A 56315-nucleotide genomic window follows, 5' to 3' on the forward strand; every position below is an offset into this window, starting at 1 on the left:
GGTTTACCTATTTGTGGCTGATGATGACCGCCAGGCTAAACCGCACCGATCGGGTGAAGCGCTACTCCGTTCGGGTAGTGATGCGCGCGTTCGGCGGCATGTGGCACGCTCGGCGCCGTGTCGTCCCGCCTGCTGCTGCCCGCCGTGCTGGTGCTCGCGGCGTTGACGGCAGCCGTCGGCTTCCTGGCCCGCGAGGTCTACCAACGGCCCGCGCAGGCCGTCGGCGACCGGATCGCGGTGCCGTCCGCGTCGTCCCCCGTGCCGCGAGAGGAGCAGCCGGGCAGCTCCACCGTGCAGCTCAGCATCGACGCCGCCCTGCACCCCGACGGCGAACGCGTGCGCGAGGTGCTCCAGAGGTACTTCGACGCCATCAACGCCCACGATTACGACCAGTGGACCAGAACGGTGACCGGCGACCGCGTCACGAAAACCGCCCGCACCCGCTGGGAGTCCGACTACGAGACCTCCCGCAACGGCACGATCCTGGTGCACCGCATCGAGTCAGTGTCACCGATCAGGCTGCGCGTGATGATGACGTTCGTCAGCACCCAGGCCATCGCCAAGGCACCCGCCGACCTCCAGGCCGACTGCATCACGTGGCGAGTCGTCTACCCGTTGCAAGCAGAGGGCAACGCACTGCGCGTCGACTTCGGCACCGAGGGCTCCAGCTCCCAGTCCACCGCCTGCTGACCCGGCCAGAGGCACAGAACAGAGCAGAAGTTCTCAAGGCTTGTTACGCAGCTTGACGGCAGAAGGGTGACCACGACGCCACCGCCGGCCGACCTACGCAGGTCTGGGCTCAAGCCGGGAACACCAAGCAACGGGACCACATCATCGATAAGCCCTGGGGCTGCCAGGGACCGGCTGGAACGCAACGCGCGCTACGGAACGTGCACTTGCGGCTGCCAGGTCGCGTGCTCGGGCCGAAGGCACGCGGCTTGGCACGCTGGGCGGGTCGCTCTGCGGGCGGCGTGTTGCGCGGACACCGGTCCCCCGGCAGGTTTTAGGGCTCCCGATGATGTGGTCCGGCTTCGTAGTGTTCCCGGCTTGAGCCCAGACCTGCTCAGGTACTGGTCGCCTTGCTCCGTGGTCACTCTTCTGCCGTCAAGCTGCGTAGAAAGAGAAAAGGCCGTCCCCGGTCCGGGAACGGCCTCTCCGAAGTTCGGAGCTACAGCAACTCGTGGCTACAGCGGGATGTTGCCGTGCGCGCCACGCCCGGCCGGTGCGGCGGCCAAGGCTTCCGCCAGCTTGCGCCGGGTCTTGGTCGGCTCGATCACCTCGTCCACCACACCGATCGCGATGGCCCGGTCCACCCCGCCGGCGATGCGCTCGTGCTCCTCGACCAGCTTGGCGTGCAAGGCCTCCCGCTCATCATCGGGCACCGCAGCGAGCTTCTTCCGGTGCAGGATGCCCACCGCCGCCTTGGCGCCCATCACGGCCACCTCGGCGATCGGCCACGCGAACACCGCAGTGGCGCCCAGCGACCGCGAGTTCATCGCGATGTACGCGCCGCCGTAGGACTTCCGGGTCACCAGCGTCACCCGGGGCACCACGGCCTCGCCGAACGCGTGCAGCAGCTTCGCGCCGCGTCGCACCACGCCGTCCCACTCCTGCCCGACACCGGGCAGATACCCCGGCACGTCGACCAGCACCAGCAACGGCACGCCGAACGCGTCGCACATCCGCACGAACCGGGCCGCCTTCTCCGCCGACAGCGAGTCCAGGCACCCGCCCTTGCGGATCGGGTTGTTCGCGATCACGCCGACCGTCCGGCCGCCCAGCCGGCCCAGGCCGACCACGACGTTCGGCGCCCACTTGGCCTGCAACTCCTCGAACGACGAGTCGTCCAGGATCGCCGACACCAAGGGCTTCACGTCGTACGCCCGCTGCGGCTGCTCGGGCAGCAGGGCGCGCAGGTCCTCGCCGTCCGGCACGGAGTGCAGGTCGAACACACCGGGCTGCGCGAACAGCCCGGTGATCCGCCGGGCCCGCGTGTACGCGTCCGGCTCGTCGGACGCGATCACGTGCACCACGCCCGACTTGCGGCCGTGCGCCTCCGCGCCGCCCAGGCCGTCCATGTCGATCTGCTCGCCGGTCACCGACCGCACCACGTCCGGGCCGGTCACGAAGACCTTCCCGGCCGGGGCCATGATCACCACGTCGGTGAGCGCCGGGCCGTACGCACCGCCGCCCGCCGCCGGGCCGACCACGACCGAGATCTGCGGCACCCGGCCGGACGCCCGGATCATCGCCGCGAACATCTGGCCCATGCCGTCCAGGGACTCCACGCCCTCGGGCAGCCGCGCGCCGCCCGAGTGCCAGATGCCGATCACGGGGGTGCGCTCGCGCACCGCCGTGTCGATCGCCTCCACGATGTGCCGGCAGCCCTCCGACCCCAGCGCGCCGCCCATCCGGGTGGCGTCGCTGCAGTACGCCACGACCTTCGCGCCGTTGATCCGGCCGCGCACGGTGAACATGCCGCTGCCGTCGCGCGGGCGCAGCGGGGCGATCGAACCGGGGTCCAGCAGTTGTGCCAGCCGGACCTCGGGGTCACGTGGATCGGGTTCGCCGTCGGCCTCCGGGGTGGTGGGCCGGGTGGCAAGGGCAGTCATCGCGAGGCTCCTTGTGAGCGAATTGGCCCGGGGGTGTTCAGGCGCCGGTGAAGACGAGGGAGACGTTGTGCCCGCCGAACCCGAACGAGTTGTTCACCGCCGCGACCAGGTCGATCTTGCGCGGTTCGCCGGTGACCACCTCCAACTGCACCTTCGGGTCCTGGTTCACCAGGTTCAGCGTCGGCGGCACGATGCCGTCGCGCACCGAGAGCAGCGTGGTGATCGCCTCCACGGCGCCGGAAGCGCCGAGCAGGTGGCCGTGGTTGCCCTTCGGCGCGGTCAGCACCGGGTGGTCGCCGATCGCCCGGCGCACGGCCTGCGGCTCGATCACGTCGCCCACCTGGGTGGACGTGGCGTGGCAGTTGACGTGGCCGATATCGGCCGGGTCGACGCCCGCCGTGCGGATCGCCGCCGCGATGGCCCGGGACTGGCCGATGCCCTCCGGGTCCGCCGCCGTGATGTGGTGGCCGTCCGAGCTGGTGCCGATGCCCGCCAGCGTGCCGTAGATCCGGGCGCCGCGCGCGCGGGCGAAGTCGCCGCGCTCCAGCACCATGATCCCGGCGCCCTCGCCGAGCACGAAACCGTCCCGGTCGACGTCGAACGGGCGGGACGCCCGCTCCGGGTCGTCGTTGCGGGTGCTCATCGTCCGGGCCTGGATGAAGCCCGCCATGGTGATCGTGGTGATGCACGCCTCCGCGCCGCCCGCCACCACCACGTCGGCCTCGCCGGCGCGCAGCATCCGCCACGCCCACGCCAGGGCCTCCGCGCCGGAGGCGCACGCCGACACCGGCGCATGCACGCCCGCCCGTGCCTTCAGGTCCAGGCCGACGTGCGCGGCCGGGCCGTTGGGCATGAGCATGGGCACGGTCAGCGGGGACACCTTGCGCAGCCCCGCGGTCTCGATCAGGTCGTCCTGGTCCAGCAGCGTCATCGCGCCGCCGATACCGGTGCCGATGACGACCCCGAGCCGTTCCCGCTCGACGCCGTCGTCGCCGAGCCCGGCGTCCTGCCACGCCTGGCGGGCGGCGACCACCGCGACCTGCTCGCAGCGGTCCAGCCGGCGTGCCTCGACGCGGGGCAGGATCTCGGTCGGCTCGACCGCGAGCCGCGCGGCGATCCGCACGGGCAGCTCGAACTTCTCCACCCACTCGGTCTCCAGCGGCGTCACGCCGCTGCGGCCGGCGAGCAGGGCATCCCAGGTGGAGGCGACGTCGCCACCGAGCGGGGTGGTGGCACCCAGCCCGGTGACGACGACGTCGTTGCCAGTGGTCATGCGTTGCTGGCGATGTAGTTCACCGCATCGCCCACGGTCTTGAGGTTGGCCAGCTCGTCGTCCGGGATCTTCACGCCGAACTTGTCCTCGGCCTGCACGGCGATCTCCACCATGGACAGCGAGTCGATGTCCAGGTCGTCCACAAAGGACTTGTCGACCGTCACATCCGCCGCCTCGACGCCGGCGACCTCTTCGACGATGTCGGCGAGCCCCTTCTGGATGTCCTCGTTGCTCACTGAAAATCCCTTCCTTCGTGCTCCCGCCGGCTGGGCTGTCCCACCGGAGTCTGGTGTTGGTTCACGGCAGTCGGACGACCTGTCCCGCGTAGGACAGCCCGGCCCCGAAGCCGACGAGCAGCGCCACGTCCCCGCTGCGGACCTCGCCCGCCGCGCGCATGTGGTCCAGCGCGAGCGGGATGGACGCCGAGGACGTGTTGCCGGAGTCCACGATGTCACGGGCGATCACGAGGTCTTCACGGGCACCCTTGGCACGCAACCGCTTCGCGATCGCCTCCACGATCCGCAGGTTCGCCTGGTGCGGCACGAACACGTCCACTTCGGACACGTCGATGCCGGCCAGCTCGACGGCCCGCAGCGCGATGGGCGCGATCTGCGTGGTCGCCCAGCGGAAGACCGACTGGCCCTCCTGGAAGACGAACGAGTTGCGGTCGGCCACGTGGATCATGTCCACCAGGTCGCCCGCGCTGCCCCAGGCGACCGGGCCGATGCCCGTCTCGTCGGACGGTCCGACGACCGCCGCGCCCGCGCCGTCGGCGAAGATGATCGCGGTGGACCGGTCGGTGGGGTTCACCCAGTCGGTGAGTTTTTCCGCGCCGATCACCAGCACGTGCCGGGCGGAGCCCGCGCGGACCAGGTCCGAGGCCGTGGCCAGGCCGTAGCAGAAGCCCGCGCACGCGGCGTTCAGGTCGAACGCGGGCGCGGCCAGCACCCCGATCCGGTCCGCGACCTGCGCGGCGGCGTTCGGGATCATCGACGGCATGGTGCAGGTCGCGACCAGCACCGCGTCGATGTCGGTGGGGGAGAGACCGGCGTCGGCGACGGCCTTGGAGCCCGCCTCGACCGCCATGTCGACCAGCCGCTCGTCCGGCTTGGCGAACCGCCGGTTGGCGATGCCGACGCGTTCCCGGATCCACTGGTCGGAGGTGTCCATGGTCTGCGCGAGGTCGTCGTTGCTGACGATCGTCTCCGGCTGGTAGCTGCCCAGGCCGACGATGCGGGTGCCGGCGGAGCCGGTGCGGGAGGCCAGCGAGGTCATTCCGCGACCTCCCCGAGCAGCGCCACGAGCTGGTCGAGCTGGTCCGGGGTCTTCAGAGCCAAGGTGGGGGTGCCCTTCAGTTCACGCTTGGCCAGGCCCGTCAGCGTGCCCGCCGGCGGCAGTTCCACCACCGCGGACACGGCGCGTTCGCCCAGCGTCGCCTGGCAGGAGTCCCACCGCACGGGGCGGGTCACCTGGGAGATGAGTCGGTTCCGCACGTCGTCGCCGGAGGTCACCACGGCGCCGTCGGCGTTGGACAGCAGGGGCAGCGTGGGATCGGCCACGGCGATGGTCGCGGCACGGGCCCGCAACGCCTCTTCGGCGGGCGCCATGTACCGGGTGTGGAATGCGCCCGCGACCTGGAGCCTGCGGATCTTCGCCCGCTCCGGCGGGTTCTCGGCCAGCTTGTCCAGCGCGTCCACCGCCCCGGCGGCGACGATCTGCCCCGCGCCGTTCCGGTTCGCGCCGACCAGGCCGAGTTCGTCGAGCCGGGCCAGCACCTGGTCCTCCTCGCCGCCCAGCACGGCCGCCATCCCGGTCGGCTCCAGCGCGCAGGCGGCGGCCATCTCGGCGCCCCGCACGGCGGCCAGCGCCACCGCGTCGTCGGTGCTGAGCACGCCCGCGATCGCGGCGGCGGCGAGTTCGCCGACCGAGTGCCCCGCGACCACCGTGTCGCCCGGCAGCTCGACCCGCCGCCGAAGCTCCTCGTAGGCCAGCAGCGCGAGCGCCACGACCAGCGGCTGGGTGATGGCGGTGTCCTTGATCTCCTCGGCCTCGGCCGTCGTGCCCAACCGCTTGAGGTCGAGCCCCGTCGCGTCCGACCACGCGGCAATGCGCTGCTCGGCCCCCTCCAGGTGGAGCCAGGGGGCGAACATGCCGGGTGTCTGAGACCCCTGTCCGGGGGCGAGGAGCGCGATCACCCGCTCACTGAACACGTTTTCGGCGGTCTCCAGGGATGCCGCCGCTGACGAAACCAGAGGACATCGGTTGTAGGGTTCCTACAAATGTGACTCAAAGATGAACGTAGAACGACGTCCCGTGTTGTCGATGACGACCCAATGCGGCCCAAATGGGACGTGCGTTCTCCATCACACCCGAACGATGGTCACCACAACCCGCGAGCGCGGGCCAGCCGCCCCACGGACAGTGCCACACGGAGCACCAGAGCGTCACGGGGGTCGTTCGCGTTCCTCCCGGTGAGTTCAGTCGCACGGCGGAGCCGGTACCGGACCGTGTTCGGGTGCACGAACAACTTGCGCGCACAAGCCTCCAGGACACCCCCGACCTCCAGGAACGCGTCCACCGTCTCCAACAGCGACCCACCCGCTTCCTCCAGGGGCCGGGCCACCCGGTCGACCAACTGCCACTCGGCCTCCGGATCACCGGCCAAGGCCCGTTCGGGCAAGAGGTCCAACGACCGCACCGGTCGCGGCGCGGCCGGCCACCCGACGACCGCCCGAAGCCCGGACAACGCGTCACTGGCACTCCGATGAGCGTCGGCAAGGCTGGACACGGTAGGCCCGGCCACCACCGGCCCGGCCCCGAACGCGTCCGCCAACCGGACCAACGCGTCCCCCGTCTCGGTTTCCCCGCCGAGCACCACGACAAGCCGAGACCCTTGCACGCTCAGCAACACCGGCCGAGCAATCCGAGCCGCCCGGCTGCGCACCTCGAACACCACGGCAGGCGGGTCGTCGGACGACGGGTTGCCGACCAGCACGGTCGCCTCAGCCGCCGGATCCCACCCCAACGCGGTGGCCCGCGACAGCAACGACTCCTCCGCGTCCCCCCGCACGATCCCGTCCACGACCAAGGCCTCAAGCCGAGCGTCCCAAGCGCCCCGAGCCTCCGCCGCAGCCGCGTAGGACGTGGCAGCCGAAAACGCGATCTCCCGTCCGTACCGCAACACACCTTCGGTGAGCAGCGCACGCTCGGCCTCATCAGCGGCAAGCTTGGGCAACTGCTGCTCGAACAGCTCCAGCGCAATCCGAACCAACTCGACGGTCTGCCGCAGACTGACCCAACGAGAAATATCCTTAGGAGCCGCCCGAAACGCCTCGGCGGTAAGCCGAATAGCCTGCTGAGGATCCCGCAACCACGAAACGAACCCAGCCACCCCGTTCTGGATCAACAACAGCACCCCGGCCCGTTGATCGGCAGGCATCCGCCGAAACCAAGGAAGCCGCGCCTCCATCTCGGCGACACTGGCGGAAGCAAGATCCCCAGAAGCCCGCTGCAAAGTCCGCAACGTCTCCCGGGACAGCGTCGGCAACACCTCGGCTGAGCTGCTCATACCCCCACGATCGCACGGCCGGACCGCAAAGGCGCAAAGACCCACCACAACCAGCCCACCACCCACCACCAACGCACTCCGAACCTGAAGCCGGCCTCCACGCTCCACGCTCGAAGCCCCGGCAAGCTCCGCGCTCTTGCCGTGGCGCGCGCAGCGCGCACACCCCCAGGTGGGCTGCGTGTCATCCCCGTATGGCCTGCCCGCAGGGAACCGCGCTTTTCCTGGGGATGCAAGCACGCTTTTCGCTTGCATCCCCAGGAAAAGGGTGGTTGTCTTTTGACCAGGTTATGCGGGGATGACACGACGCCCGAGTCTTGCTTTTGTGTACATCCTTGGCGGCCTGCCTGTCCGGCGAGGACGCTTGTAGCTTCTCGACTCAGCGCGATCGCGACCGCTCTGAGTCGAGAAGATCAAAAGCGACGCTCGCCGCTGGGCAGGCCTCCGGGGAGGAAATGCCAAGGCGTCGTGTTCTCCCCGCATGACCTGTCAAAGACCACCACCCTTGTCCAGGGAGCGCAAGCGAAAAGCGTGCTTGCGCTCCCTGGACAAGCGCGGTAGCCCTGCGGGCAGGCCATACGGGGAGAACACGAGGCCCCTTCTTTGTGCTCGCGCAGGCTTTGGGCTGCGGTGCTCGCGCAAGCCTCGGGCTGCTGTGCCTGCGTCGGCCTCGGTCGTTGGGCTGCCGTGCCGTCGGTCGGCAGGTCCTACCTGAGTGTGATGTGCCCTCGGGTGAGCCCCACACCAACGAGTGACACAGCCTGACGTTGTCCTGGAACCGTCCTACGTTCGAGGCAAATCACGACCACTCGGGAGGTTGCCCGTGCGCAGGTACGTGTCAGTCGGCTTGGCGGTGACCGCGGCGCTGTCGGCAGCGACCGCGCCTTCGTTCGGGTCGACCGATCCGCTGGCCCCGTTCACCAGCCAACAGCTCTCCTGGACTCCGTGTCAGAACACGCTCGAGTGCGCGGATGTCATCCTTCCGCTGGACTACACCCGTCCCACCGCCGACCGCATCTCCCTTCGCATCAGCCGGCTCAAGGCATCCGACCCCGCGCGCCGGCGGGGCATCCTCGTGCTCAACCCCGGAGGCCCGGGCGGGTCGGGGCTTGCCATGCCCCGGTTCCTCGCCCCGTCCGCGCCGGCTGCCGTGTATGACCTGATCGGGTTCGACCCGCGAGGTGTGGGTGGGTCGACGCAGTTGAACTGTCGGACGTCGCCCGAGATCGCCAAGGTGGACAGTCGGCCGACGGACGCCGATTTCCCCAAGTGGGCGGCTGAGGCGCGGGCTGCCGAGGACGCCTGTCAGCGCATGGGTGGCGCTATCCGGCCGTACATCAACACGGCGAACACGGCGCGTGACCTGGATGTCGTGCGGGCCGTGCTGGGTGAGGAGAAGCTCAACTACCTGGGCTACTCCTACGGCACCTACCTGGGCGCGGTGTACGGGAGCCTGTTCCCGCAGCGTCTCGACCGCAGTGTGCTCGACTCCGCTGTGCACCCGGAGTGGATCTGGCGTGAGCAGTTCCGCGCGCAGGCCGTCGCCTACCGTCGCAACGTCGAGCTTTGGGCGTCGTGGGTCGCCGGTCGTCACGACAAGTTCGCGCTCGGCTCCACCGCCACCGAGGTGATGGCCACGCTGGAACAGATCGCCGCGCGGCTGGCGGTCAACCCGGTCGGCGACCAGACCCGCACCACGTTCGACGCGGCGGTGGGGGTGGGCGCCCGGTTCCGTCCACTGTGGGCGGACATCGCGGCGGCCGTGAACCAGCTCAAGGCGGGCACGCCCAGCCAGTCCGGCCTCCTCATGGCGCAGGCGGCGCAGGGCGACCTGGTCTCCGGGGTGTTCAACACGGTCACCTGCGAGGTGGACTGGCCGACCGACGTGCACACCTACTTCGAGGACATGCGGGTGTTCCGCGAGCGCTACCCGTACGGCTTCGGCGTGCTCCGGGCCGCGCCGACGACCTGCGCCTTCCGCACCTTCACGCCTCCCGAGCCCGCCACGGCGCTCAAGCGCGACGGTTACCCGATCGGGGTCGTCGTGCAGGCCGAGGGTGACACGCAGACCCAGTACGAGAGCGGCCCCGCGATGGCCTCGCGGCTGGGCCACAGCCTGATCACCGTCCGGGACGAGGGCAAGCACGGCCTCTACGGCAGCGGCAACAAGTGCGTCAACCGGAAGGTGAACCGCTACCTGGTGGACGGCGTGCTGCCGGGCAGCAGCACGACCTGCGCGGGCGACCCCCGGCCGACCCCCGAGACCCCGACCTCCGCCGAGCACACCAAGTCCTATCTGGACGGTCGCGGGCTCGCCGTCTGGAACCAGCAGGGCTGACCCTCCCGACAAACGAGCCCCGGAACCGGAAACGCCCGACGCGCTCGAAGCGCGTCGGGCGTTTCCCTCTCCCCGGTCCCCACCGGTGATTCCACTCTGGACTGTTCCCGCCGCACGCGCCACGTGAGTCACTCTTTCGTGCCACTGCTTCAGGTTGCCGGGTGATGCGGGCTGGGAAACGATCTCCCCAAGCGACACCGTGCGACATGCGAGGAGGGGCGTCGTGGGCTCCCAGATCACCGATGGGCTCGGTCAGGCGTGGACGATGATCGCCACGTTCGTGCCGAAGCTCCTCGGCTTCCTGCTGGTGCTGTTCATCGGCTGGCTCATCGCCAAGGCGCTCGCCAAGGCGGTCGGGTTCCTCCTCAAGCGGGTCGGCTTCGACCGGCTGGTGGAGAGGTCGGGGCTGGGCGGCGCCATGTCCCGGTCGCCGATCGACGCGTCGAACCTCATAGTCAAGATCGTCTACTACTTCGTGCTGCTGATCGCGCTGCAACTGGCGTTCGGCGTGTTCGGCACCGGCAACGCGGTGAGCAACCTGCTCAACGAGGTCATCGCCTACCTGCCGCGGATCGTCGTGGCGATCATCCTGGTGCTGGTCGCGGCGGCGATCGGGAAGGCGCTGCGCGGCCTGGTGACCGGGGCGCTGGGCAACCGGCCGTACACCAGGGTGCTCGGCGGCATCACGTACGGCTTCATCGTCGCGCTGGGTGTCATCGCGGCGCTGAACCAGCTCGGCATCGCGGTCTCGGTGACCATGCCGGTGCTGATCACCGTGCTGGCCACGGTGGCGGGCGTGATCGTCGTCGGCGTCGGCGGCGGTCTGGTCCGGCCGATGCAGCAGCGGTGGGAGGGCTGGCTCCGGCGGATGCAGGAGGAGACCGCCGCCCGCACGCCCGCTCCGCGCCAGTCCCAGGACCCGGCGACCGCTCCGACGGCACCGGCGTGGGCCTCGTCGCGCCAGTCGTCGATGGACCAGCCCACGCCACCGGCCGGGATGCCGATCCCGCCCACCGAGGGTCGCTGAGCGCTTCAGCACGAAAACGACCGGTCGCACGCAACGCCCCGAGGCGTGCAACGCGGCCGGTGGCTCGCAGCGCCTTGGTCGCACGCGCCTCACCGGTCGTACGCAACCCACCGGTCGCATGCAACCCACCGGTCGCATGCAACCCACCGGTCGCACGCAACGCCGGAGCCCCGACCGAACCGCTCGGTCGGGGCTCCGGCGCTTCGCTCGCGGGTACCGCTCAGTCCAGCTCGTCCAGCACGTCGTCCCAGCTCACGTACGCGAACCCGGTCGTGGCCGAATCACCCACCGCCGGCCGCCGCTCCCCGTCGTGCACCACCAGCAGCCCCTCCCGGTACGCGCCGCCCAGATCGGCCGTCACCAGGTGCGCGCCGTCGGAGTGCTCCACGGAGTCGTTCCCCCGCCCGCGCCCTACCACGAACTCGCCGACGTACCGGTTCCGGCCACCCCGCTCGTAGGCCACGAACCGCGAGTCACCCTGGCTGGACGCGATCAGGTACCCGTCACCCACCGTCAACCCCTCGGCGTCGGCCGCCAGGTGCCGCCCGCCGAACCCGGGATCGGCCCCGGACACGAAGCACTCCTCGGTTTCCGGGTCGTACGTCTGCGGCACGCCGAACGACCGCACCTTGTCGATCAACCGAGGCTCGCCGAACCCGTCGGCTCGCAGCGGGATCCGCCAGATCCCGACATCCTCCTGCGCGGCGTACAGCACCCCGTGCGCGGAGTCCACGACCATGCCCTCCAACTGCGGCCCCTCGCCCGGCTCGCCACAGGGCGTCCAGGAAGTGCCGTCGGGCAACGGGAACGTAGCCGGCAGGTCCACAGTGGACACGACGCGGGTGCCGACCGTCCCGCCGGTCGCGGGCACGACGTGCAGCAGGGCCACCCGGGTCTCGCTGCGCCGGTTCGCGACCACGACGGGCGTGCGCCCGACGTACCCGGCGGCCAGCCCGTACGCGGTGTGCTGGTCGTCGACTTCCGCCTCGGAGGCGGAGAACACCGGCCGGGCCGCCGGATCGGTCACGTCCCGCACCACGGCCGAGCCGGCCGCCGCCCCGCGCCCGTCCACCTCGTAGACCCGGATGCGGTCCCGTCCCCGGTCGCTGACGAACGCCAGCTCCCGCGCCCGACCGCCGACCGGCACCCGGCTGAGCACGTCGACGTTGTTGAACCGGCCGGGCTTGGCGTCCGGCGAAGGGGGCGCCGGCGCGGGGAACACCCCGAGCGTCCGCCCCTCCAGGTCGAACGCCGCCAGCCCGCCCTCCTTCAACGTCCCCAGCACGACGCTGCGGTCCGCCGAGCGCGGGTGCACCCAGACCGCCGGGTCGTCGGCGTCGGCGTTGGCCGGGCTGCCGGCCGGGTCGTCCACGAACGCCCCGGTCTGGGCGACGGGCACGACCTCATCGGAGGCGGATGCGACATAAGGGTGGCTGACGACCAACAACGGCACGAAGGCCAGCGCGACGGCTCTCATAGCCGGGCAAGCTAGGCCGCGGGGGTGTACTCCGCCTGAAGTCAAGGTGTCCACCGGCTCTGTGGGGCACGTTACGTCGGGAATCCGACGCCACGGACCGGTGTTGCCCGCGAAGAGACGATGGGAGAACGCGATGCACGCCCTGATGGACCACGGCTTCACGGTCTTAGGCCAGAAGGTCTCCTACGCCGAGTTCATCGGCCAGGTGTTCGCCCTCGTGGTGGTGTACCTGGCGCAACGGCGGTCGCTGTGGACCTGGCCCGTGCAACTCGTGTCGGTCACCCTGCTGTTCGTCGTGTACCTGTCCGCGCACCTCGGCGGCACCGCGTCCCGCCAGGTCGTGATCGCGCTGATCACCGTGTACGGCTGGTGGGCGTGGACCCGCCGCCGCGACCCGGTGTTCGGCGTCGTCGTGCGCAAGGGCACCACCCGGGAACGCGTCGCGGTGGCGGCGGCGTTCGTGCTCGGCACGTCCGCGTTCGCGCTGACCCTGGACGCGCTGGACGCCTCGTGGGCGCCCTGGCCGGACGCGGCGATCTTCGTCGGCACGGTGCTGGCGTTCGCGCTGCAGGGCTACGGCCTGGTCGAGTTCTGGCTGGTGTGGCTGGTGGTGGACGCGATCGGCGTGCCGCTGCAGATCCAGTCCGGCCTGTACTTCAGCGCGCTGGTCTACTCGGTGTTCGCGATCCTGGTCATCCGGGGCTGGATCGACTGGAACCGCGAGGCCAAGCGGGCGGCGGTGGCCGCTACCGCCCGCTGAGCGCCTTGGCCACGTCCGCGTCCAGCCGTCCCAGCTCGGCGTCCAGCGACGCCGGGTTGCGCAGGGCGCTGTGCAGCGCCCGCTGGATCACCCGGCTCACCTCGTCGTAGTGCGCGGACGGCGGCCGGTTGCGCGCGTTCTCCACCGCCGTCCGCAACACGCCCAGGTGCGGCTGCCGGCCGTTCAGGTCGGGCTCCCGGTACAGGGCGTGCAGCGTCGGCGGGTACCCGGCCCGCTCCAGCAGGACGCGCTGGCTGTCGTCACCGGTGAGGAACGCGATGAACTTCCGCGCGGTGGCCTGGTGCGCCGAGCACCGCGACACGGCGACGTTCCAGCCGCCCAGCGCGCCGGATCCGGGCAGCGCGGCCATGCCGAACCGGCCCTTCAGCGGCGACGCCTCCAGTTGCGACCGCGCGTACGGCCAGTTGCGCATGAACAGCGCCCGGCCCTCCATGAACTCGGTCAGGGAGGCCGTCTCGTCGTAGGCCAGCGCGGCGCGGGGTATCCAGCCCCGCTCGATGCCGCGCGCCAGCATCCCGACGCCCGCCCTGGCACCCGGCCCGCCGAACTCGTCCGCGTCACCGCCGTGCGCCCACACGGCCTCCAGCGCGTTGACCGTCAGGCCCTCGTACTGGCCGAGCTGTCCCACGTAGCCGTTCAGCCGGTGCTCCGGCGCGATCGTGGCGGCCATCTCCTCCAGCTCGCCCCAGGTCGACGGCCAGCCGCGCCCTTCGGCGGCCAGCACGTCGGAGCGGTAGTAGAGCACCCCGACGTCCGCGCGCCACGGCACCGCCCACAGCTCCTCGTCGACGGTCGAGGACTCCAGGGCGGCCGGCATGAAACGGTCGGCGCCGAACTCGGCGGGGGACAGCGGGGCGAGGTAGCCGGCCTCGGCGAACTCCGCCGTCGACACCGCGTCCAGGGTCACCACGTCGTAGCACTGCGACCGGACGTCGCCCCGCGCGCCCGCCAGGTCCTGCGCGCGGGCCATGAGCTGCGCCCGGTACGCGTCGGTGGGCGTCGGCATCGGCACGTAGTTGACCTGGTCGATCCGGCCGGCGCTCTCGTTCCACTGGTCCACGAGCTGCTTGATCTGCCGGTCCGTGGACAGGTCCTCGCTGTCCACGAACGTGATCCGGCCGCGGCCCTCGTGCGCCGGGTCCACCGCCGGGCTCGTGCACGCCACCACCAGGCACAGCACCGACAGGCACGCCAGTCCCCTAGCCATGAGCACCCCACAACCCCTTCGCCACCAGGTCCAGCGCCCGGCCCACGTCCGGCTCCTCGTAGCAGTCGCCCCGGTAGGCGGCCTGGAACGCGCCGAGCTGGGTGACCGCCGAGCACGCGCCGGCGGTGAACCCGACACCGAGGACGGTCACCGGCGCGTTCTGCACCGCCGGCCCCGGCGCGACGGCCTGCGCCGCGCCGCTCAGGATCACGATCGGCTGACCCGGGCCGTGGGCCGCGACCGCGCGCTCGACCACCAGGCCCAGGTCGCCGGGTGCGAAGTCCAGGCGGACCACTTCGCCGCGCGCCGCGACCCGCTCGGTGAGCAGGTCCGCCAGCTTGGTGGCGCGCTCGGAGCCGTCGACCGCGAGCACCACGCGGGTCGGGCGGTTCGCCGCCTGCCACGCCGCCCGCACGGCGGCCGTGTCGACCTTCGCCGGGTCGGTCGCGACCGGCAGCTCGGGCTGGCGCTCGGGCCGGATGCCCTCGTGCGGCTCGGGCACCCAGTCCCGGTCCCGGAAGCCGGCCCGCTGGAAGGCGTCCTGGGCGGGCCGGGCGCGGAGGTGCGCCAGGAACAGCCCGACCACCCGGTCCCGCCGCACGTTCGGCGGGAGGTGCGCGCGCCGCACGGAGATGAACGGGTGGTCGAGGTGCAGCGTGCCCTCCGCCGGGTACAGCGGCTTGAGGCAGGCCAGGTCGCGGACGGCCTTCTCGGAGGCGAGCACGGCCCGGTCGGCGGCCGGGCACGCGGGCGTGCCGGCCGGGCTGGTGCGCAGGGCCGCGTCCCGCAGCGCGCGCACCGCGTCCGGCACGCCCAGCGTGACCGTGCCGAGGACGTCGACGCCCAGTTCCACGCGCGCCACCGCCACCGCCGCCGCCAGCCCCGCGCCCGAGTCGTCCGCGTCGATCGCGGCCAGCGGCCGGAACGCCGCCAGGTCACGCCACTGGAAGGACTGCTCGTGGGTCCGCGCGGGCGCGACGCCGAGCACCAGCGGCGAGTAGGCGATGGAACCCTCGTCGGCCAGCGCGACGTCGGAGCGCCCGCTGCCGGCGAGGGTCTTCCGGACCTCGGCCACCTCCCACCGGGTGTCCGGCAGCCACACGTGCGGCTCGGGCCCCATCACCGCCAGGTCGCCGTCCGGCCAGCCCCGGCCCAGGACCGCCACCGCCGCCGCCGACGGGCGGGCCGTGACGTGCACGTCCACCTGCTTGCAGCCGCTGCCGTCGAACCCGCGCGAGCCTTCCTCGAACTCGGCCGCCAGCGCGCGCACCACGTCCGCCTTCTCGGTCGAGGCCAGCACGTTGAGCTGCACCGGCTCCGGGCAGGGCGGGGTGGCGGCGGGCGTGCCGAGCAGCGCGTCGGAGAACAGGGGAGCGGCCAGCAGCACGGCCAGCACCGGCACGGACCACCTCGGCCGGGGCAGCGGGCGCGGCGGCTTCGGGGGTGTGGCCGGGTGGTCCGGCCGGCAGATCCAGGCCGTGCCGTGGACCTCCTTCACGTCCACCGCGACCGGCCGGTACGAGTCCGGGTCGCACCCCGGGTCGTGCCGCACCACGTCCTGGAAGTACCGGTCGGACACGATCAGCGCGAGCACACCGGGCCGCCGCTTCAGCTCGGCCCGCAGCGGGGCGGCCTCCAGCAGCCGGAACGCCAGCACCAGCCCCTCGCCCATCACGCCGTTGCCGTCGTTGAGCACCTCGCCCGCGGTGATCGCGGCCCGGAGCCGGATGCCGGCCTGCGGGGTGAACATGGCGTTGTACCGGCGGAGCTGGCCGACCAGGGCGTGCGGCAGGGCGCTGACCACCCGGCTGCTCGGCACCCCGGCCGGCACGAGCACGAACAGCCCGTCGCCCCGGTCCTCGTGGTAGGTGCCGTCCCAGTCGTCGGTCCACTCGATGCCGCACTCGGCGAACGCGGCCTTCAGCGCCTCGTAAAGCCCGTGCCGGATGGCCTGCTGCTGGCTCAGGGCGCGCGTGCCGAAGCCGGACACGTCCACCGCGAGTATCGTCCGGTGGACCGCGGGCCGCGGCGTACCCATTGCCCCCCTCGTCGGAGTCTTCCGCCGATTCTATGGTGTTGATCACACGCGGCGGGTCTCATCGGCCAGGTCGGGCGCGATTGCCCGGATCCCCGCCGCCGGGTTCGCGCCGGTTGGCCGCTGAGACCGCCGCTGCGGCCGGGTGCCACCGCGGACCCCTCGACACCGCCCCCGCGGAGCCTGTGCGCCCTTCAGGGGCCGCTACGGCGCTGTGGGGAGGGCTCACGACGATCACGTCGTTCCCTCCCGAGCCGTGTGCCGCAGATCGTAGGAGCGCCCCGACCGCCGAAGACCGCAAAAAGGCGCGTGGGGCCCCACCCGATCGGGTGGAGCCCCACGTGACGGCGGATCTCTCTCAGGCCAGGCCCGCGTCGGACGTGGACGGTCCGGCCGCGTTCACGTCGTCGATGCGGTACTTGCGCGCCGCCTGCACGACCAGCGACTGCTGCACCTCGCCGCGCCGGGCGAGCGCCGCCAGCGTCGCCACCGTGATCGACTCCGCGTCGACCAGGAAGTGCCGCCGCGCCGCCGGCCGGGTGTCGGAGAAGCCGAAGCCGTCCGTGCCCAACGTCGTCATGTCGGTCGGCACGTAAGGCCGGATCAGGTCCGGCACGGCCGACATCCAGTCCGACACGGCCACGACAGGACCCGCCGCCTCGGACAGCACCTGCGTCACGTAAGGCACCCGCGGCTCCTGGTCGGGGTGCAGCAGGTTGTGCCGGTCCACCTCCACGGCGTCGCGCCGCAGCTCCGAGTACGACGTCGCGGACCACAGGTCGGCCTGCACGCCCCAGTCCTCGGCCAGCAGCCGCTGCGCCTTGATCGCCCACGGCATCGCCACCCCGGACGCCAGGATCTGCGCCCGCGGCCCCGCCCCGGCAGCCGCCACCTGGTAGCGGTACAGGCCCTTGAGGAGCCCGTCCACGTCCAGGTCCGCCGGCTCGGCGGGCTGCTGGTACGGCTCGTTGTAGACGGTCAGGTAGTAGAAGACGTTCTCGGCGTTCTCGCCGTACATCCGCCGCAGGCCGTCCCGGACGATGTGCGCCACCTCGAACGACCACGCCGGGTCGTAGGAGACCACCGCCGGGTTGGTGTGCGCGAGCAGCAGCGAGTGCCCGTCGGCGTGCTGGAGGCCCTCGCCGGTCAGCGTGGTGCGGCCCGCGGTGGCGCCCAGCACGAAGCCGCGCGCCATCTGGTCGGCCGCCGCCCACAGGCCGTCGCCGGTGCGCTGGAACCCGAACATCGAGTAGAAGATGTAGATCGGGATCATCGGCTCGCCGTGCGTGGCGTACGAGGTGCCCGCCGCCGTGAACGACGCCGTGGACCCGGCCTCGTTGATGCCCTCGTGCAGGATCTGGCCCTGCTCGGACTCCTTGTAGGCGAGCATGAGCTGTGCGTCCACGGACGTGTACAACTGCCCGTTCGGGTTGTAGATCTTCTGCGCCGGGAACATCGAGTCCATGCCGAACGTGCGCGCCTCGTCCGGGATGACCGGCACGATCCGGCCGCCGATCTCCGGGTCCTTGGCCAGGTCCCGGACCAGCCGGACGAACGCCATCGTGGTGGCGACCTCCTGCTTGCCCGAGCCCCGGCGGACCGCGTCGTAGACCTTGTCACCGGGGAGCACCAGCGCCTTGGACTTGGTGCGGCGCTCCGGCACGAAGCCGCCGAGCTGCTTGCGGCGCTCCAGCAGGTACTGGATCTCCGGGGAGTCCTGGCCGGGGTGGTAGTACGGCGGCAGGTACGGGTCGAGGTCGGCGTCCGAGATCGGGATGCGCAGGCTGTCCCGGAACAGCTTCAGGTCCTCGTGGGTCATCTTCTTCATCTGGTGCGTGGCGTTGCGCGCCGCGAAGTGCGGGCCCAGGCCGTAGCCCTTGATGGTCTTGGCGAGGATGACCGTCGGCTGGCCGTGGTGCTCCACCGCCGCCTTGTACGCCGCGTAGACCTTGCGGTAGTCGTGGCCGCCGCGCTTGAGGTTCCACACCTCGTCGTCGGTCATCGGGGCGACCAGTTCCTTGGTGCGCGGGTCGCGGCCGAAGAAGTGCTCCTTGACGTACGCGCCGTCGTTCGCCTTGTACGTCTGGTAGTCGCCGTCCGGCGTGGTGTTCATCAGGTTCACCAGCGCGCCGTCGCGGTCGGCGTGCAGCAGGGCGTCCCACTCACGGCCCCAGATGACCTTGATGACGTTCCAGCCCGCGCCCCGGAAGAACGCCTCCAGCTCCTGGATGATCTTCCCGTTGCCGCGGACCGGGCCGTCCAGGCGCTGGAGGTTGCAGTTGACCACGAAGGTCAGGTTGTCGAGCTGCTCGTTGGCGGCGATCTGGAGCAGGCCGCGCGACTCCGGCTCGTCCATCTCGCCGTCGCCGAGGAACGCCCACACCTGCTGGTCGGAGGTGTCCTTGATGCCCCGGTCGCGCAGGTAGCGGTTGAACCGCGCCTGGTAGATCGCGTTCATCGGGCCGAGGCCCATGGAGACGGTCGGGAACTCCCAGAAGTCCGGCATCAGCCGCGGGTGCGGGTACGACGGGAGGCCGCCGCCGGGGCCGGCGTGCGAGTACTCCTGGCGGAAGCCGTCGAGCTGCTCGGCGGACAGCCTGCCCTCCAGGAACGCCCGCGCGTACACGCCGGGCGAGGCGTGGCCCTGGATGAACACGTGGTCGCCGCCGCCGGGGTGGTCCTTGCCCCGGAAGAAGTGGTTGAAGCCGACCTCGTAGAGGCTCGCGGACGAGGCGTAGGTCGAGATGTGGCCGCCGACGCCGACACCCGGCCGCTGCGCGCGGTGCACCGTCATCGCCGCGTTCCACCGGATCCACGCCCGGTAGCGGCGCTCCACCTCCTCGTCGCCGGGGAACCACGGCTCACGTTCGGTGGGGATGGTGTTGACGTAGTCCGTGCTGGTCAGGGACGGCACGCCGACGTGGCTCTCCCGTGCCCGCTCGAGCAGCCGGAGCATCAGGTAGCGGGCCCGCTGCTGCCCGCCGCCCTTGAGCGCCGCGTCGAAGGACTCCAGCCACTCCGCGGTCTCCTCCGGGTCGATGTCCGGGAGGTGGGCGGCCAGGCCGTCACGGATGACGTGCACCCGTTCGGGAGTGTTCTGGGGGCTCAAGGGATCTCCTCGTTCCGGGGTCTCTGACTCCCATCGTCGCCGCTGGGGCTCGATCCCGTCATCGCTACCGGTGGGTAGTTCTGGATCGTGTCCCTCGCGCGCGCGAATAGGAGGTATGTAGAGCGTGCCTCATCCGGATGGCGGAACGCATCCGGGGGTACCCGATACGGCGTGTCACAGGCCTTACGGTTGCGCTCAGCAGGCCCGACAGTGTTCGCTAGCCGCGACTGGTAGTGACATCGCGCGGCAGTCGAACCCGGCTGCCGCTCTTGTGTACTTGGAGGAGTGGAAGCCGTGGTCGCCGCGGAAGACGCCGGCAAGATCGGTGTCGCCGACAGGCTCGGGATCGAACCGGGCAGCGTGGTCCAGGAGATCGGCTGGGACGAGGACGTCGACGACGACCTGCGTGCCGCGGTCGAAGAGCGCATCGGCAGCGATCTGCTCGACGAGGACGCCGACGAGGTCGTGGAAGTGGTCCTGCTGTGGTGGCGCGAGGGCGACGGCGACCTGGTCGACGCTCTGATCAACGCCACCACCCCACTGGCCGAAGAAGGCGTGATCTGGGTCCTGACGCCCAAGACCGGGCGGGCCGGCCACGTCGAGCCGAGTGACATCTCCGAATCGGTGTCGACCGCGGGTCTCGCCCAGACTTCGAACATCAACCTGAGCGCCGACTGGACGGCCACCAGGCTGGTGTCCCCGAAGTCGGCCAAGACGAAGCGCTGACCGGACCGCCGGATCCCCGTGCCGCTAGGCTCGACGGCGGGCTCCGCACGGGTGGAGCCCGTCTTTCGGGTGCACGGGGTTTCAGCGGGAGGGCGCGGGCATGGCGGTCGAAGTTGGTTCGGAGGCTCCGGACTTCACGCTCAACGACTACAACAAGCAACCGGTGACGCTGTCGTCGTTCCGCGGCGAGCGCAACGTGCTGCTGGTCTTCTACCCGTTCGCGTTCAGCGGCATCTGCACCGGCGAGCTGTGCCAGGTGCGGGACGAGCTGGCGGCGTACGAGGACGAGAACGTGCAGGTGATCGGCGTGTCCGTGGACACCCCGTTCAGCCTGAAGGCGTGGGCCGAGCAGGAGGGCTACCGCTTCCCGCTGCTGTCGGACTTCTGGCCGCACGGCAAGGTGGCGGCGGAGTACGGCGTGTTCAACGAGGCGGCGGGCCTGGCCAACCGCGGCACGTTCCTGGTGGACGTCGCCGGGGTCGTCCGGTACGCCGAGGTCAACGCCCCCGGTGAGCCGCGCGACCAGGAGTCGTGGAAGAAGGCCGTGGCCGCGTTGAAGGCCTGATAGCGTTTCGGCGTCGCTCCTCGGGGGCGGCGTCGGCGGGCGTGTAGCTCAGCGGAAGAGCACTCGGTTTACACCCGAGCGGTCGCAGGTTCGAATCCTGTCGCGCCCACTGTGCCTTGCGGCCTGCCCGGCGGCGGAGGCTCCGCTTCGCACCACTGTGTTCCTTTTCACGTTTGCGCCGGATTGATCGGAATCGCGCGGTAGTCGCCGCAGGTCATCGCGCCGGCCATTTTCTTTTGTGCGATCAATTAATCGGGAACTCCCCGATCGAGGTATCGCGGGCCCGTCGGCGGGCCGAGGACGCTGGTCGTATGCATAACCCGGAACTACTGGTCGAGCTTCCTCCCGACCTGCCGAGCGACCGCTACGAGGGCATTCGCCAAGCCGTGTCCAGCCTGCTGGAACTGTGGGGCGTGCCGGACGTGAGCGCGCAATTGATCGGCGCCGGCCCGGTCGACGCCGACGATTAGGGGCTTCCCGCGGGGCCCGTACGGGCCGTGTCCCCCTATGCCGAGGGACGTTGGAGCACGTAGCTTGTCGCCATGTCGCCCAGGACGGTTGCCGTGGTGGTGGGGGTCGCGTTCTTCTTGGCGGGCTTGCTGATCATGCTCCTGCCGTTGGCCGCGGACTCGCCCTCGGGCTTCGCGGTGTCCTGTGGGAACAGCGTCGGGATGGGATTCGACGAAGTCGCGGTCGAGGCGGAAGGGCCCGCGCTGGTCGGGATTTGCGAGCGGTTGCAAAGGGAGCGGCTGACGTGGGCCGCGCCGGTGACCGTGGTGGGGCTGCTGCTGGTGGTCGGCGGTGTCATCGCGCGGCGGCGGTCTTCCGGCTGAGTGAATGGGAAAACGCCCGACCCCGGGGTATGGGGCCGGGCGTTTCCGGAGGTTTTTCAGCGAGCCAGCAGAGAGGTGATCTCCTGTGCCGCCCCGCCTGCCGCCAGGAGGTGGTGCAGGTTCTCCGGCAGCACGTCGCCGCGCTTCTGCACGGCCTGCGCGTAGAGCCGTCCCGCGCGGTACGAGGAGCGGACCAGCGGGCCGGCCATGACGCCGGAGAAGCCGATCTCCTCGGCGGTCTCCTTGTGGGTCACGAACTCCTCGGGCTTCACCCAGCGCTCCACCGGGTGGTGGCGCGGCGAGGGCCGCAGGTACTGGGTGATCGTGATGATCTCGCAGCCCGCTTCGTGCAGGTCGCGCAGCGCCTCGGTGACCTCGTCCGGGGTCTCGCCCATGCCGAGGATGAGGTTCGACTTGGTGACCAGGCCCGCCTCACGGGCCCGGGTGATGACCTCCAGCGAGCGCTCGTAGCGGAACGCCGGCCGGATGCGCTTGAAGATCCTGGGCACGGTCTCCAGGTTGTGCGCGAGCACCTCCGGGCGGGAGGCGAAGACCTCGGCAAGCTGTTCGGGCACCGCGTTGAAGTCCGGGATCAGCAGCTCCACGCCCGTGCCGGGGTTGAGCGCGTGGATCTGGCGGACGGTCTCCGCGTACAGCCACGCGCCGCCGTCCTCCAGGTCGTCGCGGGCCACGCCGGTCACGGTCGAGTAGCGCAGGCCCATCGCCTGGACGGACTCGGCGACCCGGCGCGGCTCGTCGCGGTCGAGGTCGGCGGGCTTGCCCGTGTCGATCTGGCAGAAGTCGCAGCGCCTGGTGCACTGCTCGCCGCCGATCAGGAAGGTGGCCTCCCGGTCTTCCCAGCACTCGTAGATGTTGGGACAGCCGGCCTCTTCGCACACCGTGTGCAGGCCCTCGCGTTTGACCAGGCCCTTGAGCTCCCGGTACTCGGGGCCCATCTTCGCCTTGGTCTTGATCCACGAGGGCTTCTTCTCGATGGGCGTTTGACTGTTGCGGACTTCGAGCCGCAGCAGCTTCCGACCCTCAGGTACGACGGTCACCTGTCCAACCCTACGTCACGAGGGGTCGGGCGCGACGCCCGTGAGCTTGGCCGTCAGGTCCCACAGCCGGCCGGCCGCCAACTCGTCGTGGGCCGCCGCCGAGGAGCCCGCACGGGTCGGGTACCCGCGCGTGCCGCGGAAGCCGTCCGGGCCGTAGAACGCGCCGCCTTCCACGTCGGCCGAAGTCGCCGCGTAGAGCTGCGGCAACGCGCCCATCCGGACGTTCTGCGCGATCAGGTCGCTGATCCGCGCGCCCAGCGACAGCAGCGGGTTGCGGTGCGCGCGGGCCATGTTGGTGCTCAGCTCGGTGGCCGTCAGGCCGGGGTGCGCCGCGACGGACGTCACGTCCGCGCCCGCCGACCGGCAGCGGCGGTCCAGCTCGCGCGCGAACAGCAGGTTCGCCAGCTTGGACTGGCCGTAGGCGCCCCAGGGCGAGTACCGGCGCACCTCGTAGTCCGGGTCGGCCAGGTCGAGGGAGCCGATGCGGTGGGCGAGGCTGGACAGAGTCACGACCCGTGCGCCCGGCGTCGCGCGCAGCAGCGGCATGAGCTGCCACGTCAGCGCGGCGTGGCCGAGGTGGTTGGTGCCGAACTGGCGCTCGAAGCCGTCGGCGGTGCGCCCCAGCGGCACCGCCATCACCCCGGCGTTGTTGACCAGCACGTCGAGCTTGTCGGCGCGTTCCCGCACCGCCGCGGCAGCGTCGCGGACCGAGGCCAGGTCGGCCAGGTCGAGCGCGACGAGTTCGGCGGAGCCACCGCCCGCGAGCACGCGCTCCAGTGCGCGCCGCCCGCGTTCCGGGGACCGACAGGCGAGCAGGACGCGGGCGCCCTTAGCGCCGAGGACTTCGGCGGTGCGCAGGCCCAACCCCGAGTTCGCCCCCGTGACCAGCACAGTGCGGCCGGCCTGGTCGGGGATGTCCGCTTCGGTCCACTTCATGGCGCCCACCTAGTCGGGGATGTCCGCTCCGGTCCGGTTCATGGTGCCCACCTAACCGGCGTCAGGCGCTCTTGGCGAGCCGGCGCCGGGCCGGAGCCGCGACCGCCGGGCCGGTGCGGATCAGGGTCGCGAACGCCGCGCCGACGCGCGCGATGTCCGCGCTCGGCTCGGACAGCTCGGCCAGGCCCGCGGTGAGGGCCAGCAGGCGCTCCTCGCGCTCGACGGCCTCGGTGGAGGTCAGGTGCTCGTCCAGCACGGCCCGCAGCACGGGCTGCTCGGCGGCCAGCGCCCGCCAGGTGCGCGTGACGATCTCGACCCGGTCGGCGTCGTCGTCCTGGAGCGCGGCGCCGAGCCGTCCGGTGAGCTGCTGCATCCACCGGTAGTGCAGGGCCAGGAGCAGTTCGTCCTCGTCGGCGAACACGTCCCGGTCGTAGGCCAGGGCCGCCGCGGGCTCCCCTGCCGCGGCGCGGAGCACGGCGTCCAGAGCGTCACGCCGTCGGTAGAAGTCGGTCCAACTCATGATCACGCCTCCCTCTCTCGTGATCGGCGTCATACTTCAGGTCTTTGGCATACCGTCGGTATGGCCGATGGGGCGAACATACCACGAGTACGTACCGTCGGTATGTCGTACGGTTGTGAACGTGGTGACAGTGCGGTCGAGGCGTGTCGAGTACTCCGAGTCCACGAGGCAGGCCCTCGTGGACAGTGCCGTGGAGCTGTTCACCAAACGCGGCTACGCGGGCACGTCGCTGGACGAGGTCGCCAAGCGGGCCCGCCTCACCAAGGGCGCGCTCTACCACCACTTCAGCGGCAAGCAGGCGTTGTTCGAGGCCGCCTTCGACTCGGTCGAGAACGCGTTCATGCGCCGGCTCGGCGAGATCGTCAGCGCGCCCGGCGACCCGTGGGACACCGCGATCGCGGGCCTGCGGGCGTACGTGCGGGTGTGCCTGGAGCCCTCCTACCAGCGGATCGTCATTCACGAGGCCCCGGTGGTGATGGGCTGGGAGCGCTGGCGGGAGGCCGAGGAGCACTTCAGCTACGGGCTGCTGCGCTCGACCATCGAGGTGCTCATCAACAGCGGCGAGCTGGAGCAGCTACCGGTGGAGACGATGGCCCGGCTGCTGTTCGGCGCGCTGTCCGCCGGGGCCAGCACGATCGCCGGGGCGGCCGACCCGCGCAAGGCGAGCGCCGAGGTGGAGCGGACCATCGTGCGGGTCGTGGAGGGCCTGCGGGTGAGCGAGGCCCCGTCGCGGGTGGTCGAGGCGCGGTCGGAGCACCGGTCGCGGTCGCGTCGGCGCTAGCCGGATCAACCGTCCCGGCCGCGGGCGATTAGCTTGTGCTCCGTGGAACTGCGCATCTTCACCGAGCCCCAGCAGGGGGCTTCCTACGACGACCTGCTGCGTGTCGCACGCACCGCCGAGGACGCGGGCTACGGCGCGTTCTTCCGTTCCGACCACTACCTCAAGATGGGCCCGGCCGACGGGCTGCCCGGACCGACCGACGCGTGGATCACGCTCGCCGGCCTGGCGCGGGACACCACGACCATCCGGCTGGGCACTCTCGTGACGGCCGCGACGTTCCGCCACCCCGGACCGCTGGCGATCTCCGTCGCGCAGGTCGACCGGATGTCGGGCGGACGCGTGGAGTTCGGCCTCGGCGCGGGCTGGTTCGAGGACGAGCACACCGCGTACGGCCTGCGGTTCCCGCCGCTGGGGGAGCGGTTCGAGCTGTTCGAGGAACAACTGGAGATCATCACCGGGCTGTGGGGCACGCCGGAGGGCGAGACGTACTCGTTCGACGGCAAGCACTACACGCTGGCGGACTCGCCCGCGCTGCCCAAGCCCGCGCAGTCCCCGGTGCCGGTCGTGGTGGGCGGCAAGGGCGCGAAGCGCACCCCCGCGCTGGCCGCGCGGCACGCCACCGAGTTCAACCTGCCCTTCGTGCCGGCGGAGTCCGCGGCGCGGCAGTTCGAGCGGGTGGACGAGGCGTGCCGGGCGATCGGGCGCGACCCGGCGACCATGACCCGGTCCGCGGCGCTCGTGCTGTGCGTCGGGCGGGACGACGCCGAGGTGGCGCGGCGGGCTGCCGCGATCGGGCGTGAGGTGGCGGAGCTGAAGGAGAACGGGCTCGCCGGGACGCCCGCCGAGGCGGTCGAGCGACTCGGGCGGTGGCGGGAGGAGACCGGGATCAGCCGGGTCTACCTCCAGGTGCTGGACTTGGCGGACCTGGACCACCTGGAGCTGGTCGCGGCGGAGGTCGCGCCTGCGCTGCGGTGACCGATGGTCGTGGCGAGGTCGGGCCCCGGCCGCGTCGCCCCGACCTCAGGCCGCGCGGTCGGGGCGGGGCGTTCAGCCGCGTAGCTGACCGGCCACGTCCGAGGCGGCGGTGAGCAGGACGAGCACGGGGATGGTCGCGGCGGTCCGCAGCCGGTAGCTCCCGCGTTTGTCCTGCTCCACGACGCCGGAGCCGGTGAGCGCCTTCAGGTGGTGGTAAAGCTGGCCGGTCGACCCGAGCCGGGCGGCTTCCTGGAGCGCCGCCGCCGGCTGCGGGCCCTGCGCGAGCAGCGAGCGGACGATGTCCACCCGGACCGGGTGCGCCAGTGCGGCCAGCACCTCGATGCGCGGGCGGTCGGCGAGGGCGAGGGCGCGTTCCGGTGTCACGTCGACCTGCCACGTCACCCGGCCGCCGCCCAGCGCGACGCGCCCGCCGTAGCCGAACGCGCCGCCGCCGTCCTCCGTCTCGGGCAGCGCGAGCGTCTCGCGCTCGTCGCCCTCCAGGGCCGCCACGCGCTGCTCCAGCTCGGCAAGTCGCTGCACCAGGTCCACCGTGGTCATCCTACGAGAGGCTGACCTGGAATTCCCGCAGCGCAGCGGGGTCGAGCAAGGCCTGCCGCACCAGGCCGACGAGGGCGGGAGCGGTGTGGAACCGCTGTTCGTCGACCTCCTCGGTCAGCACCGCCGCCGTGCCCACCCGCCCGTCGTGCCACCGGACCCGGCAGCCGACCGTGATGACGCCGGCCAGCGAGCCGCCCTTGAAGCCGATGCCCGCCACGCCCGCCGGCAGGTCCTGGCGCTGTTCGAGGTGGGCCGGGGCGCCGGGGAAGCGGTCCATCGCCCGGTGCAGCCGGTGCAGGCCCGCCGCGGTGCCCTGCCAGGTGCCGCGGGCCCACGGGCGCTGGCCGTCGTAGGTCTTCGGGACGTCGGGGAAGCGGCCGATGACCTCCAGTTGGAGTTGCGGGTCCGCGAGGTAGCGCTCGGGGTCGACGCGCCGGTTCAGGACGAGCCGGAGCCATTCGCCGAGGAACGAGGGGACGGGTGCGTCCGGCCAGCCCCCTCGGATGGCGGCCCGGCGCATCGTGTCGTCGCCCAGGCGGCGGCGCAGGTAGTCGGCGGCGGCGTTGTCGCTGTGCCGGATCATGACCGCGGCCAGGTCGTCCAGGGTGACCTTGGCGTGCGGGTCGTCGGCGGTGTGGCCGTTGGTGGACTTGATGCCCAGGGCCTTGAGCGCCTGCTGGTGCGCGCCGCCGTCCAGGGCCAGGTAGAACTTCTCCCAGTCGCCGACCGTGACCGGTTCGCCCGGTTCGACCTGGCGCCGGTCGACCGCCGAGGCGTAGCCGGCGAGGTGCAGGACCTTCACGGCGGACGCGAGCGGTTGGCGCTCGTGGGGTCGGTGGGCGACCCGGCCGCCGTTGCCGTCGTCCACCACCGCGGCGACGTGCCGGCGGTTCGCGCGGAACCAGCCGAGCCAGTCGTCGGGCTGCACCGTCGTGGAAGCCGCCGCGGGCGCGGAAGGCAGCAGCAGGGCGCCGCCCGCCACACCGCAGGCGGAGAGCAGGTGCCGTCGGGTCAGGAGCACGACGAATCTCCCCTCTGGTAGTCCGTAATTCCGGAATACTAGAGGGGAGGAGTCGGGTGTGTCAGCGGCTTTGGACGGCGAACGTGACGCCGGCGGCCACCGGTTGTTGACGGATGAGCGTGCGCTCGGTCAACGGCAGGTCGCCGTTCAGCGCGTCGATCACCGCCTGGCGGGCGAGCGGCAGCACCTCGGCGACCGTGACGTCGCGGTCCAGCTCCTGCGACAGCGAAGCGACGCCCGCGTCCCGGATGCCGCACGGGATGATCGCGCCGAACCCGCCCAGGTCGGCGTTGCAGTTGATCTCGAAGCCGTGCATGGTCACGCCGCGCTGCACCCGGATGCCGATCGCCGCGATCTTGCGCTCGACGCCCCGGTCGTCGGCGGCGATCCACACGCCGCTGCGGCCCTCGACCCGGCCGGTGCGCACGCCGAGCTGGTCGCACACGTGGATCAGGGCCTGCTCCAGGCGGCGCACGTACTGCACGACGTCCAGCGGCTCGGCCAGGCCGACGATCGGGTACCCGACCAACTGCCCCGGACCGTGCCAGGTGATCTTCCCGCCCCGGTCCACGTCGATGACCGGGATGTCGCCGCCCTTGGGCCGTTCCTCGGCCTCCGTGCGCCGGCCGCAGGTGTACACGGGTGGGTGTTCCAGCAGCAGCATCGTGTCGCCGACGTGGCCGTCCGCGCGGGCTTCGGCCAGTTCGCGTTGCAGTTCCCACGCGGCCAGGTAGTCGATGGTGCCCAGCTCACGCACGTCGATCGGGTCCGTCGAGGTGCGGCAGGAGAGTTCAAGACTGCTCACGGTTCGACCCTACGCCCACCGGTGTCAATCGTAAGGCCAGGGTTGCGAGCAGCCCGACGCCCGTCGTGGCCAGGACCGCGCCCACGGTGTCGGTGAACCAGTGCTTCTCCAGCACCACCCGGCTGGCCGCGGTCAGGGTGATGGCGGTCGTGGCGAGCACGACGGCCGTGCGCACGTGGCGGGGCGCCAGGTGGGCGCACAGCACCACGCCGGTGAACGCCACGGCGGTGACGGCGGTGACGTGCCCGCTCGGGTAGGCGGGCAGGTGGTGCTCGACGGGGCGCACCCGGTCGTAGGTGTAGCGGGCGAGGACGGTGGACCAGGAGACGGCCAGCAGGACCGCGCCCTTGAAGATCAGCGGGTCTCTGGCCAGGACGGCCCTCACGGTGAGGGAGAGCAGGGCGATCACGGCCAGGCCGGGGCTCAGCAGGAAGCTGACCACGGCGGCGGCCGGCACCACGTTCGGGCCCAGCGCGAGGGCGGTCTCGTGGAGCGTGGCGTCCAGTTCCGGGATGGTCCGGTGCACCGAGAAACCCAGCACGACGGACGCCAGCGCGAACACGAGGCCCACGCCGGCCAGGACTGCCCTCGTCGGCCCGGTCATGGCTCAGGCCGTCCCGGTCATCTGTTCACCGCCGTCGCCACCGCCGCGCCCAGGGCCGGGTGCAGGAACCGGAACCCGTTGCGCTCCAGGACTTTCGGCACCGCTCGCTGGCCGGCCAGGATGCCCTCCTCCGCGATCTCGCCGAGCACCGCCTTGAGGACGAAGGCCGGGACCACCCAGGGGGTGGGGCGGTGCAGGGCGTGGCCGATGGTCCGCGTGAACTCGGCGTTCGTGACCGGGCTGGGCGCGGTCAGGTTGACCGGGCCGTCGATCGCCTCGTGGTCGAGGACGTGGAGGATGCCGGCGATCACGTCGTCCAGGGAGATCCAGGGCATGTACTGGCTGCCGTCGCCCAGCCGGCCGCCCAGGAAGAACCGGAAGAGCGGTTTCAGCTTGCCGAACAGGCCGCCCGAAGGGCTGATGACCAGGCCGGTGCGCAGCTTGACCACGCGCTGGCGGTCGGCCGGGCGGGTGGCGGCTTCCCACTGGCGGCACAGGTCGGCGAGGAAGCCGGTGCCGGACGGGGTGGACTCGTCCACGATCTCGTCCTTGGTGTCGCCGTAGTAGCCCACCGCGCTCGCGTTGATCAGGGTGGGGATCTGGTGGTCGGCGACGGCTGTGGCGAGGACTTCGGTCGGGATCGTGCGGCTGTCCAGGAGGACTTGCTTGCGGGCGTGGTTCCAGCGCTTGTCGGCTATGCCCGCGCCGCAGAGGTTGATCACCGCTTGGGCGCCGGTGAGGGCGTCCGGGGCGATCTTGCCGGCGGGCGGGTTCCAGGCGCGCTCGTCCGGGGCGGCGGGGCGGCGGCGGACCAGGCGGATCACCTCGTGCTCCGCGCCGCGCAGGGCGGCTACCAGGCTGGTGCCGATGAAGCCTGAGGAACCCGCGACTACTACCCGCATGGGTTGATCGTCTCGCAGTGGGTGGGGTGTTGCACAGCGGCGGACGTGTCATGGGTGCCACTGGGGGGAGCGATCGCGACTGCTCTTGGTCCAAAGGATTGAAAGCGGGCGCTCGCCGCTGGGCAGACCTCCGGGGGGAAGGGCCCGGCTTGTGTGCCGGCGCACGGCGGGTTCGTGCGGTGCTCAAAGGCCGGGGCCGCTCCGGAGGTGTCCGGAGCGGCCCCGTTCGGCTGCTGTGGTGTGTGTGGCTACAGGCCTAGGTCCGCCTCGAAGGAGCCTTCTTCCAGGCGGTTCTTGACGGTGGTCAGGAAGCGGCCGGCGTCTGCGCCGTCCACCAGGCGGTGGTCGTAGGTGAGGGCCAGGTAGGCCATCGACCTGATCGCGATGGTGTCGTCGCCGTTCTCGTCCGTGATCACCACGGCGCGCTTCTTGACCACGCCGACGCCCAGGATGCCCACCTGCGGCTGCTGGATGATCGGCGTGTCGAACAGCGCGCCGTTGCTGCCGAGGTTGGTCAGCGAGAACGTGCCGCCGGTCAGTTCGTCCGGGGTCAGCTTGTTGCTCCGGGCACGGGTCGCCAGGTCGCTGATCTTGTGGGACAGGCCGGCCAGGTTGAGGTCGCCCGCGTTCGCGATCACCGCGTTGAGCAGGCCGCGCTCGGTGTCGATCGCGATGCCCAGGTGCTCGGCGCCGTGGTAGACGATCTCCTTCTTCTCCTCGTCGATGGACGCGTTCAGCACCGGGTGCTGCTTGAGCGCCTCGACGGCCGCCTTCGCGAAGAACGGCAGGAAGGTGAGCTTCGTGCCCTCGCGCTGCTCGAACGCCGCCTTCGCCTTGTTGCGCAGGCGGGCGATCTTGGTGACGTCGACCTCGAACACCTGCGTGAGCTGCGCCGACACCTGGAGCGACTCGCGGGTGCGTTGGGCGACGATCTGGCGGAGCCTGGGCAGCTTCTGCACGGTCCCGCGCTTGCCGCTGTTGTCGGCGGCGGGGGTGCTCGCGACTCGTTGGGCGGGGGCCGACGCCGCCGGTGCGGCGGGGGTCGGTGCCGGGGCCTTCTTGGCTTCTACGGCGGCCAGCACGTCCTGCTTGCGGATTCGGCCGCCGACGCCGGTGCCCTTGAGCGTGCCCAGGTCGATGCCGTTCTCCGAGGCCAGCTTGCGGACCAGCGGGGTCACGTACGGCGCGCCGTTCGTCTCGTCGCCGGAGCCGGTCGCACCGCCGGCGGGAGGCTGCGGCTGGGCGGCAGGCTGGGGCTGGGCCGGCGCGGGTTCCTTGGCGGGAGCGGGGGTGGCCGGTGCCTGCTGGGCGGGAGCCGGGGCCGGGGTGGGCTTCGGGGCTTCCTGGGCCGGAGCCTGGGCCTGGGCCGGTGCCGGTGCCTGGGTCGGTGCCTGGGTGGACGGCGAGCCGGAGCCGATCACGGCCAGTTGGCCGCCTACATCGATGGTCTCGTCTTCGCCCGCGCTGATCTCCAGCAGGGTGCCGGCCACGGGGGACGGGATCTCGGTGTCGACCTTGTCGGTCGAGACCTCCAGCAGGGGCTCGTCCACCTCCACCTGGTCGCCGACCTGCTTCAGCCAGCGGGTCACGGTGCCTTCGGTGACGCTCTCGCCCAGGGCCGGCATGGTCACCGGGGTGCCCTCGGCCGCGCCGCCGGACTGGGCCGGGGCCTCGGCCTGGGGTTCCGGCTGCGGGTCCGGGGCCTGCTGCGGCTCGGGGGCCTGCTGCGGCTCGGGGGCCTGCTGCGGCTCGGGGGCCTGCTGCGGCTCGGGGGCCTGCTGCGGCTCGGGGGACGACTGCGGTTCCGGCTGGGCTTCCTCGGCCGGCGCGGCTCCGTCGCCGGAGGTCGAGTCGGCGCCGGAGTCGGCTCCGTCGCCGATGACGGCCAGTTCGGCGCCGACTTCGACGGTCTCGTCCTCCTGGGCGACGATCTTCTGGAGGACGCCCGCCGCCGGGGAGGGGATCTCGGTGTCGACCTTGTCGGTGGACACCTCCAGCAACGGCTCGTCGACCTCGACGCGGTCACCTTCCTGCTTCAACCAGCGGGTGACCGTGCCCTCGGTGACGCTTTCGCCGAGTGCGGGCATTTGGACGGAGAAGGCCATCGTTCGCTGACTCCTCGTGCGTGGGTCGGGGATCGGCTGACTGGGGTGCGACGGTCAGCCGTGCACGTGCAGCGGCTTGCCGGCCAAGGCGAGGAAGGCCTCGCCGAGGGCTTCTGTCTGGGTCGGGTGGGCGTGGATCAGCGGAGCCACGTCCTCGGGGTAGGCCTCCCAGCTATAGATGAGCTGGGCTTCACCGATCAGCTCGCCGACCCGCTCGCCGACCATGGTGACACCGACCACCGGGCCGTCCGGCGCCTTGACCAGCTTGACGCCGCCGGCGGTCTTCAGGATCTGGGACTTGCCGTTGCCCGCCAGGTCGTACACGAAAGTCTCGACCGAGCCGTACTTCTCCTTGGCCGCCGCCTCGGAGAGGCCGACCGAGGCGACCTCCGGCTTGCAGTAGGTCACGCGCGGGATGCCCGCCTCGTCGATGACCTTCGGCTGCTGCCCGGCGATCTCCTCCGCGACGAAGATGCCCTGCTGGAAGCCGCGGTGCGCGAGCTGGAGGCCGGGGACGATGTCGCCGACGGCGTAGACGTTCGGGAGGTTGGTGCGCAGGCGCTCGTCGGTGATGACGAAGCCGCGGTCGATCCGCACGCCGGCTTCCTCGTAACCGTGGCCGGCGGTGTTCGGGCCGCGGCCGACGGCGACCAGCAGCAGGTCCGCGTCCAGCACGTCGCCGGACTCCAGCGTCACCGAGACGCCGGAGTCGGTCTGCGTCGCGCCCGCGAACTTCACGCCGGTCTTGGACTTGATGCCGCGGCGGCGGAAGGCGCGCTCCAACTGCTTGGACGCGTACTCGTCCTCGGCGGGGACCAGGCGGGGCAGCGCCTCCACGATGGTCACGTCCGCGCCGAAGGAGGCCCACACGCTGGCGAACTCGACGCCGATGACGCCGCCGCCGAGCACGACGACCTTCTCCGGGATGAAGTCCAGGTTCAGCGCCTGGTCGCTGGTCATGATCCGGCCGCCGACCTCCAGGCCGGGCAGGCTGCGCGCGTACGAGCCGGTGGCCAGCACGACGTTCTTGCCGGTGTACCGCTGCCCGTCCACCTCGACCGCGTTCGGGCCGACGAACTTGCCCGTGCCCTCGACCAGGGTGACCTTGTTCGCCTTCGCGAGGCCCTGGAGTCCCTTGTACAGCCGGCTGACCACGCCGTCCTTGTAAGAGTTGACGCCCGCGATGTCGATGCCCTCCAGCGAGGACTTCACGCCGAACTGGTCGCCCTCGCGGGCGTTGTCCGCGACCTCCGCCGCGTGCAGCAGCGCCTTGGTCGGGATGCAGCCGCGGTGCAGGCAGGTGCCCCCCAGCTTGTCCTTCTCGACCAGGACGACGGACAGGCCGAGCTCCGCCGCGCGGAACGCGCAGGCGTAGCCGCCCGAGCCGCCACCGAGGATCACAAGGTCGGCGGAGGTGTCGGTCACGGGATCTCCCTGGAGAGCTTGATGCCTTACTTCGCGCGGGTGCGCGCGGGTGGTTGCCATCTTGTCACTACTTCGGGGACGACGGCGACGCGGTGTCCTCTTGGGAGGATTTGGCCACGCCTTAACACCCGCGCCGGCACCATGGGCGGGAGCAGCCGCAACAGGAGGTGGCCCGGTGGGCCTGTTCGACCGTTTTCGCAGGAAGCAGCGCCCCGGCGTGCTGCGGTCGGCCACGTCCACCGACACCGGTCACCTGGAGCAGTGGGCGGCGGCGCGGCGGGGCGTGGAGGCGTACGTCGAGCCGAAGACGACCGTGACGGAGACCACGGTCGTGCTGGTCGCGCACGACGGCGAGTGGACGCGGCGGCGCATCGACGGCGCCGAGGGCGCGAAGAAGCTGGCGAAGAAGCTGGGCATCCCGATCTACGACGCGGGCATCGTCGGCTACCCGAAGCGGATGCGCGAGTACTCACGCCGGAAGAACCAGAGCGGCTAGCCGCGAATTCCGTCGCCCAGCCCGCTCCAGAGCGTGGCGACGACTTTTTCGGGGTCGGCGCGCCAGTCGCCGAAGAACCCGAGGAACGCGTGGTAGTGGCACGCTCCGAGCAATAGGCCGGCGGCGGTCTCGGCATCGACCTCCGGCGCCAGCCGGCCGATTTCCTGCTCGGCGGAGAGGTAGCCGGCAAGCGCTTTCACCACCAGGTGCGGGCCGGTGCCACGTTGGCGCAGGGCTTCGTTGTGGGCGGCGAGCAAGGCGGGCTCGGAGAAGATCGACGCGGCGATCGGGAACGTGTCGGTGTAGAACCCCAGGGCGATCTCGGCGAATTTGACGAGCGTCTGCCGGAGGTCGCCCTTGCCCGCCCGCAAACTGCCGAGTAACGAGCCGAGATCACTCGGCACGCGTTCTTTCAGCACGGCCAGGAACAGTTCCGTCTTGTCCTGGAAATGCTTGTACAGCGCCGCTTCCGAGAAGCCCGCAGCCTTGGCGATCTCCTTGGTGGTCGCCCGCGCGAGCCCCTTGGTGCGCATGACGACGTGGTGGCCGACGTGATGGATCCGGACTCGATCGGCCCGGTGATCGCGGGCGCGGGCGCGGTCGTCACGGCCATCGGCGCGGGCGGCACCGGCCCGACCACCGTGCAGGCGGACAGCACGGGGAGCATCGTCCTGGCGATGAAGGCGCAGGGCGTCCGCCGCCTCGTCGTGGTCAGCAACAGAGGCATGACGGTGGACGAGCAGGACAACGCGCTGAGCCGCTACGTGGCCAAGCCCATCCTCCGGCGCGTGCTGAAGCACCCGTGGGCGGACATGGCGGAGATGGAGGAGATCGTGCGTTCGAGCAACCTGGACTGGACGATCACCCGACCGCCGCGGCTGACGAACGGCCCGCGAACCGACGAGTTCCGGACCGCGACCGGCACGAACCTGCGTGGCGGCAACAACATCTCGCGAGCCGATCTCGCGACGCTGATCGTCGCCTGCCTCGGCGACCCGGCGACCATCGGCCAGTCGATCGCGATCGGCTATTAGCCGTCGTCAACGCGGGAACGGGGACTCGTGGGTGGCGTCGTTCCCACCCACGAGCCCCCGGCATCCGGACCGGAGAGATCAGCCGTTCGCGGCGATGTCCGCCAGCACGGCGGCCAGCGTCCGAACCGGCACACCGGTTCCGCCCTTGGTCGTGTACCCGTACGGCGCGCCGGGGTGGTACGCGGGCCCGGCGATGTCGACGTGCGCCCACGGCACACCGTCCGCGACGAACTCGCGCAGGAACACCCCGGCCGCCAGCATCCCGCCGAACCGGTGCCCGGTGACGTTCGCGATGTCGGCGAGCCGCGAGTCCAGGTCGGCCCGCAGCTCGTCGGGCAGCGGCATGGCCCAGGCCTGCTCGCCCACCGCGCGCCCCAGCGCCGCCACCCGGTCCCGGAACTCGTCGGCGCCCATGATCCCCGAGGTGCGCCTGCCCAGCGACACCACCTGGGCGCCGGTCAGCGTGGACGTCTCGATCAGGTAATCCGGCTCGTCCTCACAGGCCCGGACGATCGCGTCGGACAGCACCAGCCGGCCCTCGGCGTCGGTGTTGAGCACCTCGACGGTCTTGCCGCCGTACATGGTCAGCACGTCGCCGGGCCGGTAGGCGGTGCCGGACGGCATGTTCTCCGCCAGCGGGGCCCACGCCGTGACCTCCAGCGGGTACTTGAGCTTCGCCGCCAGCAGCACGGTCGCGACGACCGCCGCCGCGCCGCTCATGTCGGAGGTCATCTCGTCCATCCCGGCGGCGGGCTTGATCGAGATGCCGCCGGTGTCGAACGTGATCCCCTTGCCGACCAGCGCGACCTTCTTGGCCGCCTTCGCGCCCCGGTAGGTGATCCGGACCAGCCGGGGCGGCCGGGAGGAGCCGCCGCCGACGCCGAGGATGCCGCCGAAGCCCTGCTTGCGCAGCGCCTTCTCGTCCAGCACCTCCACCTCGACGCCGTCCAGGCCCTTGGCCAGCGCGACCGCCCGCTCCGCGAACGAGGCCGGGAACAGGTCGTTGGGCGGGGTGTTGATCAGGTCGCGGGTCGCGGTGACCGCCTCGGCGATCGCGGTCGAAGCCTTCACCGCGGCGCGGTGGGCCTTGGTGGTGCCCTCCGCCGGAGCGACCAGGTCCACCCGCGCCACCGGCGCGTCGCCCGCGGCCGACTTGTAGGCGGTGAACTGGTACGCGCCCATCAACGTGCCCTCGACGGCCGCACCGAGGTGCAGCGCCGACAACGTCGTCACGGCGCGCTTCTTGCCGGTCAGCGCACGGGCGGCGGCGCCGGACGCGCGGCGCACCTGCTCCTCGCCGACCGCGCCGTCGGCGGGCTTGCCCAGCCCCACGGCGAGCACGACGGGCGCGGCGAGCTTGCCGAACGTCGGCAGCGTCACGACCTCGTCGGCCTTGCCGGTGGCGCCCACGGTCCCGAGGACGTCCGCCAGGCCGCCGTCGAACGCGGCGTCGACCGCCCCGGCCGAGTCGGCGAGGACGAGCCCGTCCGGGCCCTGGAGGGTGCCGACCACGATGACATCGGCGGCGGTAGTGCTCGGGTCACTGTCGGTGATGGCCAGCTTGGGCGCGGTCACTGCGGCTCCTTGACGGGGTCCTCCCGGCACTTCCTGGTCGTGCGGCGGGAACGTGGGTGGATCGTGACGAATGCTAAAGGTCTTGTTCACGCTGGTGACCGCCGCACCTTCGATAGCGGGGAGTAACAATTAACACGATCGAAGGTCGACCGGGCGGGCGTTAGTGGTCACCCGGTCTGTGTGCCACCGTGTACCGGTGACAGTCACGCCCCGTGCCGCGGCCGTCGTGCTCGCTCTCGGCGCGACCCTCGGTGCCGGCACCCTGCTCGGATTCGCCCCGGCCGCCGCGGTCGCGGGCCCCTGGTTCCTCCTCGCGCCGGCCGTCGCGGCGATCGCCGCCCTCTGCTGCGCGTTCTCCACGGCCGACCAGCACCGCGCCTACCCGGACGCCGCCGGCGGCTACGCCTACATCCGCAACCAGCTCGGCCCGTGGCCCGCCCGGATCGGCGCGAGCGCGCACCTCGTCGGCCGCGCGGGCGTGGCCGCCGCGCTCGCCGGGATGTTCGGCGCGTACGTGTTCCCGGAGGACCGCGTGCTCGCGGGCCTGGTCCTGCTGGTGGCCACGGCCGCGTTCGGCCGGCGGCTGCACGGGCGGATCGCCTGGGCGTCGGCGCTGGTCGTGCTGGGTGTGCTCGCGATGGTCGTGCTGGTGTGCTTCTCGGTCACGCCGCCGGCCAACCCGCCGGCCACCGGCGGTCCGGGGTTCGACGGGATCATGGGCGCGGCGGCCGTGCTGTTCGTGGTGTTCACCGGCTTCGAGCGGATCACCGCGCCGGTCGACGGCGACCAGGTCTTCCCCGCCCGCGTGCTGCACTTCGCGGTGCCCGTGGTGATCGGGCTCGCCCTGGTGGTGGCGCTGGGCGTCGGCGCGGCGGTGCTGCGCCAGCTCGGGGCGGCCCGGCTCGCGCTCTCACCCGCGCCGCTGCGGGACGCGCTGATCGCCGCCGACGGTCGTGCCCTGGTGCCGGTCCTCGCCGTCGGCGCGGCGGTCGCCGGGGTGTCGTCGCTGGCGTTCGTGCTCGCCGGGGCCCGGCGGACGTTGACCGGGCTGGTGGAGAGCGGCGACCTGCCGGTGATCCGCGCCCGGTGGCGGCTCGACGTCATCGGCGTGCTGTTGGCCTCCGCCGCGTACCTCGCGCTGACCCCGGCCACGGCGCTGGCGGTGGGCGCGTGCGGCACGGCCTTCTACTACGGCTTCACCAACGCCTCGGCGCGGGTGCTGCTCCAGGAGGACCGGACTTGGCCGATGCGGACGGCGTGCCTGGGACTCGGGATGTCGGTGCTGCTGGGGATGAGCGCGCCCGCCGACGCGTTGCTCCTCACCGCGGTGGGACTCGCGGTGGGCACCGGTCTGCTCGGGCTCAACCGCATCCGGCAGCCCGCGACCTAGCCCCGCCGGGATGGTCGGACGTCCGAGCGTCGGGACAGCGATTTTCCGATGTCCCAGCGCGAGCTACTGTGCTGTCATGACGACCGCGTTGCCTTTCACCCGGACCACCAACCCGCAGCCGGCGACCCCGGAGCGGGTCGCGGAGGTACTTGCGAAGCCGGGCTTCGGGCAGCACTTCACCGACCACATGGTGACGATCCGCTGGAACCGCGAACAGGGCTGGCACGACGCCGCTGTCGAGCCCTACCACTCGCTGGAACTGGACCCGGCGGCAATGGTGCTGCACTACGGCCAGGCGATCTTCGAAGGGCTCAAGGCGTACCGCCGGCCCGACGGCTCGATCGCGTCCTTCCGCCCCGGGGCGAACGCCGAGCGCTTCCGCGCGTCGGCCCGCCGCCTCGCCATGCCCGAACTGCCGGACGAGGTGTTCCTGGACTCGATCCGCGAACTCCTCGCCGTCGACAGCCGGTGGGTGCCCTCGGTCGCCGAGGAGTCGCTGTACCTGCGCCCGTTCATGTACTCGACGGAACGCGGCCTGGGCGTGCGGCCGGCGACCGAGTACCTGTACGTGCTCATCGCCTCGCCCGCCGGCTCGTACTTCGCGGGCGGCCTCAAGCCGGTGACGGTGTGGCTGTCCACCGAGTACGTGCGCGCGGCGCCCGGCGGCACGGGCGCGGCCAAGTTCGCGGGCAACTACGCGGCTTCGCTGGTCGCCCAGGCCCAGGCCGCCGAGCAGGGCTGCGACCAGGTGGTGTGGCTGGACGCGGTGGAGCGCCGGTGGGTCGAGGAGATGGGCGGGATGAACCTGTTCTTCGTGCTCGGCTCCGGGGAGGGCGCGCGGGTCGTCACGCCGGAGCTGTCCGGCGCGCTGCTGCCGGGCATCACGCGGGACTCGCTGCTGCGGCTCGCCGCTGACTTCGGGTATGGGGTCGAGGAGCGACGGTTCTCCACCGAGGAGTGGGAGAAGAAGGCCGAGTCGGGCGAGTTGACGGAGGTGTTCGCCTGCGGCACCGCCGCCGTGATCACCCCGGTCGGGCACGTGAAGCACGCCGGCGGCGAGTTCAGCGTGTCCGGCGGGGCCACCGGCGAGGTGACCCTGCGGCTGCGTGAGCGGCTGACGGGCATCCAGCAGGGCCTGGTCGAGGACCCGCACGGGTGGATGGCCAAGCTGGACTGACGCCTCGCGTTCCCGGACGGGGTTCCAGGAGTTCCGGACGAGGTTTCAGGACAGGGCGCAGACGGCGAGCACGGTGAGGCTCGCCGTCTCGCAGGCCGCGCCCAGCACGTCGCCGGTGATGCCGCCGAACCGGCGGCGGGTGTGCCTGACCAGCAGCAACACCAGCGCACCGGCCAGAATCACCGCGATCGGGCCGTGCCAGGGCGCGACGAAAAACCCGGCCACGGCCAGCGCGATCCACCAGCCGAGCACGACGTGCGGCGGCTGGGTGCCCGCCACCAGGGCGCCCAGCCCCTCCGGCCGGGCCGATGGGACGCCGTGCCGGCAGCACAGGACGAACGCGGCGCGGCCCGTGGTCAGCGCCAGGACCACGGCGCCCCAGGAGACTTCCGGGAGCGCCGCCGCCTCCGCGCCGAGCACCACGATCAACGCCACCACCGCGAACGGGCCCGCGCCGCCGTCCTTCATCACCTGCAAGGCGCGTTCCGGCGGGCCGTAGCAGCCCAGGCCGTCCGCGGTGTCGGCCAGGCCGTCCAGGTGCATCCCCCGGGTGGCCAGCGCCAAGCCGCCCACCACGAGGAAGCCCGCGAGCAGGGCCGGCGCGCCCAGCCACCCGAGGCCGCGCAGCGCGCCCGCCGCCGCGAGGCCGAGCAGGACGCCGACCAGAGGGGCGGCGGTGATCGCCCGGCGGGCCGCCCCGGCGTCGACGGCGTCGACCCGCAGGGGCAGCACCGTCAGCCAGGACAGCGCCAGCCGCATCAGGCCGGTCCGGAGACGCCCGCGCCCTCGAAGGTCGCCATCTCCGCCAGGATCTTCGTCGCCATCGCCACCAGCGGCAGCGCGGCCAGCGCGCCCGAGCCCTCGCCCAGGCGCAGCTCGAAGTCCAGCAGCGGTTCCAGGCTCAGGTGGTCCAGGGCCAGGGCGTGGGCGGGTTCCACGGACTTGTGCCCGGCCACCCACCACTCGCGGGCGCCCGGCGCCAACTCCTCCGCCACGATCGCCGCCGCGCCCACCACCACGCCGTCCAGGATCACGGGGGTGCGGCGCACGGCGGCCTGGGCGAGGAAGCCCGCGATGGCGGCCAGGTCCGCGCCCGCGGCGGTGGCCAGCAGGTCGACGGGGTCGCCGAGCACCGGACGGGCGCGGCGCAGGGCGTCCCGGATCGCCGCCGTCTTCCGCATCCAGCCCCGGTCGTCGATCCCCGTGCCGCGGCCGACGACGGCGACCGGCTCGGAACCCGTCAGGGCCGCGATCAGCACGGCGGCGGGAGTCGTGTTGCCGATGCCCATGTCCCCGGCGATGAGGAGGTCCGCCCCGCCGTCGACCTCCTCGTCCACCAGCCTGCGGCCGAGGTCGACGGCCCGTTCGGCTTCCTCGCGGGTCAACGCGTCCTCGCGGTCGATCGACCCGGAGCCGCGACGGATCTTGTGGTCGCCGACCGCGGTGTCCGAGTCGACCGAGACGTCGACCACGCGCACGGTGGCGCCGGCGACCGTGGCCAGCACGTTCACCGCCGCGCCGCCGGTCAGGAAGTTCGCCACCATCTGGCCGGTGACCTCGCTCGGGTACGCCGACACGCCGTGCGCGGCGACGCCGTGGTCGCCCGCGAACACGACCACCCGCGGCCGGCTGAACGGCCGGGGCGGGCACTCGCCCTGGCACGCGGCCACCCACACACCCAGCTCCTCCAGCTTGCCCAGCGAGCCCGCGGGCTTCGTGAGCACCGCCTGGCGGGCGACGGCCTGGCGGCGGACGTCGTCGTTCGGCGGTTCGACGGGCGGGAATTCGATGGTCACCGACTACCTCCGGCTTCGCGCAGTCGCAGTGGGATTCCGGCGACGACCAGCAACACCTCGTCGCAGACCTCGGCCAGCCGCGCGTTGAGCGAACCGAGGTGATCTCGGAAGAGCCTGCCAGAGTGGGTGCTCGGCACGACGCCGAGGCCGACCTCCGCGCTCACCAGCACCAGCCGGGTGCGGGCCTGGGACACGGCGTCGACCAGTGCGGTGCACTGCTGCTCGACCTCGCCGATGCCGTGCCCCTCCCACGCGCCCGCGTCGTCCAGCGCGCCGGCCAGCCACGTCGCCAGGTCGTCCACCAGGATCGGGGGATCGGTGTCGGCGGTGGCCGTGAGCAGGGCGGGGAGGTCGTTCGGGGCCGGGGCCTCCACGGTGTGCCAGGCGGCGGGGCGGCGGGCCACGTGCTGGGCGATGCGCAGCTCCCAGTCGGCGTCGTCCGGGTAGCGGCGGGCGGTGGCGACGTACGTGACCACGTCGTCGGTGAGAAGGCCCTCGGCGTGTGCCGATTTGCCTGAGCGCGCGCCGCCCAGGACGAGTGTCCGACGCGTCACACCGCACTCCATCCGGATTTCTACGACATAGCCTGACCGGGAACGTTACCTGGAAGACACGCGAGGAGGCCGTCATGGAGTACCGCTGGCGGTATCAGGACGAGCAGGGTCGGGAGATCGACGGGCCTGCGGAGACCTTTCCGGACCAGACGGCGGCTGAGGACTGGTTCAGCTCGGTGTGGTCGTCGCTGCGGGAGGCCGGGGTGGTCCAGGTGACGTTGTTGCGCAGTGAGTCCGAGGTGTATGGGCCGATGTCGCTGGCGCCGGTCGAGTGAGACCCCGGCCCGTTTGGGGCCGGGGGTTATCTCGTTCGACGGGGTGACCGTCAGGCGATCTCGAATAAGTCGCTGAACTACAGCGGTGCTCAGGCCACCAGTGCGCCTCCGATGAAGGTCGGACCGGGTCGAAGTTCGCTGTTGAGCACCTGGTGGGTCTCCGAAGCGTTAGCCGACCAACTGCGCTTCGGCTAGTTCGCGCAGTTCGGGGAGCGCTTCGCCGAGCATCGCGTACACCTTCTCCGCTGCATCGGGGGTCAGTGCGAGATCCACGACTCCGTCGAAGTTGAGTTCGAAGATTCCGTCGGTGTTGATCTGGGACCTGAACGTGGCATCGCTGTAGACCTTGATGTACGAAGAGTGGTTGACGCCGTTCTCGCTGTGCATCGTCATCTGTGAGCAACTTCCTTCCATCACGGGTCGATCATTGCGCGGTCCGCGCTGACTTCCTGTTCCTACTCGCTTCGCCGAGCCGTCCGTTCGATCGACGCGTCTGGTGCTGTCTGGTCGGACGTCTGGTGGTGTCTGGTCTGCGTAGCCAGGGGGTGTCTGGTATGAATGCGGTACCGTCTGGTATGACCGGGCATGAGCGGGAGGTGCTTGATCTTGTCGCAAGCTCTTGAAGTGGATGGTGGGCGGCTGAGAGCTGCGAGGAAGTACGCGGGCTACTCGCTCACCCGTTTGGCACAAGCGACCAACTACTCAAAGTCGTACCTCGGGCTCGTTGAAACTGGGATAAACCCGGTCACCCATGAGGTGGTAGCGGCGTATGAACGAGCATTGGGAGTCGGTGTGTATCGTCCGGACATCAATCACCCGAGACTGATCAAAATCGAAGGCCCCGAGCACCTGCGGCACATCAAGGAGGCGGTGGAGGCCGGAGATCCGGATATTTTCGCTCAAGGTCCGACGTCGAGTTCCATTGACGCGGCAGTGGCTCCGAATCTGGGGCCGGCGGCCATCGAGAACTTTCGGCAGTGGGCTGTGCGTGGGGAGACTTCGACGCTGCGGGCCAATGCGGTCAGCATCCTGGGGTTCCTGCCAGGGCGCGCGAATGCTGACGTCGTGGTCAATGTGTTGGATTCTGATGCCGTTGTGCGGCGGTTGTGCTTGGCTTCGGAAGTCTCCCGGCTGACACAGTGGGGTTGGGACGTCGCTCTTCAGGTTGCGGACGATCCCGCCACCGCGCCGGAGCCCAGAAGGCTCGCGGTCAAGCTGGCCAAGGAAGCGATCGATCCGAAGGACACCGAATCGCGTTGGTGCGCCGGCTACCTGCTTCAGCGCTTGGCGCCGATTCTCGGTGATTAGCCCTGTGCCTCCGCCCGTCCGTGTCCGGGCGGAGGCAGCCCTTGCCAAAGTCAGGGCGTGACGGTCAGGCGGGGATCGGTTTCCACGATGCCCTCCAGGACGGCGTCGATCTTCTTCAGGAGTTCGTCGTCCAGCTTCACGCCGGCTGCCTTCACGTTCTCGTGCACCTGCTCGGGACGGGACGCGCCGATGATCGCGGAGGCCACGTTCGGGTTCTGGAGCACCCACGCGACCGCCAACTGCGCGAGGGACAGGCCGGCGTCGGCCGCGAGCGGCTTGAGCTGCTGGACCTTTTCCAGCACCTCGTCGCTCAGGAAGCGGGCGATGAACTTCGAGCCGTTCTCGTCGGTGGCCCGGGAGCCGGCGGGGACCGGTTGGCCCGGCAGGTACTTGCCGGTCAGGACGCCCTGTGCGATGGGCGACCACACGATCTGGCTGATGCCCTCGCGCTCCGACGTGGGAATGACCTGCGGTTCGATGATCCGCCACAGCATCGAGTACTGGGGCTGGTTGGAGATGAACGGGACGTTCAGCTCGCGGGCGATGGCCGCGCCCCTGGCGATCTGTTCGGCGTTCCACTCCGAGACGCCGATGTAGAGGGCCTTGCCCTGGCGCACGATGTCCGCGAAGGCCAGCATGGTCTCCTCCAGCGGCACCGTGCGGTCGAAGCGGTGCGCCTGGTAGAGGTCCACGTAGTCGGTCTGGAGGCGCTTCAGGGAACCGTCGATCGACTCCTTGATGTGCTTGCGGCCCAGGCCCTTGTCGTTGGGGCCTCCCGGGCCGGTGGGCCAGAAGACCTTGGTGAAGATCTCCAGCGATTCCCGACGTTCGCCCTTCAGCGCCCGGCCCAGGACCTCTTCCGCCTTGGTGTTGGCGTACACGTCGGCCGTGTCGTAGGTGGTGATCCCGGCGTCCAGTGCGGCGCGGACGCAGGCGGTGGCCTGGTCTTCCTCTACCTGTGAGCCGTGGGTGAGCCAGTTGCCGTACGAGATCTCGCTGATGTTCAGGCCGCTGCGGCCGAGGCGTCGGAACTCCATGCAGGCGAGTCTAGTGGTGGATCGTTCGGGTTGCTAATGAACTGCGGTGGGCGGAGCGCGTTGGGGTTGGGTCGAAGAGCGCGCTCGCCGCCGGGCAGGCCGCCAAGGATGATCACAAAGGCTAGACTCGGGCGAAACGCAGCCCGACCGCAGGTGTGCGCGCTGCCCGCGGCGGTCATGGATTCGCAGTCGGTGCGCGCGGCAGAAACCGTGGGCCGGATTGCTGATGTCGCCTGCGTCGACACAGGACCGGGCCGCCGCGCGCAGCCCGTTACGACGCCTGCACGACACCGCCGGCGAGCGGGGGCGCGCGAGTATAGGCCGAAGGCGGCACCCTGCTCGACTGGGCACGCGCCACACTCGGCTGGCTCACTCGCACTAATTCGGCAACGGGCACTCATCACGCCGCGCGGTCATCGAGCACGCCAGCCGCTGGATAAGGATAACGAGTACCACCACGTCGCCTCACCTGCACGAGAGCCATTCGGCCCAGTACACGGTCATGGGCGTGGCCAGACCGCAAAACCCAACGGTCCTATGCTGTTCCCTCTCATCCGCCGACTGATGGGAGCGTCGCCTGGCGGCGCTTCCGCAACCACGTACGTATGCTCCGGATGAAGGTTGAACACCGCTCGTAGCCCGGCTTCCGGTCGCTCGACGAGCAGCACACCTTCCACACCGATGACTACGTCCTGTGGATTCCCCAGCACCGCAAGCGAGCCTCGCCGGGTCGTGACGAGCGCTGACAACAGGTCGAAGATGCGGCTGACGGACCCAGTACTTACCTGCTGCTCGAAAAATCCGACGGGAAGTGGCTGTCGGTTGAGCGAGCGCGGGTCGGTCGAATCGGACGACACGGACTGAAGTTCCGGTGTGAACCCCAGGACGGCGGGTAGGTAGAGGTAGCAGACACCGGGCAAGATCGCGGACAGTGCGATGGACAGTTCGATCCGGGCCGCCTTGCCCGGCGCGTCTACGCCGAGTCCGTACAGGTACGGCAGCGAGCTGTTGAACTCATAGCTGGTGCCGGAGATCGACCGTGGTAAAACGCCGTGACGGGAGAGAGCTTCGACCAGCCGGTGGCGCTCTTCTTCGGGCAGCAGCTTGGATCGGAGCAGAATACCGTCATGCGTCCGCGGCGCGCGGATGACGGGGCAGGGCAGTGTCCAGGTGTTCCGGAGGTGGACGGCGAGGGTTTCGGCGCTCCCGGACACGAGCGCCAGCACCAGGTGCGCCGAGTACGCGTAGTCGACGATCGGCAGGTCCGGGATCCCCGCCGGGGGGAAGTACCGGAGGCCGTGCTCATCGCAGTCGAGCTGGGCCATCACGTGGAAGCCCGAATTCCGGATGAGCGACACCGTCGCCCTGGCGAGTCGATAGGAATCGGGATGGTGTCGGTGGACGGGATCGAGCCGTGTCGAGTAGTAGGCGGGGGCGTCGACCCGCACGCCCCACACCGAGTTCTCCCGCAGGGCGCCCAACTGCTTCTCGATGGCGTCGCGCACGGCTCTGTGGTCCAACTGGATGTCGACCGCGTAGTCGGAAAAGGTCTGCCAGAGCAACCAGTTCTCGCCGGCTATCCGCCAGGGTCTCAGCACCGGGCCACCCCGCGGCGACCTCGGGACCGCCTCCGGATCGACCGTCTCGGCGCGGTACCCCCGGATCACCTCGCTGTCGGCAGTCGGGGCTGCCAGGAACTCCCGGACGTAGTCGTGCGTGACGCCCACGTGGTTGTAGATCCCGTCGACCATGAGCCGACGTGCGGAGCCGATCCTGCGTACGTCGTCCCAACTGCCCAGGTTCTCGTCGACCGCGTACCAGTCGTTCGGTGCGAACCCCCAGTCACCGTCGCTGCGGAGGAAGGGGAGCAGGTGCACCGCGACCTCTGCGGGGAACGTGCGTTCGATCCGGTCGGCCAGGAGGCTCAGCGGCGTGCCGTTGTGACGGTAGTGCGCGAACGTGTCGGGATACGCTCCGACGATGATCACCTGAGTTCTCCAACCGTGGCTGCGGATCGGCCGGCGCGGCCAGCGGCTTGAACTACTTTCGGCGACCAGTGGACGTTGCGAGTAGCGCGGCGCCGATGAGCCCTCCGTCGTTGCCGTATTCGGCAGGCTTGATCACCGTCTTCGTGGCGATGCGCGGCAGTGCCAGGCCTCGCGCCGTCTCCACTGCGGCCTTCAGGAATCCGCTGTCGGGCGTGTCCTCGATCGCTTCGCTCGCGGCCAGGGCGAGGCCGCCACCCAAGGTGATCGCGGACGGGTTCAACATGTTCATCACGTTCGAGATCGCCATGCCCAGCCACTCGCCGGCTTCTTCGAAGGCGGCTTTCGCCGCCGTGTTGCCATCCCTGCTCGCCGCCACCACCTGGGCCAGTTGGACGGATTCCGGGTCGATCCCGGCCTTCTTCACGTAGGACCTGACGATCGCAGGTGCTGCGGCGAACGTCTCGACGCATCCGAACCGCTTGCAGCTACACGGAATGTCACTCGTCTGGCTGACCTTGATGTGGCCGAACCCGCCGGCGGCGCTGTCGGCCCCGGGCACGAGGGCGCCGTCCGACACGATCCCGCCACCGATCCCCGTGCCCAGCACGAAGTGGACGAACGGCGCGCTCCCAGACCGGTGCAGGGTGTACTCCGCCCATGTCGAAGCCCTGCCGTCGTTGATCGTCAGCACGTGCTCCACCTGCTGGAAGCGGTCCGTGAGAATTTCCGACCACGAGGTGTTCTGGTAGTCCTGGAAATGACCCGCGCGCAGCACGCGGCCGGAGTCGTCCACGGACCCGGTCGTGCTGATCCCAATCGTGGAAAGCGGCTCACCGGTCGATTCGAAATGGCCGTGCAGAGCGGCGGTCAGCCTGGTGACCAGTTCACGCAAAGTGAACGTGTCGAGTTGGATCGACGGGAATCGGTCGGTGATACTGGCGTTGCCGTTCGCTACCTGGATCAGCGCATGCTTAATGGACGATCCGCCAATGTCGAATGCGTACACCCTCACGACCGACCTCTTTCGGCTATAGAGTTGGAGTATCCATCGTAGCGGTCGTGACAAGCTGGTCAGTCGCGGGACAGTCGGCCCAGTTTCTGGGCGGCAACGCCGATCCACAAGCCGAGGCTGAGGAACCCGATCAGTCGAATACTGGTATTGATCGCCTGATCGGCGACTCCGGCGTCCGGGGGCATCGGAGGGCCCAGCGCGAGGAAGGTCATGGCGGTGGCCCTTGTTATCGACCACAGAGCACCGAGCGCGTCGAGTTGCCAGGCGAACAGGTTGCGGGTGAAGAGCAGTGCGATCGAGTGGGCGATGATGACCAGGGCGGAACATACCCCCAACCGAGTGAGGCTCTGCCCGTAGGCCGACGTGATGCCCCACAACCGGAGGAGGATGCGCCCTCCGAGCGACCCCACGGTGCGTACCTTGTATTCCAGGAACTGCGCGTCCGCGATCTCCCGCCGCAGTACGGGGGTCAATCCCTTCACGTCCTGGACAGGATGCCCCAGGAGGGTACTGCTCGGGACGTACCGGCCGGCCCAGGTGACACATCCGCGCTGCCGTGGCCAACGGCAGTTCACCGCGGACACATCGGTCAGGGTCGCGGATCTCATACCGACGCACTCCATGTCGGTGTCCGCCAGCCGACTCCCGCTGAAGTCGAGCTGTCCGACGTCGTCCGAGCGGAACGACAAGGTGGTTATCCGGCAGTCCTGGAACCTGTTGCTCCGGACGGAGCCCGCGACCGTGAGGAACGAGATGGTGGACGAGACGGTGTGCACTCCTTTGAGACTCGCCCGCGACAGGTCTATGTGCTCAATCGTGCAGTCCTGGAAGTTGCAGTCCAGGATACGAGAGCCAGTTCCGCGCCACCGGATGAACCTGCTCGTCACCACCTTGCACGCCTCGATCAGGCAATTGTCAACCTGTACATCGAGCATCGTCGAACCGGTCAGTCCGCATCGCTCGAAGAGCACTGTGTCGAGCTTGGTGTCCGACATGACGATGTCGCGGAGGGTGCAGTGGCGGAATATTGCCTTCGACAGGTTGCTGTGGCGGAAGGTGCAGTCTTCCATGGTGATTCCGACCAGGCTGGCGTTCATCACGGACGCACCGCTGAAGTCGCAGGAGGAGAACGACGAGCCGTCGAAGTCGGAATGGTCGAGAAGTGCTCCGGTGAAGTCGCAGTCCCGGAATTCCCGGCGCTGGAGGTCGCACTCCTTGAGGTCGGCAAAGGTGAGGTCGATCCGGCCGGGCGTGGTGGTGCGGTAGTCCGACCAGGCGGCTCCACCTGATCTGAGGCAATCCAGTGCTTCCGAGGACGCCATGTGCCGGGCTCGCCCTTCGTCTAGACATCGGGGTATCGCACGAGTTCGAATCCGTTCTCCCGCAACCAGTCGCTCCGAGCCAGGTCGAGCAGGACGCGGTGGTCGCCCTCGCGGGCCGAGTTCAGGGTCGACACCTGCCTCAGGTGGGCATCGTCGAACCCCGGGTGGGTGACGACCTCGATCAGGTCGGCGTGAGGCTCTCGGGTGGCGGCGGAGCGAGCCAACCGGTCCCTGAGGTCCGCGATGCCCAGGTCCCGGCCGGTCCAGTCCCGGATGATCGCGTGGCTGCCCCGCACGCCGCGTTCGGCCATCAGTCGGGTGAACTCGGGCGTCACGCCGCCTCGCACGGGGAGCCCGAATTCCTCTGCCAGGTCCAGGTAGACCTGTGCGTAACCTGGGTGCCGGTGGGCGCCGTGGTGGCTGTCGAGATGGGTGGGGGCCGTGCCGAGCAGGTCGGCCACAGCGAGGATCTGCCGCCGCCACTCGGCCCTGACCTGGTCCGGGTGGCCGTCGGCGATGTCGTCGCGCTGTTTGAAGCGCCCGGTCGTATCCACCAGGGTGTCCACTTCGCGGACCGGCGACAGCGGACGCCCGCCCGACAACTGGAGATGCACGCCGGCCCTTCCCTCGATGTTCTCCAGCCCGAACCGCGCGCACCGCATTCCCGAGTCCTCGGCCGCTATCATGATCGTGGTGTTGGAGACCGCATCCGCGTCGATGAGTTCGAGCACGGACCGGCAGATGCCGTCACTCAGCCCGTAGTCGTCGGCGTTGATGGCGACTCTGATCATTGGCTCTCCAATTGGTGTGTGCGGTCGTCCGGTGACCGGCTGTGCTGCGTTACTGCTCCTCCAAACGCTCCCTCAACAGTTCGGCCGCGCCGAATAGCTGGGCTCGGCGGCCGAGTTCGGCTCGGACGATCCGCGTCCGGCTCCAAGCGAGCGCCCACGTGAAACGGCGGGCGTAGGACACCGTCATCTCGTAGAAGCTCTCGATGCCCTCGATCAGCGCTCCACCCAGCACGATGCTCGGTGGGTTGGCGATGGTGATGAGCGAGTTCAGGCCGATGCCGAGGTAGCGAGCCGCGTCGTCGAGCACCGTGTGGGCGATCGGGTCTCGGTCGGTGATCCCTTCGGCAATCTGCTCGATGCCGAGGCGGCTCCAGTCGGTCGTCGCGGCGACGGCGACGGCGGAGCGGAAGTTCGACCTGATGGGGCGGTCGGACTTCCCCTGTTCGGCGACGTATTCGCTGACGATGTTGTGACTGATCCACGGACGGCTCGCGAAAACCTCCAGCGCACCCCGGGTGACCATTTTCTGGTGGTAGGCCGCGCGGGGTTCCACCACCAGTCTGCCGAGATGTCCGGCCGAACCCGCACCGCGCAGTATCCGGCCGTCGACGAACAACGACGAGCCGATTCCCTCATCCGCCAGGACGTATGCGAAACTGTCTCGCCGTTCGGCCACGGAAGTGTCGTAGCGGAGGCAACCTTGGCGCGCTTCGCCGATCGCCAGGCATTCGGTGTCGTGGAAGACGTGACACGGCGGTGCGTTGAGCCGATGGAACTCCTCGGTGAGATTGACCGGCGAGTAGATTCCCAGTCTGGTCGACCTCATTACGGTGGACGTGCCGGACAATGTACCGGGAAGCGTCACGGCGACCGAGTCGACCGGCGCGCCGAACGAGTCGATGGTGCGCCGGGCTCGGCGGACCATTTCCTCCGCCAGTCGCGTCCCAGTGGATTCATGTACGTAGAGCGCCGGATCCCAGGCAGCTTTATCGGTCTTGATGAGGTCGAGGCCATTCCTGGTGAAGCGGACCAGTTGGTGTTTCGCCTGCGTGGCCTCCAGTACGACGATCAGGCCGACTTGACCTTCGATTCGACCTCGCTCACCCAACCGAATCCCAGTCCTCCTGCGAGATTGTGTACGATCACCGCTTGAGATTTCGAGGGTACTGCTGTAGTTGCGTACACGCAACATGAGCGAGCCGCATACTCCGCCGGATGGTTGATGATCCCTCCTTATCGGAGGCGCGTCGCGCTTCGCGGGCCCGCAGAATTGCGGTTGATGTACGGTGGAGAATGCAGTGAAAGCACGATGGCGGAGCCGCTATTCTGCCCGGGCACATTCGATGACGTGCGAGACAGGGAGATGCCCTGGACCGGATGATCCGACGACTGTGATCCGGTGTTCGCGCTCGGCCCGCTCCAAGTGGGCCAGGGCTGTGTAGCTGCCGTCGACCAGGTGCTGGTCGGGCCGAGATCCCCGGTGTTCGGGGCGATGTGACTTCACCGACCCCCGGAAGCCTTGCTGTTACCTACCGGTCACCCTTCGCGACACGCCGGCTGCTCCAAGATTCCCGACGGAGTCAAGCTTCAGACCTTCGCGCCGTAGGTGACGCGGGGCTTGGGGACGCGTAGGCGGCGTAGTTGGCTGGCTCGGATGAACGAGTACCAGCCGATCGACAGGCCTCGGCTCGTGTCGGTGGGGAACTTCGCCCTTACTCGCTTGGTGACCAGGCGGCCCAGGACGACGCCCTCTACGACCATCGCGAGCAGCATGAACGTCGTCACGAGGGTTGCGTACTGCTGTATGGCGGGCATCGGGACCAGCAGGGCCACGAAGACCAGGATCGCCAGGGGCATGAAGAGGCCCATGAGGTTGCGGCGGGAGTCGACCAGGTCTCGGATGTACGCCTTGACCGGGCCCCGGTCGCGGGGGAGCAGGTACTTGTCCTCGCCGGCCATCATGCGTTGGCGGCGTTCCACGGCGGCGGCTCGGCGTTCTTCCTTCGAGACCTTGCTCTTGTTGCCGCGCATCCGCTTGAGCGCCTCGCGCTGGGTTCGCGGCGGCGGGGGGACCGGGCCCCGGCGTTTGCTCTCCGCCTCTCGGCGCTTCGGGGTGGGCTTGCCCTTGCCTGGGGTGCGCGCCGGGTCGGCGGCCGTCACCTCCGCCGGGGTGTCATCGGCGGTCGGGGTGGCTTCGTCGGCGTTGCGGCGCAGGAACCTCACACCCCCAGAGTAGGAGATGGTCGGTTACGTACCCTTCGCGAGGTGCGAGTTGTTATTGCTCCGGATTGCTTCGGTGGGACGTTGAGTGCTCGCGAGGCTGCTGCGGCGATCGCCTCCGGGTGGCGGCGGGCCGCGCCTGCCGACGATCTGGTGCTCCGGCCGTTGGCTGACGGTGGGCCCGGGTTCGTCGACGTGTTGCACGCCGCGTTGGGTGGCGTCCTGCACGAGGTGACCGTCTCCGGGCCCCGTGGTGAGTCGGTGGCTGCCGTGTGGCTGGAGCACGACGGCACCGCCTACATCGAGTCGGCTCAGGCCTGTGGGTTGCACCTCGTTCCCGAAGACCTGCGCGCTCTCACAGTCGAGAGCGGGACCACCACGGGGGTCGGTGAGCTGGTGGCCTCGGCGGCCGGGGTTCCCGGGGTTCGGACGGTCGTCGTGGGGCTTGGCGGGTCGGCAACCACGGACGGTGGCGCGGGGTTGCTGAGCGTGGTCGGTGGTGGTGTGGACGTCCGGTTGGTGGCTGCTTCGGATGTGGAGAACCCGCTGCTCGGGCCCCATGGCGCTGCGCACACGTTCGGGCCGCAGAAAGGGGCCTCGCCGGAGGTCGTGGCGCGGTTGGAGGCTCGGCTGGCCGGGATGGCTGTCCTCGACCGGGTGAAGGACCTGCCCGGGGCGGGTGCGGCGGGTGGTCTCGGGGCGGCGTTGATGGCGTTGGGGGCCGAGGTCACGTCGGGGGCCGGGGTGGTTCGGCGGTTGACGTCGTTGGACGAGGCGTTGGACCGCGCCGACCTCGTCGTCACCGGGGAGGGGAGTTTCGACTGGCAGTCGCTGCGCGGGAAGCTCGTCACAGCCGTCGCCGGCGGGGCCGCCGAGCGTGGGGCGCCCTGTCTGGTGCTCGCCGGGCAGGTCAGCGTGGGGCGGCGGGAGGCGGGTGCGGTCGGGGTGCAGGAGGCGTACTCGGTCGCCGAGCACGCCGGGTCCGTGGCGCGGTCCATGGGTGACCCGGCCGGGACCTTGGCCGACCTCGCCTCCGACGTGGCGAGGCAGTGGTCACACTCCCGGTCCTGACGTCTGTGGGACCATGGGGTAAGGAACAAAGCGGGTACCACCCGTGTTTGCTGGGAATAGATGCCCGCAAAGGACCTCTGAGGGAGAGCCATGACGACCGCTCAGGATGCAGCCACCTCGACTCCTGACGCACCGCCCACCCACGGCGTGAAGCTGACCGACGCGGCAGCCGTGAAGGCCAAGGCGCTGCTCGACCAGGAGGGCCGCGATGACATGCACCTGCGCATCGCCGTGCAGCCCGGCGGCTGTGCGGGCCTGCGCTACCAGTTGTTCTTCGACGAGCGCACGCTGGACGGCGACGCCCTGCGCGACTTCGGCGGCCTCAAGGTGGCCGTGGACCGCATGAGCGCCCCGTACGTCGAGGGCGCGGTGATCGACTTCGTGGACACGATCGAGAAGCAGGGCTTCACGATCGACAACCCGAACGCGGGCGGTTCGTGCGCCTGCGGCGACTCGTTCCACTGAGTCCGAGCCGAGCCGACGCGGTGCCGGCTCGACAGAGCTGTCGCGAACGGCCCCTGCCTGGTGGCGGGGGCCGTTCGCGTTTCCTTGTCGTCGTGCTCGGGGTCAGACGTAGGCGTCCAGGCCGTCCACCTGCGCGGCACAGGCGTCGGTGACCTGCCACGGGGACGCCGCCCTCGGCTCGGGCAGTGCCTTGGCCGTCGTCGGGCGCAGTTCCGCGGGCATCGCGGTGCAGTCGTCGATCAACTCGTCCAGCGTGTCCGCCTCAGTGTTCCTCACGCTGGGACCGTAAGCCGGTTTTTGCCTTGACAACAGCCCTACCGAGCGGTAGCCGCGCGGTAGGGCTGTCGTCTTCCGTCACACGTGCGCGAGGGCCACCGGCGCCGGTTCGGCCGGTGCGGCGCCCCGGCGCACCAGGCGGCCGATGACCAGGGCCACCAGCACGCCGAGGATGGTCGGCACGGCGCCCACGGCGGCGATCCACTGGAGGCCGAGGCCGCTGGTGATAACCGCTCCGCCGATCATCGGGCCGAGTGCCGCGGCCACGTTGAACGCGGAGATGTTCACCGACGCGACCAGGCCTGCCGCCGAGCCCGCCTGGCCCATGAGAAACGTGTGCAGCAGCGGGCCGGACGCGAACGCGCTCGCGCCGAGCACGAACAGCGCCACGACGGCCGTCACCCTCGTCTCCAGCAGGAAGCCCTGGGCGAGCAGCAGCACGGTCAGCGCGGCCAGCGGGATGGGCAGCACCTTCGCGATGGCGCCCGGCGGGACGCGGCCGGCGATGGTGCTGCCGACCATGGTGCCGAGGCCGTAGATCAGCAGGACGCCGGTCACCCAGGCCGGGCTGAAGCCGGTGACGTCCCGCAGGGCCGGCGCGACGTAGGTGAACGCGGTGATCATGCCGGTGAACGACAGGATCGTGGTCAGCAGGCCGAGCAGGACCGTCGACTTGCCGAACGCGAACAGGCTGGCCCGCACGCCCGCGTCGGGCTCGTGCTCGACCTTCGGCGCGCCCAGGACGACACCGACGAGGCCGACCAGGGTGAGGGCGGCGACCAGCGCGAACGACGCCCGCCAGCCGTAGTTCTGGCCGATCAGCGTGCCGATCGGGATGCCGAGGATGGTGGACAGCGCCACGCCGTTGACCACCTTGGCGATGGCGGCGGTCTGCTTCTCCGGCGGCACGGCGGCCACCGCGACCTGCGAGGCGACCGCGAAGAACAGGCCCTGGGCGAGCGCCGCGACCATGCGGGCCGCCATCAGGGTGGTGTAGTCGCCGGCCAGCGCGCACGCCGCGGTGGCGACCAGCGCGAGGGCCATGACGGCGATCAGGAGGGACCGGCGCGGCAGGCGGCCGGTGAGGACGGTGAGGACGGGTCCGCCGATCGCGACGGACACGGCGTACGCGGTGACCAGCAGGCCCGCGGTCGGCAGGGCGACGTCGAGGTCGGCGGCGACCTCGGGCAGCACGCCCACGACGATGAACTCCGAGGTGCCGACGGCGAATGCGCACAGCATCAGGACGAGAGCGATCACGGGACTGAACGTAAAGTGTGACACTGACGTCAGGGTCAAGCTTGGGTGATCGACGGCTCTTTTGCCCCCGGGAGGGAATACATGCTGATCGGCGAGCTGAGTGAGCGGACCGGTGCGACCGTGCGGATGCTGCGCTACTACGACCAGCAGGGCCTGCTGAGGCCCCAGCGCACCGAATCCCGCTACCGCGTCTACGACGAGGCCGACGTCGAACGGGTCCGCAGCGTCCGCTGCCTGATCGCCTCCGGTCTCAACGTGCGGCTGGCGCGGCTGGTGCTCGCGCACGCGTTCGGCGAGGAGGTCGAGCTGCCGGAGGACGAGGCGGGCTGCGTGCCGCTGCTGGACATGCTCCAGGACGAACTCGCCACCGTCGACCAGCGCATCGAGGCGCTGGAACGCAGCCGGACGCACCTGTCCCGGCTGGTCGCGGACATCGAGGTGATCATGCGGACCAAGCGGGCCGCGCACCTGCCGGAGGAGTGCGCGGCAGTGCCCGCCGAAGCGCCTGCCGGTGTGACCGCCGGAACGCCTGCGGGCGTGACCGCCGGCGTGTGAGCCCGGAACGGGAGCAGCCCCCGGCGCGGGTGCCGGGGGCTGCTCAGCCGGACGTGGTCAGAGCTTGACGGGGTAGTGCGGCTCCGGCACCACCGGGCGGATGCGGCCCTCGACGAAGATGCCGTGCCAGATCATGAACACCAGCAGCGCCCAGATGCGGCGGCTGTGGTCCGCCACCCCGGACCGGTGCTCCTCGATGACCCGCAGCACGGCCCCCTTGTCGAGGTACTGCTCGGTCTGCGACTTGCGCACGATGTCGATCGCCCACTCGTGCATCTCGTCCTTCAGCCAGTGCCGGATCGGCACCGGGAAGCCCAGCTTGCGCCGGTTGAGCACGTGCGCGGGCACGATGTCGCGGATCGCCCGGCGCAGCGCGTGCTTGGTCGTCTCCCGGGTGAGCTTCAGCTCCGACGGCACCTGGGACGCGATCCGGAACACCTCGGGGTCCAGGAACGGCACCCGCAGCTCCAGCGAGTTCGCCATGGTCACCTTGTCGGCCTTGACCAGGATGTCACCGCGCAGCCAGGTGAACAGGTCCACGTGCTGCATCCGGGTCACCGGATCCCAGCCCTGCGACTCGCGGTACGGCTGGGCGGTCACGTCCTGGTGCGACACGTTCGGGTCGTAGGTGCGCAGCACCTGCCGCAACTGGTCGTCCAGGAAGATCCGGGCGTTGCCGTAGTAGCGCTCCTCCAGGGTCAGCGCGCCCCGCCGCAGCAGGTCCTTGCCGCGCACACCCTGCGGGATCTTCGTGGACACCTTGCCCATGGCCTTGCGCAGCGCGCCCGGCACCTTCTCGAACGGGGCCAGCGACAGCGGCTCGCGGTAGATCGTGTAGCCGCCGAACAGCTCGTCCGCGCCCTCGCCGGACAGCACGACCTTCACGTGCTCGCGCGCCTCGCGGGCGATGAACCACAGCGGCACCAGCGCCGGGTCCGCCACCGGGTCGTCCAGGTACCAGGTGATCAGCGGCAGGGCGTCCATCATCTCCTGCGCCGTCACCGCCCGGACCACGTGCTTCACGCCGATCGCCGCCGCCGACTCGGCCGCCACGTCGATCTCGGAGTACCCGGACCGCTCGAACCCCGTGGTGAACGTGATCAGGTCCGGGTTGTGCTCCTTGGCCAGCGCCGCGACCACCGTCGAGTCGATGCCGCCGGACAGGAACGAGCCGACCGTCACGTCCGCCCGCATGTGCTTGGCCACCGAGTCCCGCAGCGCCTCGGTGATCTCGTCGTACAGCCGGTTCGCGTCCGCGTCGCCGTGCACGACGCGCGGCCGGAACGTGGCCGGGAAGTACCGCTCGAACACCGGCTCGCTGCCCGGCCGCACGGTGAACGACGTGCCCGACTCCACCCGGCGGATCTGGCCGTGCAGCGACTCGGGCTCGGGCACGTACTGGAGGATCAGGTAGTGCTGGAGCGCCTTGCGGTCCAGCTCGGGCCGGATGCCCAGGGTCGGCGCCAGCTCCAGCA

The 56315-nt window shown here is 70.5% G+C and carries 55 protein-coding genes and 1 tRNA gene (1 of these 56 running past the window's edge); 20 read left to right on the plus strand and 36 right to left on the minus strand.

The features are described from left to right. Positions 1–117 precede the first annotated feature (117 nt). Positions 118–690 (plus strand): hypothetical protein, encoded by a 573-nt coding sequence (locus ACQPZF_RS08430; RefSeq protein ID WP_433269956.1) that lies wholly within the window; start codon positions 118–120, stop codon positions 688–690. 494 nt (positions 691–1184) lie between these two features. On the opposite strand, the gene ACQPZF_RS08435 is transcribed toward ACQPZF_RS08430, so the two are convergent. The 6 genes from ACQPZF_RS08435 to ACQPZF_RS08460 all read right to left on the minus strand — a co-directional run bounded on the left by ACQPZF_RS08435 (position 1185) and on the right by ACQPZF_RS08460 (position 7453). Next, positions 1185–2612, minus strand: coding sequence for an acyl-CoA carboxylase subunit beta (locus ACQPZF_RS08435; RefSeq protein WP_433269958.1), 1428 nt, complete (start codon positions 2610–2612; stop codon positions 1185–1187). 37 nt (positions 2613–2649) lie between these two features. Continuing rightward, the gene (locus ACQPZF_RS08440) at positions 2650–3885 is read right to left on the minus strand and encodes a beta-ketoacyl-[acyl-carrier-protein] synthase family protein (protein WP_433269959.1); all 1236 of its coding nucleotides are present in this window, start codon (positions 3883–3885) and stop codon (positions 2650–2652) included. Beyond that, the gene (locus ACQPZF_RS08445) at positions 3882–4121 is read right to left on the minus strand and encodes an acyl carrier protein (protein ID WP_015099009.1); all 240 of its coding nucleotides are present in this window, start codon (positions 4119–4121) and stop codon (positions 3882–3884) included. Before ACQPZF_RS08445 ends, ACQPZF_RS08440 begins: the two co-directional genes overlap by 4 nt. Positions 4122–4182: 61 nt before the next feature. Beyond that, positions 4183–5160, minus strand: a complete 978-nt coding sequence (locus ACQPZF_RS08450) for a beta-ketoacyl-ACP synthase III (RefSeq protein WP_433269961.1) — start codon at positions 5158–5160, stop codon at positions 4183–4185. Then, on the minus strand, positions 5157–6095 hold the full coding sequence (locus ACQPZF_RS08455; RefSeq protein ID WP_433269963.1) for an ACP S-malonyltransferase: 939 nt from the start codon (positions 6093–6095) through the stop codon (positions 5157–5159). Before ACQPZF_RS08455 ends, ACQPZF_RS08450 begins: the two co-directional genes overlap by 4 nt. 170 nt (positions 6096–6265) lie before the next feature. Next, positions 6266–7453 (minus strand): PucR family transcriptional regulator, encoded by a 1188-nt coding sequence (locus tag ACQPZF_RS08460; RefSeq protein ID WP_433269965.1) that lies wholly within the window; start codon positions 7451–7453, stop codon positions 6266–6268. A gap of 820 nt (positions 7454–8273) precedes the next feature. Between ACQPZF_RS08460 and ACQPZF_RS08465 the strand changes: the two genes are divergently transcribed. Then, complete coding sequence (locus ACQPZF_RS08465) at positions 8274–9788, plus strand: alpha/beta fold hydrolase (protein ID WP_433269967.1); 1515 nt, start codon at positions 8274–8276, stop codon at positions 9786–9788. 223 nt (positions 9789–10011) lie between these two features. Continuing rightward, entirely contained in the window at positions 10012–10815 is an 804-nt protein-coding gene (locus ACQPZF_RS08470; RefSeq protein WP_433269969.1) for a mechanosensitive ion channel family protein, read from the plus strand. Positions 10816–11035: 220 nt separating this feature from the next. On the opposite strand, the gene ACQPZF_RS08475 is transcribed toward ACQPZF_RS08470, so the two are convergent. Next, on the minus strand, positions 11036–12292 hold the full coding sequence (locus ACQPZF_RS08475) for a phytase (RefSeq protein ID WP_433269971.1): 1257 nt from the start codon (positions 12290–12292) through the stop codon (positions 11036–11038). Positions 12293–12425: 133 nt separating this feature from the next. Here ACQPZF_RS08475 and pnuC point away from each other — a divergent pair, with 133 nt between their 5' ends. Continuing rightward, a complete protein-coding gene (gene pnuC / locus ACQPZF_RS08480; RefSeq protein WP_433269973.1) occupies positions 12426–13052 on the plus strand; it encodes a nicotinamide riboside transporter PnuC in 627 nt (208 codons plus the stop codon). Here pnuC and ACQPZF_RS08485 read toward each other — a convergent pair. From ACQPZF_RS08485 to aceE, 3 genes are all read right to left on the minus strand, one after another. Further along, positions 13039–14280 (minus strand): ABC transporter substrate-binding protein, encoded by a 1242-nt coding sequence (locus ACQPZF_RS08485; RefSeq protein WP_433269975.1) that lies wholly within the window; start codon positions 14278–14280, stop codon positions 13039–13041. The two genes, pnuC and ACQPZF_RS08485, sit on opposite strands and share 14 nt — an antisense overlap. Next, on the minus strand, positions 14273–16276 hold the full coding sequence (locus ACQPZF_RS08490) for a substrate-binding domain-containing protein (RefSeq protein ID WP_433269977.1): 2004 nt from the start codon (positions 16274–16276) through the stop codon (positions 14273–14275). Before ACQPZF_RS08490 ends, ACQPZF_RS08485 begins: the two co-directional genes overlap by 8 nt. Positions 16277–16673: 397 nt before the next feature. Further along, positions 16674–19424, minus strand: a complete 2751-nt coding sequence (aceE, locus tag ACQPZF_RS08495) for a pyruvate dehydrogenase (acetyl-transferring), homodimeric type (RefSeq protein WP_433269979.1) — start codon at positions 19422–19424, stop codon at positions 16674–16676. Between the two features lie 294 nt (positions 19425–19718). Here aceE and ACQPZF_RS08500 point away from each other — a divergent pair, with 294 nt between their 5' ends. From ACQPZF_RS08500 to ACQPZF_RS08520, 5 genes are all read left to right on the plus strand, one after another. After that, positions 19719–20150: a DUF3052 domain-containing protein gene (locus tag ACQPZF_RS08500; protein ID WP_433269981.1), complete on the plus strand. Its 432-nt coding sequence runs from the start codon at positions 19719–19721 to the stop codon at positions 20148–20150. 100 nt (positions 20151–20250) lie between these two features. Further along, positions 20251–20715 (plus strand): peroxiredoxin, encoded by a 465-nt coding sequence (locus ACQPZF_RS08505; protein ID WP_433269983.1) that lies wholly within the window; start codon positions 20251–20253, stop codon positions 20713–20715. 37 nt (positions 20716–20752) lie between these two features. Next, positions 20753–20824, plus strand: a tRNA-Val gene (locus ACQPZF_RS08510). Between the two features lie 202 nt (positions 20825–21026). Continuing rightward, a complete protein-coding gene (locus ACQPZF_RS08515) occupies positions 21027–21185 on the plus strand; it encodes a hypothetical protein (protein WP_433269984.1) in 159 nt (52 codons plus the stop codon). A 72-nt stretch (positions 21186–21257) separates the two neighbouring features. Further along, on the plus strand, positions 21258–21548 hold the full coding sequence (locus ACQPZF_RS08520) for a hypothetical protein (RefSeq protein WP_433269986.1): 291 nt from the start codon (positions 21258–21260) through the stop codon (positions 21546–21548). Positions 21549–21604: 56 nt separating this feature from the next. On the opposite strand, the gene lipA is transcribed toward ACQPZF_RS08520, so the two are convergent. From lipA to ACQPZF_RS08535, 3 genes are all read right to left on the minus strand, one after another. Next, positions 21605–22606: a lipoyl synthase gene (gene lipA, locus ACQPZF_RS08525; protein WP_433269988.1), complete on the minus strand. Its 1002-nt coding sequence runs from the start codon at positions 22604–22606 to the stop codon at positions 21605–21607. Between the two features lie 15 nt (positions 22607–22621). Continuing rightward, positions 22622–23542 (minus strand): oxidoreductase, encoded by a 921-nt coding sequence (locus ACQPZF_RS08530; RefSeq protein WP_433269990.1) that lies wholly within the window; start codon positions 23540–23542, stop codon positions 22622–22624. 61 nt (positions 23543–23603) lie between these two features. Beyond that, positions 23604–24062: a hypothetical protein gene (locus ACQPZF_RS08535; protein ID WP_433269992.1), complete on the minus strand. Its 459-nt coding sequence runs from the start codon at positions 24060–24062 to the stop codon at positions 23604–23606. 130 nt (positions 24063–24192) lie between these two features. On the opposite strand from ACQPZF_RS08535, the gene ACQPZF_RS08540 reads away from it, so the two are divergent. Then, positions 24193–24843: a TetR/AcrR family transcriptional regulator gene (locus tag ACQPZF_RS08540; protein WP_433274486.1), complete on the plus strand. Its 651-nt coding sequence runs from the start codon at positions 24193–24195 to the stop codon at positions 24841–24843. Positions 24844–24885: 42 nt separating this feature from the next. Next, positions 24886–25818, plus strand: a complete 933-nt coding sequence (locus tag ACQPZF_RS08545; protein ID WP_433269994.1) for an LLM class F420-dependent oxidoreductase — start codon at positions 24886–24888, stop codon at positions 25816–25818. Positions 25819–25890: 72 nt separating this feature from the next. Here ACQPZF_RS08545 and ACQPZF_RS08550 read toward each other — a convergent pair whose 3' ends face one another. The 7 genes from ACQPZF_RS08550 to lpdA form a co-directional block, all read right to left on the minus strand. Beyond that, positions 25891–26376, minus strand: coding sequence for an ArsR/SmtB family transcription factor (locus ACQPZF_RS08550; protein WP_433269996.1), 486 nt, complete (start codon positions 26374–26376; stop codon positions 25891–25893). Position 26377: 1 nt separating this feature from the next. Next, positions 26378–27397 carry a serine hydrolase gene (locus ACQPZF_RS08555; protein ID WP_433269998.1) on the minus strand — a complete coding sequence of 340 codons (1020 nt, stop codon included), beginning with the start codon at positions 27395–27397 and terminating at the stop codon, positions 26378–26380. A gap of 61 nt (positions 27398–27458) precedes the next feature. Beyond that, positions 27459–28202: a lipoyl(octanoyl) transferase LipB gene (gene lipB, locus ACQPZF_RS08560; RefSeq protein ID WP_433270000.1), complete on the minus strand. Its 744-nt coding sequence runs from the start codon at positions 28200–28202 to the stop codon at positions 27459–27461. Beyond that, positions 28189–28806, minus strand: coding sequence for a phosphatase PAP2 family protein (locus ACQPZF_RS08565; protein WP_433270002.1), 618 nt, complete (start codon positions 28804–28806; stop codon positions 28189–28191). The genes lipB and ACQPZF_RS08565 overlap by 14 nt, the downstream gene beginning before the upstream one ends. Positions 28807–28823: 17 nt before the next feature. Beyond that, positions 28824–29708, minus strand: a complete 885-nt coding sequence (locus tag ACQPZF_RS08570; RefSeq protein WP_433270004.1) for a TIGR01777 family oxidoreductase — start codon at positions 29706–29708, stop codon at positions 28824–28826. Positions 29709–29956: 248 nt separating this feature from the next. Then, entirely contained in the window at positions 29957–31813 is a 1857-nt protein-coding gene (gene sucB / locus ACQPZF_RS08575) for a 2-oxoglutarate dehydrogenase, E2 component, dihydrolipoamide succinyltransferase (RefSeq protein ID WP_433270006.1), read from the minus strand. Positions 31814–31867: 54 nt separating this feature from the next. After that, positions 31868–33238 (minus strand): dihydrolipoyl dehydrogenase, encoded by a 1371-nt coding sequence (gene lpdA, locus ACQPZF_RS08580; protein WP_433270008.1) that lies wholly within the window; start codon positions 33236–33238, stop codon positions 31868–31870. Between the two features lie 175 nt (positions 33239–33413). On the opposite strand from lpdA, the gene ACQPZF_RS08585 reads away from it, so the two are divergent. Continuing rightward, positions 33414–33734, plus strand: coding sequence for an oxidoreductase (locus ACQPZF_RS08585; RefSeq protein ID WP_433270010.1), 321 nt, complete (start codon positions 33414–33416; stop codon positions 33732–33734). Here ACQPZF_RS08585 and ACQPZF_RS08590 read toward each other — a convergent pair. Continuing rightward, positions 33731–34267, minus strand: a complete 537-nt coding sequence (locus ACQPZF_RS08590; RefSeq protein ID WP_433270012.1) for a TetR/AcrR family transcriptional regulator — start codon at positions 34265–34267, stop codon at positions 33731–33733. The two genes, ACQPZF_RS08585 and ACQPZF_RS08590, sit on opposite strands and share 4 nt — an antisense overlap. 18 nt (positions 34268–34285) lie before the next feature. Here ACQPZF_RS08590 and ACQPZF_RS08595 point away from each other — a divergent pair, with 18 nt between their 5' ends. Next, entirely contained in the window at positions 34286–34768 is a 483-nt protein-coding gene (locus ACQPZF_RS08595) for an NAD(P)-dependent oxidoreductase (protein ID WP_433270014.1), read from the plus strand. A 78-nt stretch (positions 34769–34846) separates the two neighbouring features. Here the strand turns inward: ACQPZF_RS08595 and ACQPZF_RS08600 are convergent, their stop codons facing one another. Next, a complete protein-coding gene (locus ACQPZF_RS08600) occupies positions 34847–36343 on the minus strand; it encodes a leucyl aminopeptidase (RefSeq protein WP_433270016.1) in 1497 nt (498 codons plus the stop codon). Between the two features lie 196 nt (positions 36344–36539). Between ACQPZF_RS08600 and ACQPZF_RS08605 the strand changes: the two genes are divergently transcribed. After that, positions 36540–37733 carry an APC family permease gene (locus ACQPZF_RS08605; RefSeq protein WP_433270018.1) on the plus strand — a complete coding sequence of 398 codons (1194 nt, stop codon included), beginning with the start codon at positions 36540–36542 and terminating at the stop codon, positions 37731–37733. Positions 37734–37809: 76 nt separating this feature from the next. Beyond that, complete coding sequence (locus tag ACQPZF_RS08610; RefSeq protein ID WP_433270020.1) at positions 37810–38910, plus strand: branched-chain amino acid aminotransferase; 1101 nt, start codon at positions 37810–37812, stop codon at positions 38908–38910. Between the two features lie 45 nt (positions 38911–38955). Here ACQPZF_RS08610 and cobS read toward each other — a convergent pair whose 3' ends face one another. Genes cobS through cobU form a run of 3 tightly spaced genes read right to left on the minus strand, consistent with a single transcriptional unit; the run spans position 38956 to position 41260 of the window. After that, positions 38956–39669, minus strand: coding sequence for an adenosylcobinamide-GDP ribazoletransferase (gene cobS / locus ACQPZF_RS08615; RefSeq protein ID WP_433270022.1), 714 nt, complete (start codon positions 39667–39669; stop codon positions 38956–38958). Beyond that, positions 39669–40706 (minus strand): nicotinate-nucleotide--dimethylbenzimidazole phosphoribosyltransferase, encoded by a 1038-nt coding sequence (gene cobT, locus ACQPZF_RS08620; RefSeq protein WP_433270024.1) that lies wholly within the window; start codon positions 40704–40706, stop codon positions 39669–39671. Before cobT ends, cobS begins: the two co-directional genes overlap by 1 nt. Further along, positions 40703–41260 (minus strand): bifunctional adenosylcobinamide kinase/adenosylcobinamide-phosphate guanylyltransferase, encoded by a 558-nt coding sequence (cobU, locus tag ACQPZF_RS08625; RefSeq protein WP_433270026.1) that lies wholly within the window; start codon positions 41258–41260, stop codon positions 40703–40705. The genes cobT and cobU overlap by 4 nt, the downstream gene beginning before the upstream one ends. A gap of 74 nt (positions 41261–41334) precedes the next feature. On the opposite strand from cobU, the gene ACQPZF_RS08630 reads away from it, so the two are divergent. Then, positions 41335–41535 carry a hypothetical protein gene (locus ACQPZF_RS08630; RefSeq protein WP_433270028.1) on the plus strand — a complete coding sequence of 67 codons (201 nt, stop codon included), beginning with the start codon at positions 41335–41337 and terminating at the stop codon, positions 41533–41535. Between the two features lie 168 nt (positions 41536–41703). Here the strand turns inward: ACQPZF_RS08630 and ACQPZF_RS08635 are convergent, their stop codons facing one another. After that, a complete protein-coding gene (locus ACQPZF_RS08635; protein ID WP_433270029.1) occupies positions 41704–41928 on the minus strand; it encodes a hypothetical protein in 225 nt (74 codons plus the stop codon). Between the two features lie 213 nt (positions 41929–42141). Between ACQPZF_RS08635 and ACQPZF_RS08640 the strand changes: the two genes are divergently transcribed. Beyond that, positions 42142–42843: a helix-turn-helix domain-containing protein gene (locus ACQPZF_RS08640; protein ID WP_433270031.1), complete on the plus strand. Its 702-nt coding sequence runs from the start codon at positions 42142–42144 to the stop codon at positions 42841–42843. 50 nt (positions 42844–42893) lie between these two features. Here the strand turns inward: ACQPZF_RS08640 and ACQPZF_RS08645 are convergent, their stop codons facing one another. The 7 genes from ACQPZF_RS08645 to ACQPZF_RS08675 all read right to left on the minus strand — a co-directional run bounded on the left by ACQPZF_RS08645 (position 42894) and on the right by ACQPZF_RS08675 (position 51216). Further along, positions 42894–43880 carry an aldo/keto reductase family protein gene (locus ACQPZF_RS08645; protein WP_433270033.1) on the minus strand — a complete coding sequence of 329 codons (987 nt, stop codon included), beginning with the start codon at positions 43878–43880 and terminating at the stop codon, positions 42894–42896. Between the two features lie 500 nt (positions 43881–44380). After that, positions 44381–45868, minus strand: a complete 1488-nt coding sequence (locus ACQPZF_RS08650; RefSeq protein ID WP_433270035.1) for an alpha-amylase family glycosyl hydrolase — start codon at positions 45866–45868, stop codon at positions 44381–44383. Between the two features lie 52 nt (positions 45869–45920). Continuing rightward, the gene (locus ACQPZF_RS08655) at positions 45921–46880 is read right to left on the minus strand and encodes an ROK family protein (RefSeq protein WP_433270037.1); all 960 of its coding nucleotides are present in this window, start codon (positions 46878–46880) and stop codon (positions 45921–45923) included. Between the two features lie 59 nt (positions 46881–46939). Continuing rightward, complete coding sequence (locus ACQPZF_RS08660) at positions 46940–48202, minus strand: pentapeptide repeat-containing protein (RefSeq protein WP_433270039.1); 1263 nt, start codon at positions 48200–48202, stop codon at positions 46940–46942. 20 nt (positions 48203–48222) lie between these two features. Then, entirely contained in the window at positions 48223–48993 is a 771-nt protein-coding gene (locus ACQPZF_RS08665) for a carbohydrate deacetylase (protein WP_433270041.1), read from the minus strand. Between the two features lie 49 nt (positions 48994–49042). Further along, entirely contained in the window at positions 49043–50101 is a 1059-nt protein-coding gene (locus tag ACQPZF_RS08670; RefSeq protein WP_433270043.1) for an ROK family protein, read from the minus strand. Positions 50102–50580: 479 nt separating this feature from the next. Beyond that, positions 50581–51216, minus strand: coding sequence for a DUF3043 domain-containing protein (locus ACQPZF_RS08675; protein ID WP_433270045.1), 636 nt, complete (start codon positions 51214–51216; stop codon positions 50581–50583). Positions 51217–51258: 42 nt separating this feature from the next. Between ACQPZF_RS08675 and ACQPZF_RS08680 the strand changes: the two genes are divergently transcribed. Next, on the plus strand, positions 51259–52284 hold the full coding sequence (locus ACQPZF_RS08680) for a glycerate kinase family protein (RefSeq protein WP_433270047.1): 1026 nt from the start codon (positions 51259–51261) through the stop codon (positions 52282–52284). Between the two features lie 90 nt (positions 52285–52374). Beyond that, complete coding sequence (locus tag ACQPZF_RS08685; RefSeq protein ID WP_433270049.1) at positions 52375–52749, plus strand: HesB/IscA family protein; 375 nt, start codon at positions 52375–52377, stop codon at positions 52747–52749. Between the two features lie 102 nt (positions 52750–52851). Here the strand turns inward: ACQPZF_RS08685 and ACQPZF_RS08690 are convergent, their stop codons facing one another. Both ACQPZF_RS08690 and ACQPZF_RS08695 read right to left on the minus strand, forming a co-directional pair. After that, the gene (locus ACQPZF_RS08690; protein ID WP_433270051.1) at positions 52852–53025 is read right to left on the minus strand and encodes a hypothetical protein; all 174 of its coding nucleotides are present in this window, start codon (positions 53023–53025) and stop codon (positions 52852–52854) included. A gap of 78 nt (positions 53026–53103) precedes the next feature. Next, on the minus strand, positions 53104–54285 hold the full coding sequence (locus ACQPZF_RS08695) for an MFS transporter (protein WP_433270053.1): 1182 nt from the start codon (positions 54283–54285) through the stop codon (positions 53104–53106). 81 nt (positions 54286–54366) lie between these two features. On the opposite strand from ACQPZF_RS08695, the gene ACQPZF_RS08700 reads away from it, so the two are divergent. After that, on the plus strand, positions 54367–54840 hold the full coding sequence (locus ACQPZF_RS08700) for a MerR family transcriptional regulator (RefSeq protein ID WP_433270055.1): 474 nt from the start codon (positions 54367–54369) through the stop codon (positions 54838–54840). A gap of 57 nt (positions 54841–54897) precedes the next feature. Here ACQPZF_RS08700 and asnB read toward each other — a convergent pair whose 3' ends face one another. Further along, on the minus strand, positions 54898–56315 hold the 3' portion of the coding sequence (gene asnB / locus ACQPZF_RS08705) for an asparagine synthase (glutamine-hydrolyzing) (protein WP_433270057.1). Its footprint extends 511 nt past the window's final position; the window shows 1418 of its 1929 coding nt (coding positions 512–1929); its start codon lies beyond the right edge, outside the window; it ends in the stop codon at positions 54898–54900.

It is taken from the genome of Actinosynnema sp. CS-041913 (assembly GCF_050942485.1).
In the GTDB taxonomy this organism is placed as follows: domain Bacteria; phylum Actinomycetota; class Actinomycetes; order Mycobacteriales; family Pseudonocardiaceae; genus Actinosynnema.

Bases quoted from the DNA above. Each gene is read 5' to 3' on its own strand.
- ACQPZF_RS08435 (WP_433269958.1), bottom strand. From the start codon at position 2,612: ATGACTGCCCTTGCCACCCGGCCCACCACCCCGGAGGCCGACGGCGAA.
- ACQPZF_RS08440 (WP_433269959.1), bottom strand. From the start codon at position 3,885: ATGACCACTGGCAACGACGTCGTCGTCACCGGGCTGGGTGCCACCACC.
- ACQPZF_RS08450 (WP_433269961.1), bottom strand. From the start codon at position 5,160: ATGACCTCGCTGGCCTCCCGCACCGGCTCCGCCGGCACCCGCATCGTC.
- ACQPZF_RS08460 (WP_433269965.1), bottom strand. From the start codon at position 7,453: ATGAGCAGCTCAGCCGAGGTGTTGCCGACGCTGTCCCGGGAGACGTTG.
- ACQPZF_RS08475 (WP_433269971.1), bottom strand. From the start codon at position 12,292: ATGAGAGCCGTCGCGCTGGCCTTCGTGCCGTTGTTGGTCGTCAGCCAC.
- pnuC (WP_433269973.1), top strand. From the start codon at position 12,426: ATGCACGCCCTGATGGACCACGGCTTCACGGTCTTAGGCCAGAAGGTC.
- ACQPZF_RS08485 (WP_433269975.1), bottom strand. From the start codon at position 14,280: ATGGCTAGGGGACTGGCGTGCCTGTCGGTGCTGTGCCTGGTGGTGGCG.
- ACQPZF_RS08505 (WP_433269983.1), top strand. From the start codon at position 20,251: ATGGCGGTCGAAGTTGGTTCGGAGGCTCCGGACTTCACGCTCAACGAC.
- ACQPZF_RS08515 (WP_433269984.1), top strand. From the start codon at position 21,027: ATGCATAACCCGGAACTACTGGTCGAGCTTCCTCCCGACCTGCCGAGC.
- ACQPZF_RS08520 (WP_433269986.1), top strand. From the start codon at position 21,258: ATGTCGCCCAGGACGGTTGCCGTGGTGGTGGGGGTCGCGTTCTTCTTG.
- ACQPZF_RS08530 (WP_433269990.1), bottom strand. From the start codon at position 23,542: ATGAAGTGGACCGAAGCGGACATCCCCGACCAGGCCGGCCGCACTGTG.
- ACQPZF_RS08535 (WP_433269992.1), bottom strand. From the start codon at position 24,062: ATGAGTTGGACCGACTTCTACCGACGGCGTGACGCTCTGGACGCCGTG.
- ACQPZF_RS08550 (WP_433269996.1), bottom strand. From the start codon at position 26,376: ATGACCACGGTGGACCTGGTGCAGCGACTTGCCGAGCTGGAGCAGCGC.
- ACQPZF_RS08565 (WP_433270002.1), bottom strand. From the start codon at position 28,806: ATGACCGGGCCGACGAGGGCAGTCCTGGCCGGCGTGGGCCTCGTGTTC.
- ACQPZF_RS08570 (WP_433270004.1), bottom strand. From the start codon at position 29,708: ATGCGGGTAGTAGTCGCGGGTTCCTCAGGCTTCATCGGCACCAGCCTG.
- sucB (WP_433270006.1), bottom strand. From the start codon at position 31,813: ATGGCCTTCTCCGTCCAAATGCCCGCACTCGGCGAAAGCGTCACCGAG.
- ACQPZF_RS08590 (WP_433270012.1), bottom strand. From the start codon at position 34,267: ATGCGCACCAAGGGGCTCGCGCGGGCGACCACCAAGGAGATCGCCAAG.
- ACQPZF_RS08610 (WP_433270020.1), top strand. From the start codon at position 37,810: ATGACGACCGCGTTGCCTTTCACCCGGACCACCAACCCGCAGCCGGCG.
- cobS (WP_433270022.1), bottom strand. From the start codon at position 39,669: ATGCGGCTGGCGCTGTCCTGGCTGACGGTGCTGCCCCTGCGGGTCGAC.
- ACQPZF_RS08630 (WP_433270028.1), top strand. From the start codon at position 41,335: ATGGAGTACCGCTGGCGGTATCAGGACGAGCAGGGTCGGGAGATCGAC.
- ACQPZF_RS08635 (WP_433270029.1), bottom strand. From the start codon at position 41,928: ATGACGATGCACAGCGAGAACGGCGTCAACCACTCTTCGTACATCAAG.
- ACQPZF_RS08645 (WP_433270033.1), bottom strand. From the start codon at position 43,880: ATGGAGTTCCGACGCCTCGGCCGCAGCGGCCTGAACATCAGCGAGATC.
- ACQPZF_RS08660 (WP_433270039.1), bottom strand. From the start codon at position 48,202: ATGGCGTCCTCGGAAGCACTGGATTGCCTCAGATCAGGTGGAGCCGCC.
- ACQPZF_RS08665 (WP_433270041.1), bottom strand. From the start codon at position 48,993: ATGATCAGAGTCGCCATCAACGCCGACGACTACGGGCTGAGTGACGGC.
- ACQPZF_RS08685 (WP_433270049.1), top strand. From the start codon at position 52,375: ATGACGACCGCTCAGGATGCAGCCACCTCGACTCCTGACGCACCGCCC.
- ACQPZF_RS08700 (WP_433270055.1), top strand. From the start codon at position 54,367: ATGCTGATCGGCGAGCTGAGTGAGCGGACCGGTGCGACCGTGCGGATG.